The organism is Actinomadura madurae, from assembly GCF_900115095.1.
GTDB lineage: Bacteria > Actinomycetota > Actinomycetes > Streptosporangiales > Streptosporangiaceae > Spirillospora > Spirillospora madurae.
This window is the reverse complement of sequence record NZ_FOVH01000002.1, coordinates 338,274-395,084: the sequence shown is the minus strand read 5'-3', so window position 1 is coordinate 395,084 and position 56,811 is coordinate 338,274. Positions and strand designations below refer to the sequence as shown.

General features: G+C 71.9%; 52 protein-coding genes and 1 pseudogene (2 of these 53 running past the window's edge). 28 read left to right on the top strand and 25 right to left on the bottom strand.

Annotated features, from left to right (window positions below):
• Window positions 1-902, top strand: partial view of a sucrase ferredoxin gene (locus BM339_RS07640; protein ID WP_021600083.1) — the 3' portion only. 4 nt of this gene lie to the left of the window's left edge; 902 of the gene's 906 nt are visible here — the last part of the coding sequence; its start codon lies off the left edge, out of view; the stop codon is at window positions 900-902.
• 184 nt (window positions 903-1,086) lie between these two features.
• Window positions 1,087-1,383, top strand: a complete 297-nt coding sequence (locus BM339_RS07635) for a WhiB family transcriptional regulator (RefSeq protein ID WP_021600082.1) — start codon at window positions 1,087-1,089, stop codon at window positions 1,381-1,383.
• A 341-nt stretch (window positions 1,384-1,724) separates the two neighbouring features.
• Here BM339_RS07635 and BM339_RS07630 read toward each other — a convergent pair whose 3' ends face one another.
• Genes BM339_RS07630 through BM339_RS07620 form a run of 3 tightly spaced genes read right to left on the bottom strand, consistent with a single transcriptional unit; the run spans window position 1,725 to window position 4,701 of the window.
• The gene (locus tag BM339_RS07630) at window positions 1,725-2,441 is read right to left on the bottom strand and encodes a phosphoribosyltransferase (RefSeq protein ID WP_075020348.1); all 717 of its coding nucleotides are present in this window, start codon (window positions 2,439-2,441) and stop codon (window positions 1,725-1,727) included.
• A gap of 34 nt (window positions 2,442-2,475) precedes the next feature.
• Entirely contained in the window at window positions 2,476-3,495 is a 1,020-nt protein-coding gene (locus tag BM339_RS07625) for a phosphotriesterase family protein (protein ID WP_075020347.1), read from the bottom strand.
• A 39-nt stretch (window positions 3,496-3,534) separates the two neighbouring features.
• Window positions 3,535-4,701, bottom strand: coding sequence for a YihY/virulence factor BrkB family protein (locus BM339_RS07620; RefSeq protein ID WP_021599339.1), 1,167 nt, complete (start codon window positions 4,699-4,701; stop codon window positions 3,535-3,537).
• Window positions 4,702-5,404: 703 nt separating this feature from the next.
• Here BM339_RS07620 and BM339_RS07610 point away from each other — a divergent pair.
• The 5 genes from BM339_RS07610 to BM339_RS07590 are packed head-to-tail and all read left to right on the top strand — an operon-like array spanning window position 5,405 to window position 9,011.
• The gene (locus BM339_RS07610; protein ID WP_075020345.1) at window positions 5,405-7,057 is read left to right on the top strand and encodes a nitrite/sulfite reductase; all 1,653 of its coding nucleotides are present in this window, start codon (window positions 5,405-5,407) and stop codon (window positions 7,055-7,057) included.
• 16 nt (window positions 7,058-7,073) lie between these two features.
• Window positions 7,074-7,241 carry a hypothetical protein gene (locus BM339_RS07605; protein ID WP_021599342.1) on the top strand — a complete coding sequence of 56 codons (168 nt, stop codon included), beginning with the start codon at window positions 7,074-7,076 and terminating at the stop codon, window positions 7,239-7,241.
• Window positions 7,238-7,948 (top strand): phosphoadenylyl-sulfate reductase, encoded by a 711-nt coding sequence (locus BM339_RS07600; RefSeq protein WP_021599343.1) that lies wholly within the window; start codon window positions 7,238-7,240, stop codon window positions 7,946-7,948. Before BM339_RS07605 ends, BM339_RS07600 begins: the two co-directional genes overlap by 4 nt.
• A gap of 8 nt (window positions 7,949-7,956) precedes the next feature.
• Window positions 7,957-8,745: a sirohydrochlorin chelatase gene (locus BM339_RS07595; RefSeq protein ID WP_075020344.1), complete on the top strand. Its 789-nt coding sequence runs from the start codon at window positions 7,957-7,959 to the stop codon at window positions 8,743-8,745.
• A gap of 38 nt (window positions 8,746-8,783) precedes the next feature.
• The gene (locus BM339_RS07590; protein WP_021595442.1) at window positions 8,784-9,011 is read left to right on the top strand and encodes a hypothetical protein; all 228 of its coding nucleotides are present in this window, start codon (window positions 8,784-8,786) and stop codon (window positions 9,009-9,011) included.
• Here the strand turns inward: BM339_RS07590 and BM339_RS07585 are convergent.
• Window positions 9,008-9,721 carry a DUF1707 SHOCT-like domain-containing protein gene (locus BM339_RS07585; RefSeq protein WP_021595441.1) on the bottom strand — a complete coding sequence of 238 codons (714 nt, stop codon included), beginning with the start codon at window positions 9,719-9,721 and terminating at the stop codon, window positions 9,008-9,010. The two genes, BM339_RS07590 and BM339_RS07585, sit on opposite strands and share 4 nt — an antisense overlap.
• 169 nt (window positions 9,722-9,890) lie before the next feature.
• Here BM339_RS07585 and BM339_RS07580 point away from each other — a divergent pair, with 169 nt between their 5' ends.
• From BM339_RS07580 to BM339_RS07555, 6 genes are all read left to right on the top strand, one after another.
• On the top strand, window positions 9,891-11,516 hold the full coding sequence (locus BM339_RS07580) for an acyl-CoA dehydrogenase family protein (RefSeq protein WP_256255254.1): 1,626 nt from the start codon (window positions 9,891-9,893) through the stop codon (window positions 11,514-11,516).
• A 626-nt stretch (window positions 11,517-12,142) separates the two neighbouring features.
• A complete protein-coding gene (locus BM339_RS49670; protein WP_177287642.1) occupies window positions 12,143-12,436 on the top strand; it encodes a hypothetical protein in 294 nt (97 codons plus the stop codon).
• A complete protein-coding gene (locus tag BM339_RS07570; RefSeq protein WP_021593129.1) occupies window positions 12,433-13,920 on the top strand; it encodes a sugar ABC transporter ATP-binding protein in 1,488 nt (495 codons plus the stop codon). The genes BM339_RS49670 and BM339_RS07570 overlap by 4 nt, the downstream gene beginning before the upstream one ends.
• Window positions 13,917-14,993, top strand: a complete 1,077-nt coding sequence (locus BM339_RS07565; protein WP_081842846.1) for an ABC transporter permease — start codon at window positions 13,917-13,919, stop codon at window positions 14,991-14,993. Before BM339_RS07570 ends, BM339_RS07565 begins: the two co-directional genes overlap by 4 nt.
• Window positions 14,994-15,033: 40 nt before the next feature.
• Complete coding sequence (locus BM339_RS07560; RefSeq protein WP_081842847.1) at window positions 15,034-16,152, top strand: sugar ABC transporter substrate-binding protein; 1,119 nt, start codon at window positions 15,034-15,036, stop codon at window positions 16,150-16,152.
• A gap of 159 nt (window positions 16,153-16,311) precedes the next feature.
• The gene (locus tag BM339_RS07555) at window positions 16,312-16,959 is read left to right on the top strand and encodes a TetR/AcrR family transcriptional regulator (RefSeq protein WP_021593126.1); all 648 of its coding nucleotides are present in this window, start codon (window positions 16,312-16,314) and stop codon (window positions 16,957-16,959) included.
• Here BM339_RS07555 and BM339_RS07550 read toward each other — a convergent pair.
• The 10 genes from BM339_RS07550 to BM339_RS07500 form a co-directional block, all read right to left on the bottom strand.
• Window positions 16,947-17,111 (bottom strand): hypothetical protein, encoded by a 165-nt coding sequence (locus tag BM339_RS07550; RefSeq protein WP_256255280.1) that lies wholly within the window; start codon window positions 17,109-17,111, stop codon window positions 16,947-16,949. The two genes, BM339_RS07555 and BM339_RS07550, sit on opposite strands and share 13 nt — an antisense overlap.
• 201 nt (window positions 17,112-17,312) lie before the next feature.
• Window positions 17,313-17,888, bottom strand: a complete 576-nt coding sequence (locus tag BM339_RS07545) for a hypothetical protein (protein WP_075020341.1) — start codon at window positions 17,886-17,888, stop codon at window positions 17,313-17,315.
• A gap of 446 nt (window positions 17,889-18,334) precedes the next feature.
• A complete protein-coding gene (locus tag BM339_RS07535; protein WP_075020339.1) occupies window positions 18,335-20,659 on the bottom strand; it encodes a hydantoinase B/oxoprolinase family protein in 2,325 nt (774 codons plus the stop codon).
• Between the two features lie 11 nt (window positions 20,660-20,670).
• Window positions 20,671-22,773, bottom strand: a complete 2,103-nt coding sequence (locus BM339_RS07530) for a hydantoinase/oxoprolinase family protein (protein WP_075020338.1) — start codon at window positions 22,771-22,773, stop codon at window positions 20,671-20,673.
• 21 nt (window positions 22,774-22,794) lie between these two features.
• Entirely contained in the window at window positions 22,795-24,426 is a 1,632-nt protein-coding gene (locus BM339_RS07525; RefSeq protein ID WP_075020337.1) for an FAD-dependent monooxygenase, read from the bottom strand.
• Entirely contained in the window at window positions 24,423-25,205 is a 783-nt protein-coding gene (locus BM339_RS07520; protein ID WP_075020336.1) for an alpha/beta fold hydrolase, read from the bottom strand. Before BM339_RS07520 ends, BM339_RS07525 begins: the two co-directional genes overlap by 4 nt.
• Window positions 25,206-25,460 carry a cysteine hydrolase family protein gene (locus BM339_RS52585; protein WP_081842848.1) on the bottom strand — a complete coding sequence of 85 codons (255 nt, stop codon included), beginning with the start codon at window positions 25,458-25,460 and terminating at the stop codon, window positions 25,206-25,208.
• Window positions 25,450-26,211, bottom strand: coding sequence for a 3-hydroxybutyrate dehydrogenase (locus BM339_RS07510; RefSeq protein ID WP_075020335.1), 762 nt, complete (start codon window positions 26,209-26,211; stop codon window positions 25,450-25,452). Before BM339_RS07510 ends, BM339_RS52585 begins: the two co-directional genes overlap by 11 nt.
• Window positions 26,211-27,080 carry a VOC family protein gene (locus BM339_RS07505; RefSeq protein WP_075020603.1) on the bottom strand — a complete coding sequence of 290 codons (870 nt, stop codon included), beginning with the start codon at window positions 27,078-27,080 and terminating at the stop codon, window positions 26,211-26,213. Before BM339_RS07505 ends, BM339_RS07510 begins: the two co-directional genes overlap by 1 nt.
• A 5-nt stretch (window positions 27,081-27,085) precedes the next feature.
• Window positions 27,086-27,898: an alpha/beta fold hydrolase gene (locus tag BM339_RS07500; RefSeq protein WP_075020334.1), complete on the bottom strand. Its 813-nt coding sequence runs from the start codon at window positions 27,896-27,898 to the stop codon at window positions 27,086-27,088.
• 393 nt (window positions 27,899-28,291) lie between these two features.
• Between BM339_RS07500 and BM339_RS52580 the strand changes: the two genes are divergently transcribed.
• The 3 genes and pseudogenes from BM339_RS52580 to BM339_RS49665 all read left to right on the top strand — a co-directional run bounded on the left by BM339_RS52580 (window position 28,292) and on the right by BM339_RS49665 (window position 29,242).
• Entirely contained in the window at window positions 28,292-28,600 is a 309-nt protein-coding gene (locus BM339_RS52580; protein ID WP_083597395.1) for a twin-arginine translocation signal domain-containing protein, read from the top strand.
• Window positions 28,546-28,677: pseudogene (locus BM339_RS52825) on the top strand (tetratricopeptide repeat protein); the annotation flags it as partial. The gene BM339_RS52580 and the pseudogene BM339_RS52825, both read left to right, overlap by 55 nt.
• A gap of 22 nt (window positions 28,678-28,699) precedes the next feature.
• Complete coding sequence (locus tag BM339_RS49665) at window positions 28,700-29,242, top strand: hypothetical protein (protein WP_075020333.1); 543 nt, start codon at window positions 28,700-28,702, stop codon at window positions 29,240-29,242.
• Between the two features lie 67 nt (window positions 29,243-29,309).
• Here BM339_RS49665 and BM339_RS07490 read toward each other — a convergent pair whose 3' ends face one another.
• Window positions 29,310-30,068: a FadR/GntR family transcriptional regulator gene (locus tag BM339_RS07490; protein WP_075020332.1), complete on the bottom strand. Its 759-nt coding sequence runs from the start codon at window positions 30,066-30,068 to the stop codon at window positions 29,310-29,312.
• Between the two features lie 103 nt (window positions 30,069-30,171).
• Between BM339_RS07490 and BM339_RS07485 the strand changes: the two genes are divergently transcribed.
• The 5 genes from BM339_RS07485 to BM339_RS07465 all read left to right on the top strand — a co-directional run bounded on the left by BM339_RS07485 (window position 30,172) and on the right by BM339_RS07465 (window position 37,449).
• Window positions 30,172-31,062 (top strand): carbon-nitrogen hydrolase family protein, encoded by an 891-nt coding sequence (locus tag BM339_RS07485; RefSeq protein WP_083597393.1) that lies wholly within the window; start codon window positions 30,172-30,174, stop codon window positions 31,060-31,062.
• A gap of 33 nt (window positions 31,063-31,095) precedes the next feature.
• The gene (locus tag BM339_RS07480) at window positions 31,096-32,463 is read left to right on the top strand and encodes an APC family permease (RefSeq protein ID WP_075020331.1); all 1,368 of its coding nucleotides are present in this window, start codon (window positions 31,096-31,098) and stop codon (window positions 32,461-32,463) included.
• 194 nt (window positions 32,464-32,657) lie between these two features.
• Entirely contained in the window at window positions 32,658-33,869 is a 1,212-nt protein-coding gene (locus BM339_RS07475) for an NAD(P)/FAD-dependent oxidoreductase (protein WP_075020330.1), read from the top strand.
• Between the two features lie 18 nt (window positions 33,870-33,887).
• Complete coding sequence (locus BM339_RS07470; protein WP_024936194.1) at window positions 33,888-34,838, top strand: sigma-70 family RNA polymerase sigma factor; 951 nt, start codon at window positions 33,888-33,890, stop codon at window positions 34,836-34,838.
• A gap of 142 nt (window positions 34,839-34,980) precedes the next feature.
• On the top strand, window positions 34,981-37,449 hold the full coding sequence (locus BM339_RS07465) for a LamG-like jellyroll fold domain-containing protein (protein ID WP_256255279.1): 2,469 nt from the start codon (window positions 34,981-34,983) through the stop codon (window positions 37,447-37,449).
• An 82-nt stretch (window positions 37,450-37,531) separates the two neighbouring features.
• Here the strand turns inward: BM339_RS07465 and galT are convergent, their stop codons facing one another.
• From galT to BM339_RS07435, 6 genes are all read right to left on the bottom strand, one after another.
• Entirely contained in the window at window positions 37,532-38,605 is a 1,074-nt protein-coding gene (galT, locus tag BM339_RS07460) for a galactose-1-phosphate uridylyltransferase (RefSeq protein ID WP_075020329.1), read from the bottom strand.
• The gene (locus BM339_RS07455) at window positions 38,602-39,615 is read right to left on the bottom strand and encodes an ABC transporter permease (RefSeq protein ID WP_083597391.1); all 1,014 of its coding nucleotides are present in this window, start codon (window positions 39,613-39,615) and stop codon (window positions 38,602-38,604) included. The genes galT and BM339_RS07455 overlap by 4 nt, the downstream gene beginning before the upstream one ends.
• Entirely contained in the window at window positions 39,612-40,577 is a 966-nt protein-coding gene (locus tag BM339_RS07450) for an ABC transporter permease (protein WP_021593107.1), read from the bottom strand. The genes BM339_RS07455 and BM339_RS07450 overlap by 4 nt, the downstream gene beginning before the upstream one ends.
• Window position 40,578: 1 nt before the next feature.
• A complete protein-coding gene (locus BM339_RS07445; protein WP_021593106.1) occupies window positions 40,579-42,186 on the bottom strand; it encodes a sugar ABC transporter ATP-binding protein in 1,608 nt (535 codons plus the stop codon).
• A 122-nt stretch (window positions 42,187-42,308) separates the two neighbouring features.
• Window positions 42,309-43,397: an ABC transporter substrate-binding protein gene (locus tag BM339_RS07440; RefSeq protein WP_021593105.1), complete on the bottom strand. Its 1,089-nt coding sequence runs from the start codon at window positions 43,395-43,397 to the stop codon at window positions 42,309-42,311.
• A gap of 104 nt (window positions 43,398-43,501) precedes the next feature.
• Window positions 43,502-44,281, bottom strand: a complete 780-nt coding sequence (locus tag BM339_RS07435; protein ID WP_075020328.1) for a DeoR/GlpR family DNA-binding transcription regulator — start codon at window positions 44,279-44,281, stop codon at window positions 43,502-43,504.
• 81 nt (window positions 44,282-44,362) lie between these two features.
• On the opposite strand from BM339_RS07435, the gene galK reads away from it, so the two are divergent.
• Window positions 44,363-45,508, top strand: coding sequence for a galactokinase (gene galK, locus BM339_RS07430; protein WP_075020327.1), 1,146 nt, complete (start codon window positions 44,363-44,365; stop codon window positions 45,506-45,508).
• Window positions 45,509-45,523: 15 nt separating this feature from the next.
• On the opposite strand, the gene BM339_RS07425 is transcribed toward galK, so the two are convergent.
• Entirely contained in the window at window positions 45,524-46,327 is an 804-nt protein-coding gene (locus tag BM339_RS07425; RefSeq protein WP_021593102.1) for a DeoR/GlpR family DNA-binding transcription regulator, read from the bottom strand.
• 171 nt (window positions 46,328-46,498) lie between these two features.
• Here BM339_RS07425 and BM339_RS07420 point away from each other — a divergent pair, with 171 nt between their 5' ends.
• From BM339_RS07420 to glgX, 3 genes are all read left to right on the top strand, one after another.
• Window positions 46,499-47,074 (top strand): DUF4262 domain-containing protein, encoded by a 576-nt coding sequence (locus BM339_RS07420; RefSeq protein WP_075020326.1) that lies wholly within the window; start codon window positions 46,499-46,501, stop codon window positions 47,072-47,074.
• Window positions 47,075-47,123: 49 nt separating this feature from the next.
• Entirely contained in the window at window positions 47,124-47,705 is a 582-nt protein-coding gene (locus tag BM339_RS07415) for a GNAT family N-acetyltransferase (RefSeq protein WP_075020325.1), read from the top strand.
• Window positions 47,706-47,852: 147 nt separating this feature from the next.
• Entirely contained in the window at window positions 47,853-49,946 is a 2,094-nt protein-coding gene (gene glgX / locus BM339_RS07410; RefSeq protein WP_075020324.1) for a glycogen debranching protein GlgX, read from the top strand.
• A gap of 9 nt (window positions 49,947-49,955) precedes the next feature.
• Here the strand turns inward: glgX and BM339_RS07405 are convergent, their stop codons facing one another.
• Window positions 49,956-50,261 carry a hypothetical protein gene (locus BM339_RS07405; protein ID WP_256255248.1) on the bottom strand — a complete coding sequence of 102 codons (306 nt, stop codon included), beginning with the start codon at window positions 50,259-50,261 and terminating at the stop codon, window positions 49,956-49,958.
• A gap of 237 nt (window positions 50,262-50,498) precedes the next feature.
• On the opposite strand from BM339_RS07405, the gene BM339_RS07400 reads away from it, so the two are divergent.
• Window positions 50,499-51,221: a pyrimidine reductase family protein gene (locus tag BM339_RS07400; protein ID WP_021593097.1), complete on the top strand. Its 723-nt coding sequence runs from the start codon at window positions 50,499-50,501 to the stop codon at window positions 51,219-51,221.
• Here the strand turns inward: BM339_RS07400 and BM339_RS07395 are convergent.
• Complete coding sequence (locus BM339_RS07395; protein WP_075020599.1) at window positions 51,203-51,916, bottom strand: dihydrofolate reductase family protein; 714 nt, start codon at window positions 51,914-51,916, stop codon at window positions 51,203-51,205. The two genes, BM339_RS07400 and BM339_RS07395, sit on opposite strands and share 19 nt — an antisense overlap.
• Window positions 51,917-51,991: 75 nt before the next feature.
• Between BM339_RS07395 and BM339_RS07390 the strand changes: the two genes are divergently transcribed.
• Window positions 51,992-53,083, top strand: coding sequence for an ATP-dependent DNA ligase (locus tag BM339_RS07390; protein ID WP_024936199.1), 1,092 nt, complete (start codon window positions 51,992-51,994; stop codon window positions 53,081-53,083).
• 75 nt (window positions 53,084-53,158) lie between these two features.
• Here BM339_RS07390 and BM339_RS07385 read toward each other — a convergent pair whose 3' ends face one another.
• Window positions 53,159-54,835, bottom strand: coding sequence for an alkaline phosphatase D family protein (locus tag BM339_RS07385; protein WP_075020322.1), 1,677 nt, complete (start codon window positions 54,833-54,835; stop codon window positions 53,159-53,161).
• A gap of 220 nt (window positions 54,836-55,055) precedes the next feature.
• On the opposite strand from BM339_RS07385, the gene BM339_RS07380 reads away from it, so the two are divergent.
• A protein-coding gene (locus BM339_RS07380; RefSeq protein ID WP_075020321.1) for a HelD family protein crosses the window boundary here: on the top strand, window positions 55,056-56,811 show its 5' portion. Its footprint extends 653 nt past the window's final position; the window shows 1,756 of its 2,409 coding nt (coding positions 1-1,756); its start codon is at window positions 55,056-55,058; its stop codon lies beyond the right edge, outside the window.

Below are 56,811 nucleotides of genomic sequence, written 5' to 3'. Positions count from 1 at the left end.
CGGGCACCAAGGGCTGCGGGCACTGCCCGGGGAGCCACACGGGCGAGCGGCCGTGCCTGGCGACCGCCACCGTGAAGGCCGGCGCCTGGCTGCTCGTCGAGCACCCCGGCCCCTGGCCCGAGCACGTCGAGGACCTCTCCGGCCCGGCCCCGGTCGCCGAGGTCGTCCGGGCCGCGAAGAAGGCGGGCGTCCGGCCGCAGCTGATCCGCCGGCCCGGCCGCCGCCGCCCCACCCCGCCACTGCAGGTCTACGCGGGGAGCGCGCGCGGGGGCGAGGCCTGGATCGAGGGACGCGAGCTCGCCGACCCGGGCGAACTCGCGCTGCTCGACCTGCGCGCGCTCGCCGCGGGCCGGTCACCGGGCCTCGGCGACCGGGTGGCGGAGCCGGTCCTGCTGGTCTGCACGCACGGGCGCCACAACGCGTGCTGCGCCCGCACCGGGGCGCCGCTGGCCCGCGCGCTGGCCACACGTTTCGATCGCCTCATCTGGGAAACCACCCACGTCGGCGGTGACCGATTTGCGGCGAATTTGGTATGTCTTCCCCACGGACTCTCGTACGGCGACCTCGGCGAAGCGGAGGCGACCACGGCGGTGGACGCCTACCTGCGGGGCGAGGTGGTCCTCGACAGGCTGCGCGGACGGGCCGGGACGCCCGAGCCGGCGCAGGCGGCCGAGCACTTCGTCCGGGAGCACACCGGGTGCCTCGGCCTGGACGAGGTGGCGGTGGAATCCGTCATTGGGACATCTCCGTACGAAGCGGTCGTTGTCGCCCGGCAGAGCCGTTACCGGGTGATCATGGAGGCCGTCCAGCAGCCGGACCCGTGCGGCACGGGCTGCGGGGAGAACCAGAGAACCTACGTTGTTAGGGAACTCACCCTTCTCAACGAGGCCGCCCTCGTGTAATCTCCTGGAGGCCCCATTCGAGGGTCTCCCTGTCGCACGTCCCCACGTTTCCGGAGTAACCGGGCGGGGAACAGAGCGGCAACTCCAGACGTTGGAACTTTCGGCGCTTCTGACTCATGTCATCTGAAGTACGTCGAGCGTCCATGTCCCGAATTTGTTCGAAACCAATCAAGGTGGGTGTTCCATGGCTCAGGTACGTCGGCAGGCAAACCTCCCTCGTCCCAGCTGGGGCTGGCAGGACGCCGCGGCGTGCCGGGGGGAAGACCTCGTCCTCTTCTTCGGTCCCGACGGCGAACGCCAGCCCGAGCGCGAGATCCGCGAGCGCAAGGCCAAGCAGATCTGCATGGGCTGCCCCGTTCGCACGGAGTGCCTGGACTACGCGGTGTCCAGGCCCGAGAAGTACGGCACCTGGGGCGGCCTGAACGAGGACGAGCGCGCGTCCGAGCGCCGTCGCCGGATGCGCCGCGCCAACGCCGCCTAACCGAGAACGCAGGCCGCCAGAACGCTCCCATCGCGATCCCCGGCACGCCACCTGAAACGTCACGGCCCCGCCCCGCGGGGCCGTTTGCGTTGCCCGGGCCCGGTCCCTCCCGGCCGGGCCCGGCCCGTTCGTCACATGTGCGTTACGGCTTGACACATCGTGCCACGACATACCGCGCGGCCGCCTTTTACCGCATCGGGCATCGCGCCGTGGCCAATTTTCGGGAATTCGCGCGGACGCCATTCGGCCCGGACCCGGCGTCCGCCGCCGGGACGGCCCGCCCTCGGGACCCCCCGGCAGGCCCTCGGGACGGCCTCGGGACGCCCTCTCGCGCCCGCGGTTCAGGCCGTCCCCGGCGCCCCTCCGGCCGGCCGCCGGCCGCGGTCCAGCCACGCGATCACGTCGTCGTCGGTGAGCTGGTCGAAGTCGCGGTACCACTGACCCACCGCCCGGAACTCCCACGGCGCCGCGGGCACCACCAGGTCGTCCACCTCCGGCTGCAGGCTCCGGACCGTCTCGGCGGCCCCCACCGGCACCGCGAGGACCAGCCGCGACGGGCCGCGCTCGCGCATCGCCCGCACGGCAGCGCGGGCGGTGCCGCCGGTGGCCAGCCCGTCGTCCACGACGACCACCGGGCGTCCGGCGGTCTCCGGCAGCGGGCGGCCGTGCCGGTAGGCGGCCACGCGGCGCGCCAGCTCGGCGCGCTCGGCCTCCACCGTGCGGGCCAGGTCCTCCTCGCGGAGCCCGAGCCGGGCCAGCAGCTCGGCGTCGAACACCGGGGCGCCGCCCTCGGCGATCGCGCCGACCCCGAGCTCCGGCTGCGGCGGATACCCGATCTTGCGGGTCACCAGCACCTCCAGCGGGGACCCGAGGCGCCGGGCGATCTCGTAACCGACGGGCACGCCCCCGCGCGGCAGCGCGAGGACCGCGGCGCCGTCCAGCCCCATCGGGGCGAGGCGCTCGGCGAGCACGCGGCCCGCCTCGGCGCGGTCGGCGTAGGGGAGCCGGACGGTCTGCGCCTGCTGGAAGTCTCCGGGTGCTGTCTTGTCCCAGGACATCGGCTCACCCCCTTCCGGGGTGATCCCTACCCACTCAGGAACCGGTGAGCCACCGCAGCGGGTTGTCTCGCAGGATCGTGCGAAGCGTGGCGTCGTCGGCGCCGGCCGCCCGCAGGGCGGGCAGGAACGTGTCGAAGAGGTACCCGTACCCGGAGCCGCCGTAGCGGGTGACCTGCGCCATGCGCGAGACGCCGGTACTGAGCAGCACCCGGTCGGCGTGCCCCGCCTCCAGCAGGTCCAGCACGCAGCGGACGCGGGCGCCTACGGAGGCGCTGCCGTCGCCGGCGAGGCCGAGCGTCCCGAACGAGACGTAGCCGCCCGTCTCGGCGATCTTGCGGTGCTGGCCGGGGTCGTCCACCCGGTCCTGCTGGCCGACCGCGACGCGCTCCGGGGCGAGCCCGGCGCCGGTGAGGATCTCCAGCTGGGCGAGGCCCGCCCGCCCGTACGTCGCGACGGACAGGCCCGAGTAGCGGGCGGCCTGCGCGGCGGCGCGCAGGCACAGCTCCTCGGTCTCGGTGGGCGCCTCGCCCCAGGTGCCGATCTCGCCGATGACGCCCGGCAGCGAGTTGGTGCCGTCCATGCCGAAGCCGACCTCGGCGAGCAGCCGCTCGGCGAGGCGGTCGACGGCGGAAGGGCCCCAATGCTCATTCTGGGGGGTCGTCCCCCCAGAATGAACCGCCGTGGCGGCGGCGAGGGTCTCGCGGACGAACGCGGGGTGGAACGGCTCGGTGAACACGCCCGTCCCGGCGACCACGGCGACCCTGGCGCCCGCGCTGATCCGGGCGAGCGCGGCGGCGTTGCGTCCCATGCCCGAGCACGTCAGGTCGACGACGAGGCCGAGGCCGTGCTCCTTGCGCAGCCCGGACAGCTCCCGCTGGACGGCCTTCTCCTCGTCCAGCCACCGGCCCGGGTCGGACGCCGCGAGTTGCGGGCGCGCCGGCCAGCGCAGGTCCATCTGCAGGTGCTCGTGCGAGAGCACCGGCCCGGTGATGTCGGACGTCGCGATCGTGCCGGTCACGGTCCGGAGCCGGCCGGTGTCCTCACGGGGGGTCATGCCACGCGAGGGTACGACATGTTTGCCCTTTTCAGGACCTCAATCGAGGCTGTTTTTACCCGCGGGCCCCTGGTCAGGGGATTCCGGCGCGTCCTCCGCGTCACGGAGGGCGCGCACCCGGGCGGTGTCGCCGCTCGGCCACAGCCGGTCGATCTCGGCGTTCAGCGCGGCCCCGATCAGCACCGCGAGCGCGGCGACGTACAGCCAGGCGAGGACCGCGATCGAGGCGGCCAGCGGGCCGTACACCGACACCCCGCTCAGCGACCCGGCCAGGTAGAGCCGCAGGCTGAAGCTGCCGACGATCCAGATCAGCAGCGCCAGCACGCCGCCGGGCACCTGGCGCCACCAGGACGTCCGCACCGGGATGCTCACGTGGTACAGCAGCGAGAGGAAGATGATCGACAGGCTCACCACCACCGGCCAGTACAGCAACTGGACCGCGGCGGCGCTCTCCGGGAGCACCTGCCGCACCAGCGTGGGGCCGGCCACCAGCAGCGGGATGACGATCAGCATAACGAGCAGGCCGACCAGGTAGAGGAAGAACGCGCGCAGCCGGGTGCGGATCACCCCGCGCACGCCGGACAGCCCGTAGGCGATCGTGATCGTGTCGACGTAGACGTTCGTCGCCCGCGACCCCGCCCACAGCGAGATCAGGAAGCTGACCGACACGATGTCGGGACTCCCGCCCTTGATCACGTCGTCGATCAGCGGTTCGACGACCGAGTCGACGGCCGGCCCGGTCAGTACGGTCTGCGCCTGCTCGATCACCCAGTTGCGGATGTCCGCCACGGTCTCCCTGTCGAACAGGCCGCGCAGGTGGCCCATCGTGCCGATAAGCCCGATGACGAGGGGCGGCAGGGACAGCAGCGCGAAGAACGCCGCCTCGGCGGCCAGGCCGGTCACCCGGTAGCGGAACGCGCCGACGGCGGTGCCCTTGGTCAGGGTCCACGCGACCCCGGGTGCCGCCCGCGCGGCCGCGCGGGAACGCGCGAGCGCCCGTTCGCCCAGGCTCGGCTCTTCGGGTGCGTCCGGCTCTTCCCGCGTGTCCGGCTTTTCACGTGCGTCCACGTCCGGCTCTTCGCGCACGTCCGGCTCTTCGCGCACGCCGGGCTCCGCGCGCACGCCCGGATCGGGGCCGTCGCGGCCCTCCTCGGCGCCCGAGTCCCCGGCGGGTGGGACGCCGGCGGCGTCGGAGACGGTGGTCACACCACCCCACCGTAGAGCGTTACGCGCCCGGAACATGCCGCCTCGCCCATTTCACTGGTCCGCTTCGCGCGTGGCGCGCCGATCGCCTCCCCCGTCCCGCCGATCCGCAGTCCCGCCGCCCGGCCTCCGCACGTCTCCCTGCCCATACCCGCTTTGACGCCGCGGAACGTCATCCGGATCATGATCGTCCTCGTCCGGCCACCGGATGATCCGGGCATTTGCCTCTATGGGTGACAATGGGAGACATGATCTGCCCGTCGTGCCGAGAGCACCGCCACGAGGAGTGCCGTGGCGGGTCCTGGTGCGACTGCCAGCATCGCCCGGAGCCCGCGACGCCCGGCGACGAGCGCCGCGACGACGGGCCCGCGACCGGCCGGGACGGCGAGCCTCCGGTGAACTGGAGGCGGCAGGGATGACGAATCTCACCCGTCCGCATGCCGGACGCGGCTGGACAGCCCGCGAGACGTCATGTCAGAGTTCGAGTATGACTGCCGCGGACCCGCTGCTGGCCAAGCGCCGGCACGTCGACTTCCTCCGCGTCCGCAGCGCGATCTGTCGCTGACGCCCCGACCACGCCCCAGCTCAGCCGGGCGCGTGGCGCATCGGCGTCACCTTTGACTTCATCCTGCTCAGCGTCGAGCCGGCTGCCTCAGAGCGCCGGTGCGCTACGCGTCCCTCACGATCACAGACGAGGACGCGCGCCGTGCCACCCGCGATCAAGCGCAAGAAGGCCGAGGGCCAGTGGGCCCTCGGTTACCGGGAACCGCTCAACAAGAACGAAGAGAACAAGAAGAACGACGACGGCCTGAACGTCCGCCGCCGCATCATCGACATCTACTCCAAGACCGGCTTCGACTCGATCGACCCGGCCGACCTGCGCGGCCGTTTCCGCTGGATGGGCCTGTACACCCAGCGCAAGCCCGGCATCGACGGCGGCAAGACCGGCGCGCTGGAGGACGAGGACCTCGAGGACCGCTACTTCATGATGCGGGTGCGGATCGACGGCGGCCAGCTGAGCGGCCCGCAGCTTCGCACGATCGCCGACATCTCCACGCGGTACGCCCGCGGCAGCGCCGACATCACCGACCGGCAGAACGTCCAGCTGCACTGGGTGCGGATCGAGGACGTCCCGGCGATCTGGGAGGCCCTGGAGACGGTCGGGCTGCACACGATGGAGGCGTGCGGCGACGTCCCGCGCACCATCATCGGCTGCCCGCTCGCGGGGATCGCCGCCGACGAGGTGATCGACGCGACCACCGACCTGCGCGAGATCCACGACAAGTACATCGGCTCGCCCGAGTTCTCCAACCTGCCGCGCAAGTACAAGACGGCGCTGTCGGGATGCACCGCGCACTGCACCGTCCACGAGATCAACGACATCGCGTTCGTGGGCGTGGTGAACGAGGCGGGCGAGACCGGCTACGCGCTGTACGTCGGCGGGGGGCTGTCGACCAACCCGATGTTCGCGCAGAGCCTCGGCGTGTTCGTGAAGCCGGAGCAGACCAGCGTGGTGTGGCACGGCGTCACGTCGATCTTCCGCGACTACGGCTACCGGCGGCTGCGCAGTCGCGCGCGGCTGAAGTTCCTGATGAAGGACTGGGGCGCGGAGAAGTTCCGCGAGGTGCTGGAGAAGGAGTACCTCGGGTTCGCGCTGCCGGACGGCCCCGAGCCGGCCGCGCCGCTCGCCCGCCGCGACCACGTCGGCATCCGCCCGCAGAAGGACGGGAACTTCTACGTCGGGTTCGCCCCGCGCGTGGGCCGGGTGAACGGCGAGCTGCTCGGCGTCATCGGCGACCTCGCCGAGCGCTACGGCTCGGGCCGGGTCCGGACGACCATCGAGCAGAAGATGGTCATCCTGGACGTCCCGGAGGAGAACACCGAGGCGCTCGCCGACGAGCTGGCGAAGCACGACCTGCAGGTGCGGCCGTCCACGTTCCGCCGCCAGACGATGGCGTGCACGGGCATCGAGTACTGCAAGCTCGCGATCGTCGACACCAAGCAGCGCGCGATGGACCTGATCGACGAGCTGGAGAAGCGGCTCCCCGACTTCGACCAGCCGCTGACGATCAACGTCAACGGCTGCCCGAACGCCTGCGCCCGCATCCAGGTCGCCGACATCGGGCTGAAGGGCCAGCTGGTCGTGGACGAGAACGGCGACCAGGTCGAGGGCTTCCAGATCCATCTCGGCGGGCAGCTCGGCGCGTCGTTCGGCAAGAAGGTCCGCGGGCTGAAGACCACCTCGGCCGGGCTCACCGACTACGTCGAACGGGTCGTCCGCAAGTTCGACGCGCAGCGCACCGACGGCGAGACGTTCGCCGAATGGGTGCACCGCGCCGACGACGCCGACCTCAAGTAAGGGCGGGCGGAGACCGATGAGCGAGCGCATGGCGCCGTTCTACTGCCCTTACTGCGGCGAGGAGAACCTGGAGCCCCGCGAGGAGCACGGCTCCTGGTTCTGCCCCGACTGCCTCCGCTCTTTCACGCTGAAATTCCTCGGTGTCGGGGCTCCCCGCACCGCGAGCAAGGAGATCCCTCGGTGACCCTGCTGGAGACCGACAGACCTACCCTTGACCTCGAAGACATCGTCGAGTCGGCCGCCGCCGCGCTGGAGGGCGCGCCCACGCTGGAGGTCATCCGCTGGGCCGCCGCCACGTTCGGCGACCGTATCTGCCTCACCTCGTCCATGTCGGACGCGGCGCTGATCCACCTGGTGTCGAAGGTCAAGCCCGGCATCGACGTGCTGTTCGTCGACACCGGCTACCACTTCGCCGAGACGATCGGGACCCGGGACGCGGTCGAGGCCGTGTACCCGGTGAACGTCATCAACGTCGCCCCGTCCCGCACGGTCGAGGAGCAGGAGGCCGCGCTCGGCCCCCGGCTGTTCGGCCGCAACCCGGACCTGTGCTGCCACCTGCGGAAGGTGGAGCCGCTCGGCCGCGCGCTGGAGGGCTACATGGCCTGGTTCAGCGGCATCCGCCGGGACGAGACCGCGAGCCGCCGCGACCGCAGGGTGGTCGAGTGGGACCGCAAGCGCGGCATGGTGAAGGTGAACCCGATCCTGGACTGGTCCCAGGAGGACATGGACAACTACATCGAGGACAACGGGGTCATCATCAACCCGCTGCACTACGACGGGTACCCCTCGATCGGCTGCGAGCCGTGCACCCTGCCGGTGGCGCCCGGCGAGGACCCGCGCAGCGGCCGCTGGGCCGGGCTGGGCAAGACCGAGTGCGGCATCCACCTGTGAGCGTCCCCATGGTCGCGGTGGCGCACGGGAGCAGGGATCCCCGCGCCGCCGCCACCGTCACCGAGCTGCTCGGCGCCGTCCGGGCCCGCCGCCCGGACGTGCCCGTGCACGCCTCGTTCCTGGACCACGCGCCGCCCGCGCCCGACCGGGTGCTGGACGGCCTGGCCCGGCAGAGTCGGCCGAGCGGAGCTCGTCCATTGAATGGTGGCGGGCGGGGGCTGGAGGACGGTGCGCCCGGCGCGGTCGTGCTGCCGCTGCTCCTCACCGCCGCCTACCACAGCAAGACCGACATCCCGGGCGTGCTGAACCGGGTGCGCGGCCTGCATCCGAGGCTGCGCCTGCGGACGGCCGGCACCCTCGGCCCCCACCCGCTGCTGATGGACGCCCTGGAGCGCCGCCTGCGCGACGCCGGCGTCGAGCCCGGCGATCCGGACACGGCCGTCGTGCTCGTCTCGGCGGGCTCCAGCGACGCGTCCGCCAACGCCACGATCGCGGGCCTGGCCCGCGGCTGGCGGGCGCGCGGGTGGCGCGACGTGGTGCCCGCGTACGCGTCGGCGGCCGGCCCGAAGCCGGGCGAGGCGGTCGCGGCGCTGCGCGACGCGGGCGCGCCGCGGGTGGCCGTGGCGTCCTACTTCCTGGCGCCGGGCTTCTTCGCCGACAAGGTCCGCGAGGAGACCCTGACCGCCGGCGCGGACGTGGTCTCCCCCGTGCTCGGCGCGGCCCCCGAGGTCGCCGATCTCGTCGTGCACCGCTACGCCGAGGCATTGCGGGCCGTCCGCGCCGCCACGGCCGTCTGAGACGTTCGGGCCCCGCATGCCCGGGTATGCGGGGTGCCATGGAACGCGATGATCCCGGCCACGAGCCCGGCGAGACGCACGACCGCGAGTTCGCCCCCGTGAACCGGCGCTCCGACGCCCGCGGCCGCACCGTCCCGGACGGGGAGGAGACCAGCGGCACCGGTACGCCGGGCGTGGAGACCGAGCACCCCGACACCCTCCCGCCGGACGAGGAGGGCGTGCGCAAGGCCGAGCGACACGACGACTCCCGCCGATCGCCGGGCTAGTGGCGGTCCTTCCACCAGGTGGTGATGGCGCGCCGCAGCGGGGCGTGGTGCTCGTCGTCGACGATCTTGACATCGCCCATCACGGCGTGCGCGGTGACCTTGACGACCGGGACGCGGGCGCCGGGGTGCGGCTCCCGGACGGCCACCTTGCGGTCGCCCAGGAAGTTGTGGCCGCTGAGCTCGACGCTGACGCCGTCCGGGACGATGATCTTCACGTCGCCCATCACGGCGGTCGCGGAGATGTGCACCTCGCCGCTCGGGACCTGGGCGCCGCGCAGGTCGAGCTCGACGTCGCCCATCACCGACACCGCCTCCAGCGGGCCGTCGATGCGGCCGACGATGCGCTCCTTGCAGTCGCCCATGACGGCGCTGAAGCGGCGCTTGACCTGGACGGGCGCGGGGCAGGCACCGGGCGCCCCCAGGCCGGGCAGGTCGGCGGTGATGTGCTCCAGCTCGCCGCGGGTGACGGCCGCGTAGGCGGCCTCGCTGCGCTCGGTCAGTTCCTCGAAGGTGAGCCGTCCCTCGACGGAGGCGATCCGCAGCCGCTCCACGACGGCCTCCCGCTCGGCGTCGGACGCGCGGATCGCGTCGGGCGCGGCACCGGGCGCGCCGGTGGCGTCCAGGTGCTCGGAGGGCTCGGGAGCGTCCTGCCGCCGGTCCAGCGGGCGGCTCGGGCAGGGCCGCTCGGGGTGCGGACTGGACTGACTCATGGTTCCGAAGGTATGCCCCTGGCGCCGCCGGACAATCCGCCGCGGGAACGAGATCGCCCCACCCCTTGAGGAGGATGGACCTCCCGACCTCCCCGGAGGCATGATCGTTTCTTGCCCGAACACGGTTCTGTATCCTGCGGTTGAACGTCGGGTGACAGGGAGCGGCAGGGTGACGCACGAGGTCTTCAACCAGGTTCCGCCGCTCGCCGGGCACGACGTGGCCGACGACGCGGTCCTGCTGGACGGCCTGGCGCGCGAGGGCGGCGGCTGGGCCGAGGCCGAGGTGCGGGCGCTCGGCCGGCTGGCGGGCACCGAGCGGGCGCAGGAACGGGGGCGGCTCGCGAACGAGCACCCGCCCGTCCTGCGCACCCATGACCGCTACGGGCACCGGATCGACGAGGTCGAGTTCCACCCGGCGTGGCACGAGCTGATGACCGTGGCGGTGACGCACGGCCTGCACGGCTCCGCCTGGTCCGACTCACGCGAGGGCGCGCACGTCGCCCGCGCCGCGAAGTTCTACACCTGGCGGGTGGACGCGGGGCACGGCTGCCCCATCTCGATGACGTACGCGGCCGTCCCCGCCCTGCGGCAGTCCCCCGAGCTCGCCGCGCAGTACGAACCGCTCCTGGTCAAGCCGGAGTACGACTTCGGGCTCCGCGCCCCGCTCACCAAGAACGCGCTGCTGGCCGGCATGTCCATGACCGAGAAGCAGGGCGGCTCCGACGTCCGCGCCAACACCACGCATGCCGCCCCGCAGCCGGACGGAACCTATCGGCTCGTCGGCCACAAATGGTTCACCAGCGCCCCGATGTGCGACGTGTTCCTCACGCTCGCGCAGGCGCCCGGCGGCCTGACGTGCTTCCTCGTCCCCCGCGTCCTGCCGGACGGCACGCTGAACCCCCTCCGGCTGATGCGCCTGAAGGACAAGCTCGGCAACAGGTCGAACGCGTCCTCGGAGGTGGAGTACGAGAACGCGGTCGCCTGGCGGGTCGGCGACGAGGGCCGCGGGGTCCGCACCATCATCGAGATGGTCAACATGACCCGGCTCGACTGCGTGATCGGCGCGGCGTCCGGAATGCGGCACGGCGTCACGTCCGCGGCGCACCACGCCGCGCACCGCAAGGCGTTCGGCGGCTACCTGATCGACCAGCCGCTGATGCGCAACGTCCTCGCCGACCTCGCGATCGAGTCCGAGGCCGCCACCATCACGATGCTGCGCCTCGCGGGCGCCACTGACCGCTCGGTGCGCGGGGACGCGGCCGAGACCGCCCTCAAGCGCCTCGGCCTGGCCATCAGCAAGTACTGGATCACCAAGCGCTGGCCCGCCCACGCCGCGGAGGCCCTGGAGTGTCTGGGCGGCAACGGCTATGTCGAGGAGTCCGGCATGCCGCGCCTGTTCCGCGAGAGCCCTCTCAACTCTATCTGGGAGGGCTCCGGCAACGTCGCGGCGCTGGACATGTTGCGGGCGATGGCCAAGGAGCCGCAGACCGTTGAGGCGCTCTTCGACGAGATCGAGCGCGCCGCAGGCGCCGACCGACGGCTGGACGCCGCCGTCCGCGAGGTCAAGACCTCCCTCGGCGACCTGGCGACCATCGAACTCCGCGCCCGCCGCGTCGTCGAACGCCTGGCACTGACACTGCAGGGGTCCCTGCTGGTGCGACACGGCCACCCGGCCGTCGCGGACGCCTTCTGCGCCACCCGCCTCGCAGGCGACTGGGGCACCGCCTTCGGCACCCTCCCCCCAGGCCTGGACCTCGCCCCGATCATCGCCCGCACCACCCCAAAACTCGGCTGAAGCGACTCCACGATCATGCGGGCCCCACCAGCACGCCGCTGGAGCACGCAAGCATGGCGGCCAGCGGCGCGAACCGCCCGGCGGGACGCTCCCGCGCCGGCAGGCTCCCGCGGCGGGTTGTCGGCCAAGGTCCATCCGGCCTGCGAGCGGGGGCGGATGCCGTTGTCATGGTGGTGACGGCAGGGCAAGCGCGGCGGCGCTCCGCAGCGTTCCGCAGGTGCCGGGACCCGGCCTCAAGCGGCGGTCCGCTCATCTTCCCCGGCTGAGCCCAAAGCCGACGGTCAGGCCTGTGAGCTTCATCGTGGCCAAATCTGCGACGGATCCACTAGTGACAGCGGTCACTCCGCCGGGTAATGTAGCGAACGCTACATACAGAAGAACCCATGGCGGGCCGTGACCGGGCTCGGCGCACCCCTCGCCGTGCTCGACCTGCCGTGACAGTGGCCGGAACGCTTCCGGCCGACCTCACTCTCGTCCGTCTCGACCAGCACATCGCCTGGCCGGGAGCCGGCGGCACCCGCCCGGTGCCGTCCTCGGCCCCGCCCCCAGGCGCCCTGATCGGCCGGCGCCTCGCTTCCCGCCTCCCGAAAGCGAGCGGCGCTCTGAGGGCAACAGGAGAAGAACCAATGGCATATACACCAGTGACCGATGTAAGTGGCACAGCAACCGGCGCCTCGGTCGGCGGCGGTCACTGCGGCGCGATGGTCGGGCCGTTCGCGGACGGAACCTGGTCGCAGTCCCGCCGGGATGCGCCCGTCGAGAAGGCGGGCACTCCGGTATGGATAGATCCGCCGGCCGGCACCGACGCCGAGACCGTCTTCTTCCGCCTGTTCTGCCCGGCCTGCCTGACCGCCGCCCACTCCCGCGTCGCGCCGGTCGATCACCCGGTGGTCGCCCGAGTCGTCCGGTCGTTCGCATGACGGCCGGGCAGAGCCGGGTGCTCCTGCGAATCGAGGGGCTGACCAAGTCCTTCGGTGCCACCCGCGCGCTGGACGGCGTGGGCCTGACGATCCACGCCGGCGAGGTGCTGGCGGTGGTCGGGCACAACGGGTCCGGCAAGTCCACGCTGGTCAAGATCATGGCCGGCTTCCACACCGCGGACAGCGGCACGATCGACCCCCACGGCGAGCCGGGGCCGCCCACCGAGCTGCGGTTCATCCACCAGGACCTCGGCCTGGTCGAGACGATGTCGACCCTGGAGAACCTGGGGCTCGGCGGCGGACGCGACCGGGCACCGTGGCTGCCGTTGCGCAGGGCGGCCGAGCGACGGGTGGCCCGCGAACTCACCGCACGGTTCGGCATCGACATCGACGTCGACGCCGAAGTCCGGGAGCTTTCACCGGCGGAACGGACGATCGTCGCCATCGCCCGCGCCCTGCGCGGCTGGCACCAGGACCAGAACATGCTGCTGGTGCTCGACGAGCCCACGGCCGCCCTGCACGGCGCGGAGGTCGACCGGCTGATGGCGGTCGTCCGCCGGGTGGCCGAGCGCGGGGCCGGTGTGCTCTTCATCTCGCATCGGCTGGACGAGGTGCTGGGTGTCGCGGACACCGTCCTGGCACTGCGGAACGGGCGGATCGTCGGCAACCTGCCCCGCGCAGAGGTCGACTATGCGGGACTGGTGGAGCTGGTCGCGGGCGGATCCCTCGACGCCCTGGGGCGCCGGGACACCGGACACGGGAAGCCGGTGCTGCGTGTACGCGGCCTTGCGGGCCGATCGATCGTCGACCTCGACGTCACCGTGCACGCCGGCGAGATCGTCGGCGTGGCGGGCATCCTCGGGTCCGGGCGGGACGAGGTCTGCGCCACGATCTTCGGCGGCCGGCGGCGCAGCGCCGGCACGGTCGAGCTGGCCGATCACCCCCTGGACCCCGGCGACCTGCGGGAGGCCGTCCGCCGCGGCGCGGCCTTCGTGCCGGGAGATCGGCACCAGGACGGCGCCGTGATGACCATGACCGCCACGGAGAACCTGATGACCGTGCGGGTACCCGGGGCGGAGAGCCGGTGGAGTCGCCTGCGGAAGGGACACGAAGCCCGCGAGGCGGCGACGTGGTTCTCCACCTGTGGTGTGGTCCCGGCGGTGCCCACGATGGAGCTGTCCCGGTTCAGCGGCGGCAACCAGCAGAAGGTCGTCCTGGCCAAGTGGCTGCGGACGCGACCGCGGCTGCTGCTCCTGGAGGAGCCGACCCAGGGCGTGGACGTCGGCGCCAAATCGGTCATCCACCAGCTGATCGCCGAGACGGCCGCTGCGGGCACGGGCGTGCTCGTCGCCTCCTCAGAGGCCAAGGAGCTCGCGGAGTTGTGCGACCGCGTCCTGGTCCTGGACGACGGAGTGGTCGGCGAGGAGCTCGCCGGGGACGAGCTCACGGAGGCCCGGATCCTCACCGCGAGCGTGCGCGCATGAGCGGCGTACGCATCACCCCGGAACCGACCGGAACGAGCACAGGAGAGCGCGAGCGCATGTCCGTCACCAGTCCCCCGGCACCCCACCGCGTATGGCGTGATCTGCGGCGCACCCTCGCGTTCCGCAACATCAGCGCGATCTACATCTTCGCCGCGATGGTGGTGCTGTTCTCGATCCTGACGCCGGACACCTTCCCGACGCTGGAGACCGTCCGGGTCATCCTCACCGACCAGGCGCTGACCGCGATCCTGGCGATCGGGCTCGTCATCCCGCTCGCGGCGGGGGCCTTCGATCTCTCGATCGGGTCGCAGCTGGGCCTCGGCGCCATCATCGTCGCGTGGCTGCTGGCGTTCCAGGACCTCGGGCTCTGGGCGTCCGTCGGCGGCACCCTGCTGGTCGGCGCGGGCGTGGGCCTGATCAACGGCCTGCTCATCGTCAAGGCGAAGATCAGCTCGTTCATCACCACGCTCGGCATGAGCTCGGTCATCCTGGCGGCGATCTCCTGGATCTCGCACGACGCCCAGATCACCGACCTCGGCAGTGACTTCCAGAAGGTCGCCACTCATGAGGTCTTCGGGATCTCGACGGCGGTCTACCTGATGGTCGTGCTCGCCGTCGCCGTCTGGTACGTCCTCGACAACACACACCTCGGCCGCGCCGTCCACGCGACCGGGGGCAACGCCAACGCGGCGCGGCTGGCCGGCGTGCGCACCGACATGGTGGTCATCCTCAGCATGGTCGCCGGCTCGTTGCTCGCCGCCGTCGCCGGTGTCCTGCTCAGCTCGTCACTGGCGACCGGCGACCCCACGGTCGGCCCCGGCTACATGCTGCCGGCGTTCGCGGCCGCTTTCCTCGGTTCCACGCAGTTCCGCAACGGCCGCTTCAACGTGCTCGGCACAGTGGTCGCGGTGTACGTCCTCGCGACCGGCGTCAAAGGGCTCCAGCTGGCCGGCGCGCCGGTCTGGATCCCCGAACTCTTCAACGGCGTCGCGCTGCTTCTCGCGGTCGCGGTCACCAGGCTGCGGAAATCCGCCGACCGTACGCGGAAATCCCGCACGCCCGCAGCCGGCTGACATCCCTCTTCCACCCCTCCTCCGAAACGAAGGAACAACCATGAGACCACGTATGCTCGCATTCGGCGGCAGCACGGCCATGCTGGCGGCTTTCACATTCCTGACCGGCTGCGGCGGCAGCGGCACCAACGCGTCCGCCGCCATTCCAGACAGTGCGCGGCAGAAGGCACAGGCCATCGTCACGCCGCTCATCGGTAAGCCGAGCGAGTTCCCCATCACCGAAAAGCTCGCCGCGCCGGTCCCGGCCGGCACTCGCATCGCGTACGTCGACAACGGCAATGCCCTGGTGTCGCTGATGTACAAGTTGATGCAGCCCGCGGCCAAGGAACTCGGCGTCACGCTGTACGCCGTCCGTGCGGGCACGTCGGCCAGCGGTGTGCAGAGCGCCTTCAGCACGGTCGTCCAGCAACGTCCCGCCGCGGTCATCAACACCGCCATCGACCCGGCGCTCTGGGACAACCAGCGCAAGCAGCTCGTGGCCGCCGGTATCCCGGTGGTCTCCCTGGGCACGGTCGCCGGACCCGATTCCGGGCTGATCCAGCCGAACGGTGCAGCGGCGTTCGAAAAGCAGGGCCGGCTTCAGGCCGCCTATCTGGTCGCCAACAACGACAAGGCGGTCCACGCGGTGCTGTACGTGCACAACGAGCTCGCCTATGGAACCGCCGTCCGGCGCGGCTTCGAGACCGAGCTCAAAGAGCTGTGTCCAGCCTGCACCGCCCGGGTCGTGCAAATCCCGATCGCCGAGGTCGGCAACAAGGCCCCCGAACGCATCGTGAGTGACCTGCGGGCGAATCCGGACACCGACGCGATCGTCTTCCAGTCGTCGGCGGCCGCCACCGGCCTGCCCGCCCGCCTCAAGGTCGCGAATCTGCAGAACACTCAGATCGTCGGCGCCAACCCGCTGCCGACCAACCTGCAATATCTGAAGGACAAGCAGACGACCGTGGAGTTGGGAGCGGACCTCAACACCCTGGCCTGGACGGCCATCGACACCGCCGCCCGCCTCATCATCAAGCAGAAGCTCCAGCAGAACGTGCTCAATGGCGAGGCGCTGGGGCAGCAATTCCTCCGCCCGGAGGACGTCACCTTCGATCCTGCGCGCGGCTTCGCCGCGTATCCGGACACCGCACGTCGATTCACGGCACTGTGGGGCAAATAGGGTGACCCCGACCGGAGGACGGCCTTCCACGGTCGGCCCGGCCACCCGGCAAGGTCCCGCTGCGGAGGCCGCCCTTCCCGTGCCAGCGGCCTCTGGAGTGCGCGCACCACTCGATCAGCTCGGTAGGCAGTGGTGACGGGGCGGCCCTATCATGGCCGCATGGTGAGGGGATCCCGCTCTGCGACGGCCACCGTCGGTGAGAACAGCCGCGCGGCCGTCCTGAACGCGGCGCGGGCCCTCATCGCCGAAAAAGGGTACGACGGCATGGCCATTTCGGATCTGTGCGCGCAGACCGGGCTCCCGCCCAGCTCGATCTACTACCACTTCGGAAACAAGCTCGGCGTTCTGGCGTCTCTCCTCGAACGCACATTCGAGGAGTTGCACGCCCTGTTCCCCAGCCCGTCGTCGTTCGACCACCTCGCGCCGCTCGAACGGCTCGAAGCATGGTTCACGGCGGCGTGCAGGTCCCTCGACGAGAGGCCCGACTACCTTCGCCTCCTGCTTGTCATCAGCGTGGGCCCGCACAAGGACGCCGCGGCGGTGCAGGAGACCGTGCGCCGCATCCGCGACTACGCTCACCTTTCCTGGGTGGAAGCGCTCACGCCCATCTTCGCGCCGGATGGCGGCAAGGACGACGAGGCCCTCGTCGAACAACTGGCCGTGCTCGGTCGGGCCCTGACGGACGGCCTGTCTGCGACCAACAGCCTCGACGGTCTGACCTACAGTTCGCAGGTCGCACCGTTCATCGCCCTGGTCCGCGGTCTTGCGGAGCAGCGCGGCTCCGCCGGAGCCGGTCAGCGGCCGTAGGCCTCAAGCAGCCGGAGCCACACCTCGCTGACGGTGGGGTAGGCCGCAACAGCGCGCCACAGCCGGTCCAGCGGGATCCCGCCGACGACCGCGATCGTCGCCGCCTGTAGCAGTTCGGCGACCTCGGGACCGGCGAGCGTGAAACCGACGATGACCTTCCGGTCCTCACCGGCGGCGTACAGCCACCCGTCGCCGATCGGTGCCCGTCCTCCCCGACGACCCGCAGGGTGTCATCGACCGTGAGCCAGGCACCAGGCGTCCGTCACCGATCCCGCCGAGGACGGCCTGGACGGCCCGTTCACGTACGGGGTCATGGCCTGCCCGCCCGGCAGCGGTTCCGGATCCTCGGCCGTTCAGGGGTTGACGCTGTGCCGGCCCCCGTTCGCGGCCCGGCCGAGACGGATCGCCGAGATCAGGAAGAAGATGCCGCCGGGAATGGCGTAACCGGCCGCGTTGGTCAGCGTCGGGTCATCCGCGGAGGCACCGACGATGAACGAGCCGCCGGCGAGCACGGAGACGGCACCGCTGATGATCATCGGCCACTGGCCGCCCATCGTGCGGCGGGTGACGCCCACGATCAGCTGGACCAGCCCGGCCACGACCGCCCAGGCGCCCCACACGCGCAGGACCGCCGGGATGCCGGACGCGCAGGCGGCGGCCACGCCGACCGCGGTGAGCAGGCTGACCGCGATGTTCACGTACAGCAGCACGGGCGAGCCGGTGCGGCGCGACGCGCGGGCGTCGACGATTGCGGCGGCCGTGTCGAACAGCGGATACAGCACGAGCAGGGTGACCGCGAGCGGACCCAGATCCGAGGCGGTCGTGAACATCACGAGGGCCCAGACAACGGCGAATCCGAAGCGGGCGAAGTACAGCCGCCGCAGGCTGAAAGCAGTCCCGGCGATGCTGTTCGAAGCGATGGTGGTCACAGTGGTCCCTTTCGACCTAGGAGGTAAAACGAACGTTCTGTCTATTGCACGGCAGCGTCGGTACGGAGGGATCCACTCGGTCGGGATCGACCGGATCGTCGCCGAGGCGCAGGTGACGCGGGCCGCTACTTCCCGGCAAGGAGGACCTCGTCCTCGCCTATCTGAGCGAGGTCGACCGGGCCACGCGCGCTCAGGCGGACGACGCCGTCTCCCGCGGGCTGCCGGCGGCCGGCACCGTCCGGGCCCTCAGCGAGTCCATCGCGCAGGACATCCGGTCCCCCGGGTTCCGGGGATGCGCGTTCCTGAACGCCGCCTCCGAATACTCCGGCCCCGACCATCCGCATCCGGGCGCGCCGCCGAGCGGAGGCGGCGACATCGCCGGTCGATCAGCGAGAACCTCCGTTCTTGAAAGATCATTCGGCAGGGCGGCGCGCCGCGGTCCTGGGTCAGGCCCAGTTCCGGTACTCGTCTTGGGGGAGCGGATGGTCGGCGGGGACGACGCGGGAGTTGACCGCGGTCAGGCAGCCCGGGCAGAAGAGCTGCCGGAAGACCACCTCCGCGTCGACGTACTCCGACGGGTCGTGCCAGATGTGCGGACCCGCTTCGGTCGGGTGCGCGTCGCGGCGCGCCAGGGCCGCGACGAACGCGCCGCGGGCCAGCGGCCCGATGCGGGTGCCGCAGTGGACGCACACGACCACCCCGCCCTCCGCCGTCTCCAGGACGGCGAGGTTGTCGTCGAGCCGGCGCATCCCCGCCAGATCCAGGGTGCCGATCGGCTCGGGCTCCGCGCCCGGCAGTCCGGCACCGGACGCGCGCCGGTGCCGGATCTTCCGGCGCGCCTCGTCGGTCGCGGTCACGTCCACCTCACCGTCCTCCCTGAAGACGACGCCGTAGACGTCCCGCGCGGCCGCTGCCGAGACCCGGGCCTGCCGGACGTCGTCGCGCACGTTCCCGGCCGGGCGGAGCAGGGGGTCTCCGTACCCGCCGCCCGCCTGCCAGTGCAGGTAGAGCGCGTCGCCGGGGTCGAAGGCCGACTCCCCCTCGCAGGGGAGCACCTCGCTCTCGCCGCCGAGTTCGTCCAGATCGGCGGGGATGGCGGACGCACCGGCGAGCTGCGGCACGTCGATGCCGCGCACCACCAGGTCGAGCTGGGAGTTGCCCGGATAGCCGCCGGCCAGGCCGACGTTCTGGTTGGCGACCTTGCCGGTTCCGGAGACCACCAGGTGCATCGTCCCCTTCTGGTCCGGGTGCTGCACGTAGCAGACCGAGCCGCTCATCCCGCCCCGCTGCCGGCCCGGCCCGCCGGAGTCGGTCTGCTCGCGGCGCCACAGGGCCACGAGAGGGTAGAGGTACTCGGTCATCTCGACGTCAGGTGCCCGCGCCGAGGGGATGATGAGCCGGCCGCCGGTGTCGACACCGTCGTGGTACACCTGCGCACCGTATCCGCCGGCCATGACGTCGAAGACGGGCGACACGAAGCCCTTGCTCCCACCGCCTCGGACGTCCACCCCGGACACCACGCACAGGTCGGTGGTGCCGTTGCAGATCGACTGCACGTCACCGCGGTGGCCGGGTTCGGCGTCGAGCATCTTGGCGAGTACCTCGGCGACGAGGTTGCCCGATCCCCACGCGGGGCCGAAGGGCCCCTTCCCGACCGCGGCCGGGAAGGACGCGTTGGTGATGGTGTCCTCGTCGGTGACGATCTCGAAGCAGCGCATCAGCCCGCCGGCGGCCCACGGGATGTCCCCGGCCAGCAGGGGCAGCATCGTGAAGACGATCCCGGCGCGCAGTCCCGGGTAGGGGCAGTTGATGACGCCGGTCTGCCCGGCGGTTCCGCGGAAGTCGAAGACGAGCCGGTCGTCCTCCTTGGTCATCGCGACCTTGATCGGGTGCAGGTCGCGGTCGCCGGTCCGCGACTGCTCCTGGTAGCCGACCGCGGTCCAGGTCCCGTCCGGCAGGGTGGCGAGCTTGGCCCGCAGCCGGCGCTCGGCGTCGTCCATCATCCGGCGCATCACGATCTTGACGGTGTCCGCGCCGTACTTGGCGATGAGCCGGAGGATCTGCTCGGCCGCGTTCTTGTTCGCTGCGATCTTGGCCCGCAGGTCGAGCCCCACCAGGTGCGGGAGCCGCGAGCGCCGGACCCAGGCGTCGGCGACGTCCCGCTGCAGCACCCCGTCCCGGACGACCTTCATCGGCGGCGTCGGGAGCGCCTCGCCGAACACGTCCCGAGCCGACGGGCTGAAGGAGCCCGGGCGCGGTCCGCCCAGGTCGACCTGGTGCGCGATGGCCGTCGTCCAGCCGAACAGCCTGCCGTCATGGAAGATCGGCGCCAGGATCGCGGCGTCGTTCTGGTGCAGTCCGCCGCCGATCCACGGGTCGTTGCACAGGAACATGTCGCCCTCGCCGATCCCGGGGTTGTCGCCGCGGTTGCGCAACGTCCACGTGATGGCCAGGTCCATGGAGCCGATCAGGCCGATGTTGTAGGTGCCGACCTGGACCTGCTCGCCGAGCTCGTCGCAGATGGAGAAGTTGAAGTCGTTGGACTCGGTGACGACGTGCGAGCCCGACATCCGCCGCAGCGTCTCCCCCATCTCCTGGGTGATCGCCCAGAGCCGGTGCCGGACGACCTCGTAGGTCAGGGCGTCGACCCGGTCCGCCCGGTCGTCGTCGACGTCGTGCAGCGGCAGCGCGGGGGAGATCTGGCGCAGCAGTTCCGCACGGGGAAGGGGCCTGCTGGTGAACTCGTCCGCCCCGGGGATCGTGGATGTCATGGAAGCCGTCCTCACTGGTAGCTCAGCACGAGGTTGCCGAGGCGGTCGACGCGGCCGGTGACCCCGGCGGGGACCACGACCACCGTGGTCGGCACCTCGACGATCGCCGGTCCGACGAGCTCATGGCCCGCGCGCAGCCGGGCGTAGTCGTAGACGGGGGTCGTCTCGAAGCCGATCTGCGAGTCGAGGCAGACGGAGCGCTCCCCGAGCAGGGCCGCCGCGGGGTCCGGTCCGTCGGACTCCGGAACCTCGGGCAGCACGACCGGGAAGCCGAGGCCCGCCTTGGCCCGCACGCGGTAGGTGATCGCTTGCACGCCCGCCTCGCGGTAGCCGGCACCGCTGCCGTTGATGCGCTCGTACTGCTCCTCGAAGCGCTGGAGGATCTCCTCGCCGGTGCGCTCGGAGAACTCCGCGTCCGGGACGGGCGTCGCGAGCTCGGTGACCTGCATCGAGTAGCGCAGGTCGACCTCGCGCTGCAGCGTCACGTCGTGGAACTTCACCTCCTGCCGGTCGAGCGCGCCCCGCAGTTCGGCCTCCAGCCGGGAGTAGTGCGCCCCGAGCACCGTCCGGTCGACGGGGAAGGGGGAGGGATCGGAGAGCTCCGCGCTCAGCGCGACGTCCGACGCCGCGAGCCCGAACGCCGAGAAGGCGGACGCGACGGGACCGAGCGGCACGACGACCTCGCTCACCCCGAGGTCCCGGCAGTAGCCGGCGCAGTGGGCGGGTCCGGCGCCGCCGAAGGCGTAGGCGACGAAGTCCCGGGGGTCGTGGCCGGCCTGCACGACGGCCCGGCGCAGGAGGTCCCCCGCCTGCGCGTTCTGGACCTCGTGGATGGCGATGGCCGCCTCTTCGACCGTCAGGCCGAGCGGCTCGGCCACATGCTCGCGGATGGCCTCCCGCGCCAGGTCGGACCGGAGCGGTTGGCGTCCGCCGAGCAGGCCGCGCTCGCTCAGGATGCCGAGGACCAGGTTGGCGTCGGTGTTCGTGGGCCGCGTGCCGCCGTTGCCGTAGCAGGCGGGGCCGGGGACGGCCTCGGCGCTCTGCGGGCCGAGGCGCAGGTTACCGCCGGCGTCCACGGAGGCGAGTGCCCCGCCGCCCGATCCGATGGTGTGCACGCGGATGGTCGCCGCGTTGATCGGGAACTGGTTCACGATGGACCCCGGCGCCATCACCGGCTCCCCGTCGACGATCAGTCCCGCGAGGAAGGTCGTGCCGCCGACGTCGGTGGTGATGATGTTGCGGTGCCCGAGCTGCCCGGCCAGGCGCATCCCGCCGATCACCCCGCCGGACAGCACGGAACCGACCGTGGTGATGGCGTGCTCCGGAGCCCGGTCGGCGGTGATGGTGCCGCCCTCGCTCTGCATGACCAGCAGTGGCCCCTTGAGCCCGCCCTCCTCCAAATGCCTCTGCAGCGGGGTCAGGTAGGTGCGGAGCCGCGGCCCCACCTGTGCGTTCATGACCGTCGTCGAGGTCCGCGCGAACTCGCGGATGCGCGGGCTGACCTCCGAGGAGAGCGTGACGTACAGGTCCGGCGCGATCTCGTGGATCAGCTCGCGGACGCGCTGCTCGTGGGCTCCGTTCTTGAACGACCACAGCAGGCAGACGGCGATCGCCTCGACCCCCTGCTCCACGAGGGACCGCGCGACCCGGCGGACCTCGTCCTCGTCGAGCGGGACCAGCACCTTGCCGGCGTGGTCGATCCGCTCGGTGACCTCCAGGGCCCGGTACTTCGGGATCAGCGGCGCGGGCTTGCGCTGCCGGAGCGTGTCCTGGATCTCGTGGGCCGACCGGCCGAGCGTGCGGCCCTCGGCGTTCATGATGTAGATCGCGTCCCGATGGCCCTTCGTGGCGATGAGCCCGACGTCTGCCACCGTCCCCTGGACGAGGGCGTTGATCGACGCCGTCGTGCCGTGGGCGATGTAGTCCGTCTGCGAGAGCAGTTCGGCGACGGTGATGCCGAGCTCGCCGGCGAGGCCCTCGATCGCGTTCATGACACCGGCCTCGCGGTTCGGCGGGGTCGTCGGAGTCTTGGCCGACACGATCCGGCCGGCCCCGTCCGAGGCGACGGCGTCGGTGAAGGTGCCCCCGACGTCGACGCCCAGTGCGTATGCCATGTGCTTCTCCTGGTGATCGTTCTACCCTTGGCGGGCGGCGACCCGCCCGGTGACTGTCCGCAAGAGCTCTTCAGGACGGGCGTCCGCCCCGCCCATCCAGGCGACGTGCTGGTCCGGGCGCACGAGCAGGAGCGGGGTGGGATAGCGCCCGGCGCAGTCCCCCGGGAGGTCGACCGTGGTGAGGGGGATCCCCAGCTCGCCTGCCGCGTCGGCCCACTGCCGCACGCCGGCGGTGCGGTCGGTCCGCAGCAGGGTGAAGTCGGGCCCGAGGACGTCGAGCACCGGCCTGCCGTCGTCGAGCCAGACGTGCGGCAGCCGGAAACCCGCCTGCGCCCGGTCCCGGTACCCGCCCATGCTGACGGCCGCCTGGTCCGCGCCCCCGACGACCAGCGGCGAGTTCGCGTAGTGGTAGCCGAAGCTGAACCCGTCCGGCGAGTACCGGTGCGGCTCCGTCACCGCCAGCCGGCCGGCGAGCGCGGCGCGGGCCCGCGCACCGTCCGGGCCCGGCAGGTGGACGTCCGGAGAGACGTCCGCCAGGGACGCCTGCGCGGCCGAGCCCACCGCGGCGGCGAACTGCTCCCCCACCGGCTTGCGCTCCTTCTCGTACGCGGCCAGCAGGTCCGGCGGGGCCCACCCGTGGCGGACCGCCGCGAGCATCCAGCTCAGCGTCGCCGCGTCCTGGATCCCGGCGTTCATGCCGAACCCGCCGACCGGGATCCAGAGGTGGGCGGCGTCCCCGGCCAGGAACACCCTTCCCTCGTTGTACCGCTCGGCGACGAGCCGGCGTCCGGTCCAGCGCACCACACCGAGGACCTCGTGCTCGACCTCCCCGCCCACGGCCTCCCGCAGGAGCCGTTCGGGGTCCTCGCCCTCGGTGTCGTGGTCGGGCGCGAAGGCGACGTGGTTGAGCCACAGCTCGTCCCCGTCGATGGCGATCAGGGAGGACTGCCCGCGTCCGTAGGTCCAGTACGTCCAGGCCCGGTCCCGCGCGGCGAGCCGGCCCAGTTCGGGCGACCGGACGAAGGTCGAGACGAACTTCCGTATCGCGTCGACGCCCTGGTAGCGGAACCCCAACCCGCGGCGGACCATGCTGTGCGAGCCGTCGCAGCCGACCAGGTAGGAGCAGCGCAGGACCCGGGTGGTGCCGCCGGTCTCCACGACCGCCTCGACGTGGTCCTCCCGCTGCCGCAGGCCGACCAGCCGGGTGCCGCGTTCGAGCGTCAGCCCGGGGAGGCTCCGCGCGTGCCTCTCCAGGATGGGCTCCAGGAACAGTTGCGAGATCCGGTGCTGCGGCTCCGGCGTCGGCCAGCCCTCCTTGCCGGCCCCGGCCAGCACGTCGCGGGCCGAGGGCAGGTCGATGCGGAAGATCTCCTCGCCGCGCAGGGCCGTCCGGTACTGGATCGTCGTGGGATAGTCCGCGGGGAGCCCGGCCCGCCGGATGTCGTCGGCGAGCCCGAGCCGCCGGAAGATCTCCATCGACCGGGCGGAGGTGGTGTTGCACCGGGGGTTGACGCCCCGCTCTTCGGCCGCCTCCACGACGTGGCACGCGACGCCGCGCCGTGCGAGGTCGATGGCAAGGGTGAGGCCGGTGGGACCCGCCCCGACCACCAGGACGTCGATCCGGTCCGCTCGGCCGTTCGTCTCCTGTGTCATGGGTCGAGGAACTCCCCTACCAGGCCGCAGAACTCGTCCGGCCGGTCGACGTGGATCCAGTGCCCGGCCCCGGCCACCACCTTCAGGCGGCCGTTGGGCAGAGCGCCGGCGAGCCGCTCGGAAACCTCGACCGCTGAGACCCGGTCGCGTTCTCCGTGCAGGACGAGGACCGGGTTGACGATGCCGGCCGGATCGACGGGGGGCGGGCCTCCGGCGGCGAACATCGACCGGAACGCCGCCTCGGAGCCGGGGCGCAGGGCCTGCTCCAGCCGGAGGTCGGTGAGCTCGTCGAGCAGCGCGCGGTGGGGACCCTCATCGGCGACCAGACGGCCCAAGGTGGCGCGCATGGACTCCCTTGTCGGCTCGTCGTAGAAGGGAACGGCGCGAGGCGGCGGCCCGGTACCCGCGCCTCCCATCACGACCGCGCGCCCGATCCGGCCGGGCGCCGCGGTCATGAGGGCCAGCGCCGCGGCACCGCCCGCGGCCGAGTTGCCCACGAGGTGCACGCGTTCCAGGCCGTGGCGATCGAGCAGATCCAGGATCTGCCGCGAGCGAGCCCGCGCCCAGGCCCCCGGCCCACGCAGCCCGCGGGCTGCGGCGCCGGTGATCTGCGTGCCGAATCCGAGGAGGTCGGGGACGAGACAGCGGAACTCGGACGAGATCCGGGAGCGCACGGACGCCCAGTTGCTCGCGGCATCGACCCCCGGCCCGCCTCCGTGCAGCAGCACGAGAACGGGTCCGGCGCCGGCCCGGACGGCATCCTGCGATGTGGCCGTCACCTACAGCCTCCTCAATGAACAGGGCGCATTGCGGTCGCGGTTCACGGCGTCCGCGACGACCGGGGAACGGGATCCGCGTTCCAAGGAACCGCAGGCTGTACCGAGAACACAGCATTCGGTCGTCAACCCGGTGAGGAACACCGTCCCCACGCCAAGTCCCTGCAAAATGACTTCCAAGTCCGTGTGACGCCGCCGTGTCCTCTGGCCTTGCCGGGCCGAGCCGCAAGAACGCCGTTGCGAGATGTCAGGAAGCACTCCAGCCTCCGTCGAGCGTCAACTGGGTGCCGCTGACGGACGCCGCCTCCGGCGAGCACAGGTACCCCACCGCGGCCGCGACCTCGTCGGGCTCGATCAGGCGTTTCACCGCCGATCGCGCCAGCAGCACCTCCGAGACGACCCGGTCGGTGCTCATGCCGTGCACTGCGGCCTGGTCCGCCAGCTGGTTCTCGACCAGTGGGGTGCGTACGTACCCGGGGCACACACAGTTGCTCGTGACCCCGCTGGCCGCCCCCTCCAATGCGATCACCTTCGAAAGCCCAAGGAGACCGTGCTTGGCACTCACGTAGGCGGACTTGTACGCGCTGGCCCGGAGGCCGTGGATGCTGGAGATGTGGACGATCCGTCCCCAGCCGCGCTCGTACATGTGCGGAATGACGGCGCGACTCAGCAGGAACGGCGCCTCCAGCATCAGCCGCAGCATGAAGGCGAAGCGCTCAGGGGCGAACTGCTCGACCGGCGCGACGTGCTGGACACCGGCGTTGTTCACCAGGATGTCCGCCTCGAATCCCCGCTCGGCCAGGTCGGCGGTCCGGCTCAAGTCGATGGCCAGGAACTCACCGCCGATCCGCCCGGCCGTCCGTGCCGCGCCGTCCTCGTCGATGTCGCACACCACGACATGGGCGCCGAGGCCCGCCAGCCGGGTCGCGACGGCCGCGCCGATGCCGCTCGCCGCTCCCGTGACCAGAGCACGCCGACCGGAAAGATCCGGCCCCGGAGGGGTACCCATCACGACCTCGGAGACGCGAAGGGATTGGCGTCGGCGTGGTGGTGCCCCCACACGTCCGGGACCCCGAAATCATGCGGGAGCCAGTCCTCTCCCACCTGGATCCCGCCCCATCCGATTTCGAGGTGGAACCCGCTGGGATTTCGCACGTAGAACGAGATGGTCTTGTCGTTGTTGTGCCGTCCGAGGCTGATCGAGATCGGGACGCCGTTGGCCTTGGCCCGGTCGTAGGCCCGGCCGACGTCGTCGATCGAGCCGTGCTCGAGTTCGAGGTGGTGAATGGACGGCGTTTCCGCGGCCGCGAGCGCGATGTTGTGGTGGGTCGAGTTGCAGCGGTAGAAGAACAGGCCGGGGGCGCGGTAGTCGGTCAGCCTGAACTCGAGCACCGATGCGTAGAGCTCGCGGAGTTCGGTGAGCTTGGGGCTGGCCAGGACGAAGTGGCCCAGGCCCGTGGCGCCGGACCACCCACCGGCCGGTTTGGAGGCAGCGGTGCGGGCCTTGGTTTCGCCGATCGCCAGTTCCACGCGGTAGCCGACGGGGTCGGTGAACCAGCGAAGATGCGTGGCTCCGCGCAGCTCCTTTTCGTCCGCGGTCCCCTCTTCGACGGGGAAGCCGGCGTCCGTCAGCCGTTCGGTGAGCCGGTCGAGCTCGCGCGGCGAATCGACGATCCAGCCCAGCTCTCGTGGCGAGTCCACCGTGGAGGGGTAGAGCGCCATGCGGTACTTGTACTCGTCGAGTTCGGCCAGGACGACTTCGTCCCCGCCGAACTCGGCGTGGGCGACGCCGATTCCCAGTGTGCGGCCGAGCAGGTCGGTCCACGCGTCGACGTCGGTGACGTTCAGCCCGACGTATCCCAGCTTCCTGATGCCCACGCCGGTCACCTTTCCGATGCCGCGGATGCGCCACCGCGCAGAAACTCACGGACGATGTGGTTGAACTCGGGCGCACGCTCGTACTGGACCCAGTGCCGGCAGTGCGGCAACACGCGCAGTTCCGCGTCGGGAATGCCGACGAGGATCCTGGACGCCCAGGCAAGCGGAACGGTCTGGTCCTCCCGTCCCCATATGAGCAGCGTGGGGGCGCTGATGAGGGCCAGGTCCGGAGTCAGGTCGCCGTAGTTCGGGGGGGTCGGCAATTCCGGATGGCGCTTACGGCTGGCTTCGTACCGCTCGTCGATCAGGGCCTCCGTCGCCAGGGTCTCGTCGAACACCATGAGGCGGGTGAACTCGGCCATTGCCTCGCGTGAGGGCTTCTCCGCGGCCATATAGGCGAAGAGGCGTTCGAGGCCGACCGGCCAGGGCGGCGCGTCCGCCGGCAGGACCCCGCCCGGCGCCATGAGAACGAGGCGGTCGACGCGCTCCGGGTACCGCATCGCGATCCGCATCGCCACGCTGCCGCCGTAGGAGTTGCCGACCATGTGGGCCCGTTCGATCCCTAGAGCGGTCATCGCACGGCACACCGTCTCAGCGGCTTGAAAGATCAACGGCTCGTCCGTGGCGGGACGGGGCGAGCCGCCCCAACCCGGCAGGTCGACCACGATGTTCCGGTAGTCCTGGAAGGCCGCCAGGTTTCCGCCGAAGTTGCTCATCCCCGTCGCACCCGGTCCCGAGCCGTGCAGCCACACGACCGGGCTGCCTGCACCGACATCGGTGTAGGCCAACTGCGCGTCCCCGACATCCAACGTGCTCATCGTCCACGACCTTCCTCTGTATGTAGCGTTCACTATACAGCCGAGTTCGAGGCCATCAAGAGCGGCCGAGGAATCCGTGAGGACGGTGTCCGCTGCCCCGGACAGCACTGCCTGGGCGGCGCTCCGCGCGGGCCACCGCAGCACTCGCCCCGCTCATGCGCGGGGCGACACCGGCCGCGTGGTCTACAGGCGGCCTGCTACGCGGCGGATCTGGATCTCTTCGGGCGTGCCGAACCGGTGCAGTTCGAACGCCTCGCGCTGGTGCAGGCCGCTATCAGCGGGGATTGCAGGCACTGCCGAACGGTAGCGGGAAACACAGGGGAAACTTGCGTCCCTATTGGGCGGCATCACGCCGGCTTACCCACCTTGATCTTGTGACTTTCCGAGTACGGCATGAGGAGCCTGGAGATGCCCACTGCAGCCGATTCCCGACGCGCGTTTCTGAGGCGCGCGGGGCTGGCCGTTGCCGCGGGTGCGAGCTTCCCCTGCTGGAGTCCGCCCCGAGATCGGTGTTCGCCTCCGCGGACGACCCTGACCAGTTGTTCAGGGAGGGCAGGTTCGCCGCGGCCGAGCGCGGCTATCGACGTCTTCTGCGCGAGGATCCGGAGGACGCGCACGCCTACGCCCAGATCGGATACACCGCCCTGTTGTCCAACCGCTTCGGCGACGCGGAGAAGCACCTGTCCAAGGCTGTCGCCCTAGAGCCCGGCGGCACCTCGGCACAGCGACTGGCCGAGTGCTACGTCCGGCAAGATCGGTTCGCCCGGGCGATACCGCTCCTCCAAAGCACGGGCAGTTCGCGTGACAAGGCGTACGGCGGGCGCGTTCGGAACGACGGTCTTCTACCACTTCCTGACCACGATGAACTACGCCGGCCGCACCCTGGTTCTGCGGCGCAAGACCGGGGCCGCCCCGCGCATGCGGCCGGCCGACCGGCTGCCGCTGTGGCTGGCCGGGGACCATTACCCTTGCACGCTGGGCAGTCTGGGCGACTATGGGCCCCGGATGGTCACCGTCGACACCGGCGGCATCGGCATCGGCCTCGACACCACGGTGGAGATCGCCGAACGGGCGGGTATCGAGGTGGACTACGACCATCCGATCCAACAGCCAGGGGGCAGGCTCTTTCCGATCAGGCCCGAGCGGATCAGCCTGGGCACCCGGGTCAGGCGCGATATGCCCGGCCACGCGGCCGAGAACGTCTTTCCCGGATTCCCCGGCCCGGGCCAGTCGGCACAGTTCGGCTTCGATCTGATCGCCAACTTCACACACGAATTCTTCAAGCCCTACGCCATCACCTTCGACTACACCGACATGTGCCTTTTCATCACGGCAGGTGAATGACCTCCCCGGCTCGACGTGAAGGCATCGCCCGACGGGGCAGGCGGCGCGAGATCGGGGACCCGGTCGTTCAAGCATCGCGCGTCAGGCCGACGAACATCGTCCGGTGGAGTTGGACGACGTGATCGTGGGCTATGCCGGCCGCCGCCGGGTCGTGCCGGCGGATCGCCTCGACCAGGGCCCGGTGCTCGTCGTTGGACCGTCGCAGCGTCTCGAGCGGGTACGGCAGGTAGTAGTGGTACAGCTCGCGCAGCACCGCGCCGTACGGCTCGACGGCCGCCGGGGCGCCGGTCGCGGCGGCGACGGCGAGGTGGAACCGCTCGTCGCAGCCGTGGAACTCCGCCCAGTTCGCCGCCCGGTCCATCTCCGCGACGAGGTCGTCGAGGGCCGCGACGGCCGCATCGCCGGCGTCGCGGGAGGCGAGGTAGGCGATGCCGCATTCTAGGGCCAGGCGGTGGTCGATCAGCCGGTGCACGTCGGCGGCGGCGGACCGGTAGGCGTTCATGGCCTTGACGGCCTGCCGCCTGGGGTGCGCGGCGACGAGTGTCCCGCCGTTCCGGCCGCGCCGCCGTTCGAGTAGCCCGTCCTCGCAGAGCGAGACGAGCGCCCGCCGCACGGTGATCTCCGCGACGTCGAGGGCCCGGGCGATCTGGTCATTGCCGGGAAGGCGCTCCCCCGGCGCCAGCAGCCCGAGGTCGACCGCGAGGGCGATCCGGGCCCGCACCGTCTCCAGCGCCGAGAGCCGCCGGATGCCGCTGAGCGCCGGCGCGCGAAGCCTTTCGGTGGTCGCGCGGTCGCCCGGCTCGGGTGCGTCGGGAGGGACGGGCATGCGCCCACTCTAGCCATGCCGGGGGAGGTCCCGGCTCCGGCCTCTTGGATAACTGCTCATTTTGCTCTATTTTCCTTCCAGGCCCAGAGAGAGGCGGACGACCGTGGCCCGACCACTGCCCATCACGCTCGCGCAGGTGCCGCCGCGCCTGCTCACGGCGCCTTTCGCCGATTTCGCCGCCGAGGCCCGGGACCTGCTCGGCCGGTTCCGGCGAACGCGCGTCCTGGTGTACCCGGAGCTGCACCTGTGCGGCGTGGACACCACGCGCGGGCACGTGCGGCAGCAGGTGCGGGACGCCGCCGAGCCGCTGGACGGGCCGCGAAGGGCGGAGCTCGCCGAGTTGGCGCGCGAGCTCGGGATCTGGCTGCTGCCGGGCAGCGTCGTCGAACGCGGCACGAACGGCGAGCTGTTCAACACCGCGCTCGCCTTCTCTCCCGAGGGCCGCCTCGCCGCGTCGTACCGGAAGATCTTCCCCTGGCGGCCGTACGAGCCGTACGACCCCGGTGACCGGTTCGTCGTCTTCGACCTCGACGGCGGCGGCCGGGTCGGCTTCGCGATCTGCTACGACATCTGGTTCCCCGAGGTCGCCCGCCACCTGGCCTGGATGGGCGCCGAGCTGATCGTCAACCCGGTGATGACCACGACCGAGGACCGGGCGCAGGAACTGGTGCTCGTACGTGCCGCCGCCATCGCCAACCAGGTCTTCGTCGCGAGCGTGAACACCGCCGGACCGGCCGGCACCGGGCACTCGCTGGTGGTCGACCCGGAGGGCGCCGTACGCGCCGAGGCCCCCGGCGACGCCCCCGCCGTCCTCACCGACGTGCTGGACCTGGACGAGGTCACCCGCGTCCGCACGCACGGCACGGCCGGAGTGAACCGCATGTGGGACCAGTTCACCGACGCGGACTCCCCCATCGAACTGCCGCTGTACGAAGGCCGCATCGACCCTCGGCGGTGGCACCCGGCGGGCCATCACCCGCCCGCGACCAACTGAGCCCGTCCCTCGCATCACCCCACGGAGCCGTCCATGGACACCCACCCCCGTCCGCTCAAGCGCAGCCTGACCCTGAGATCGGTCGTCCTGTTCGGCCTGGCGTACATGACGCCGCTGATCGTCCTCGGCACGTTCGGGGTCGTGGCGACCACGACGAACGGCGTCGTGCCGACGGCCTACCTGCTCGCGCTCGTCGCGATGCTCTTCACCGCCTACAGCTACGGACGCATGGCGGCGGCGTACCCGGTGGCCGGCTCGGCGTACACGTACGTACGGCGCGCGATCGAGCCTCGCCTCGGCTTCCTCGTGGGCTGGGCCACGCTACTGGACTACTTCTTCCTGCCGATGGTCATCTGGCTGATCGGCGGGGCGTACCTGCAGGCCAAGTTCCCCGGCGTGCCGGGCTGGACGTGGATCCTCGCCTACATCGCCGTGACCACGGTGCTGAACCTGCTGGGGATCAAGACCGCGGAGCGCACCAACAACCTGCTCATGGTCTTCCAGATCCTGGTCATCGCGATCTTCGTGCTGCTGTCACTGCGGCACGCCGTCGATGTGGACGGCGCCTCGGCGCTCGCCTCGGGGACACCGTTCTTCCACGACGGGGCGACCTTCTCCGGCATCTCGGGCGGGGCGGCCGTCGCGGCGTACTCCTTCCTCGGCTTCGACGCGGTCACCACCCTCACCGAGGAGACCGTCGATCCCAAACGCACGATGCCGCGCGCGATCCTTCTGATCGCGCTGATAGGCGGGGCCATCTTCGTCACGGTCGCGTACACCACGCAGCTGGCCCATCCGGGCAGCGCGTTCGAGGACTCCAGTTCGGCGGCGTTCGAGATCGCCATGACGATCGGCGGTGACCTGTTCTCCTCGATCTTCCTCGCGGGTCTGGTCGTGGCGCAGTGCGCCTCCGGGATCGCGGCGCAGGCCAGCGGGTCACGCCTGCTGTTCGCGATGGGCCGGGACTCGGTCCTGCCGCGCCGGCTGTTCGGCTATATCCACCCGCGTTTCCGAACCCCGGCCTTCAACATCCTGCTCACCGGCGCGGTCGGCCTCATCGCGCTCCGGCTGAGCGTCGCCACCTCGACGTCGTTCATCAACTTCGGTGCCTTCGTGGCATTCACGTGCGTGAACCTGAGCGTCATCGCGATGTTCGTCCGCAACCGCCGCTCCGGCGCGGGCGGCCGCGTCCTGACCGGCGTCCTGGTCCCCACGGTCGGCGCGCTGGTGGACCTGTGGCTGCTGTTCCACCTCGATGGACGAGCCCAGATCCTCGGCATGGTCTGGCTCGCGCTCGGCGTCGCCTACCTGGCGTACCTGACGAGATTCTTCCGGCTCCCACCCCCGGAGCTGGAGTTCACCGAGGACAAGCGCCCTGCCGAGCCGCTACCCGCCGAGTAGGCCAGAACGGCGACAAGTGCTGACCGTCTCAGGCGGGCGCGCGGGGGACTGGCCGCGGGTAATGACCGCCTCGCGGGCGACTGGGGCCGCCCTCGGTGCCGTGTGTGACTCATGCCACATGCGGTGCCTGTCAGGTATCGGGGTGCTGTCTCGCTCAAGTCAGCGAGAGCAGAACGAACCGACAGGAGCAGCGCATGAAGCACCGCATCGTCGTCCTCGGCGCCGGCTATGCCGGGGCCTACGTGGCCGGGAACCTGGCCCGCCGGCTCTCCCCGGCGGACATCGAGATCACCGTGATCAACGCCGTGGAGGACTTCGTCCAGCGGCAGCGGCTGAACCAGCTGGCGGCCGGCCGGGAGATCGAGGCTCCGAAGCTCACCGACGTCTTCGCGGGCACGGATATTCGGCTGCGCGTGGCCCGTGTCACGGCCATCGACCCTGAACGCAAGGTCGTCGCCGTGGCCGACGCCGACGGAGGCGGCGAGGTCGGCTACGACACGCTGCTATACGCGCTCGGCAGCCACGTCGCCGACCAACGCGTCCCCGGCGTGGCAGAGCACGCCTTCGACGTCGCCGGACGGCCCTCGGCGCTGCGCCTGCGCGAGCGCCTGGATCACCTGGAAAGGCGGGGCGGAGGCGGGCGGGTGCTGGTCGTCGGCGACGGGTTGACGGGCATCGAGACCGCCACCGAGATCGCCGAGTCCCGGCACGGCCTGTCGGTGGCGCTTGTCGCCCGCGGCGAGCTGGGGGCCCGGCTCTCCCCCGGGGCCCGCGGCCACCTGCGCCGGGCCTGCGACCGGCTGGGAGTCGCCGTTGTCGAGCACGCCGGCGTCGAGGCCGTCGAGGCCACGCGGGTGCGGTGCGCCGACGGCACCGTCCTGGCGTCCGACGCGACCGTGTGGACGGCCGGGTTCGCGGTCAGTCCCGTCGCGGCCGCGGGCGGTCTTGAGGTCACCGAGGACGGTCAGGTCGTCGTCGATCGCACCATGCGGTCGGTCTCGCACCCGGACGTCTACGCCGTCGGCGACAGCGTCTACACCCTCGGTGACAACGGCCTTCAACTGCCGATGAACTGCGGTTCGGTCGGCTACACCGCCCGGCAGGCCATCGAGGCGATCGTGGGAAGGCTGACCGGCCGCGATATCGCGAACACCAAGCTGGTCTACCGGTACAACGCCATAAGCCTCGGACGGAGGGACGGGATACTTCAGCTGATCGACGGTGCCGGGCAGGCGAGGACGAAGTACATGGGCGGCCGCATGGCCGTGGGGATCAAGGAGAGCCTTCAAAGGGGCGCGCTGTGGGGCACCTCGCATCCGACGTTCGGCATGCCCCTGCGCAGGCGCCGCCTGACCGCCGCGCCCGCCGAGCAGGCGATGGTGTCCGCCGCGAAGTCGGCCACGTAGCCGCCTAGGTTGGTCCCCGTGGACGAGACCGCCGCCGATCGCTTCGACGCCGGCCGGTTCGAGGCCAGCCGGAACCGGCTGGCCTCGCTGGCCTACCGGCTGCTGGGCTCGGCCGCCGACGCCGAGGACGCCGTGCAGGACGCGTTCCTGCACTGGCAGGCGGCCGACCGGCGGCGGATCGAGGTGCCGGAGGCATGGCTGACCAAGGTCGTCACCAACCTGTGCCTCGACCGGCTCCGCTCGGCACGGGCCCGCCGCGAACGCACCGTCGGCGCCTGGCTGCCCGAACCTCTTCTGGAGGGCGACCCGATGCTCGGCCCGGCCGACACCGCCGAGCAGCGCGAAGCGGTCTCTTTGGCCGTGCTGACCCTCATGGAGCGACTGTCACCGCCCGAGCGGGCCGTCTACCTCCTGCGCGAAGCGTTCTCCTACAGCCATGCCGAGATCGCCGAGATCCTCGACATCACCGAATCCACGAGCCAGCAGCACCTGCACCGGGCCCGGCGCCGCATCACCACCGCGCGCCGCCGCGGCGGCGAAGCCGATGCCGCGTCCGCCCGCAGGATCGTCGAGGAGTTCCTCGCCGCCGCCTCCTCGGGCCGCACCGAACGGCTGATGGCGCTGCTCACCGACGACGCGACCGCGGTCTCCGACGGCGCCGGCCTGACCAGGACGCTGCTGCGCTACGACACCCCGCAGGGCATCGCCGCCATCGCACGGGCCGGCTTCCAGCCCGCATCCGCGCAACGGCGGCTCGGCGGCGCGCCCGCCATCCACTACGCGCTTGTCAACCGCACGCCCGCTCTCCTCGTCGTGTTCGGCGACCGGGTCAGCGGCATGGTGGCGTTCGACCTCGCCAACGGCAAGATCGCAACCGTGCTCGGCATCGCCGCCCCCACCCGCCTGGCCCGGCTCACCGAAGCCTGGCGGCGGCACGAAGCGGACACGCCGCTCATCGCCCGGTGGTGACCCCGCGCGCGGGCTGGTGAGCGACGTCTCCGCAGGTTCGAAAAGATTCGATCATATTATTGCAACTTCGCTCTAAACCGCTCATGCTTGGTCGGCGAAGACCCCCCGACGGCTTCGAACGGATTGGAGTTGTCCGTTGCATGTGCGTCGCCATCCCACCCTGCTGATCGCGCTTCTCACGGCCATCGTGAGCGCGGTCGCGCTGCCACCGGCATCCGCCGACGGCTGGCAGCCGAAGACGCCACCGCTCACCACCCCCTGGACCCACGAGGTCGGTCCCCGCAACGCCCTGCCCGACTACCCGCGTCCCCAGCTCACCCGGACGCGGTGGCAGAACCTCAACGGCGTCTGGCAGTTCGCCGGCGCCACCGCGGGTGAGCAGCCCCCCGTGGGCAAGACCCTCGACGAGCGGATCCTCGTCCCCTACCCGGTGGAGTCCGCGCTCTCCGGCATCGCCCGCGACGTCCACAACATGTGGTACCGGCGCACGTTCACCGTCCCCCGCGACTGGCGGACGCGCGGCCAGCGGCTGGTCCTGCGGTTCGGCGCCGTGGACTACAAGGCCACGGTGTACGTGAACGGCCGCCAGGTGGCCGCGCACACCGGCGGCTTCACCGCGTTCTCCGCGGACGTCACCGACGCCCTCAAGCCCGGCGGCGCGCAGGAGCTGATCGTCGGCGTGGAGGACCCCACCGACATCGGCCGCCAGGCCGTCGGCAAGCAGCGCAAGCCCGGCGACGGGATCTTCTACACCCCGGCGTCCGGCATCTGGCAGACCGTGTGGATGGAGCCGGTCTCCGCGGGCCACGTCGAGGACCTCACGATGACCCCGGACCTGGCCGGCAAGAGGCTCCGCCTCACCGCGCACGCGCCCGGAGCGTCCGGCGCGACGGTGGAGGCGGTCGCGTACGCGGGGCGCAAGCCGGTGGGCAAGGTGACGGGCAAGGCCGGGGACGAGCTCTCACTCCGGATCCCCCGCCCGCACCTGTGGACGCCCGACGACCCGTACCTCTACACGCTGAAGATCCGGCTCCGGGACGGCCGCCGGGTCGTGGACGAGGTCGGCTCCTACTTCGGCATGCGCTCGATCAGCCTCGGCAAGGGCGACGACGGCAAGACCCGCATGCTGCTCAACGGCAAGTTCGTCCCGCAGGTCGGCACCCTCGACCAGGGCTACTGGCCGGACGGCGTCTACACGGCCCCGACCGACGAGGCGCTCAAGTTCGACCTGGTCGAGCACAAGAAGCTCGGCTTCAACATGGTCCGCAAGCACATGAAGGTCGAGCCGGACCGCTGGTTCTACTGGGCCGACCGGCTCGGGCTGCTCGTCTGGCAGGACATGCCCGCCATGTTCGGCGGCCACAACCCGCCCGCGGCGGACAAGCAGCAGTTCGAGACCGAGATGCAGGACATGGTGCGGCAGCACGACGCCCACCCGTCGGTGGTCATGTGGGTGCCGTTCAACGAGGGCTGGGGCGAGTACGAGCCCAAGCGGGTCGCCGACACGGTCAAGGGCTGGGACCCGAGCCGGCTCGTCAACGCCGACAGCGGCGTCAACTGCTGCGACTCGCTGCCGGACAACGGCGAGGGCGACATCTATGACGACCACACCTACGTGGGGCCCGGCTCTCCGCCGATCCCGCGCGGCCACCGGGCCACCGTCGCCGGCGAGTACGGCGGCCTCGGCCTCAAGGTCGACGGCCACGAGTTCGACCCCGCGGGCAGCTTCGCCTACGAGATGGCGCCCGACTCGGCGACGCTGACCCGCCGCTACACCGAGGTGCAGGACGGGGTGCGCAAGCTCGTCGTCAAGTGCGGCCTGTCCGGGTCGGTCTACACGCAGATCACCGACGTGGAGAAGGAGGTCAACGGCCTCTTCACCTACGACCGGCAGGTGCCGAAGATGGACGCCGCCAAGGTCCGCGCGGCCAACCGGGCGGTCATCGCGGCGAAGCCGTCGTCCGGCGGCGGCGACGAGCCGCCGGGCACTCCCGGGCTCGCCGGCGTGAGCTTCTACCCGTTCAGCGAGGGCTCCGGCACCACGACCGCCGACGAGGTCGGGGACCACGACGCCACGCTGGTCGGCGGGCCGCAGTGGACGACCGGCCACGACGGTCCCGGCCTGCAGTTCAACGGCTCGGACCAGTTCGCCGACACCGGTGCCGCGATCCTCGACACCGCGGGCGGCTACAGCGTCTCCGCCTGGGTGAAGCTGGACCGCCTCGGCTCGTTCGCGACCGCGGTCAGCCAGGACGGCCCGAGCAACAGCGCCTTCTTCCTGCAGTACTCGGGAGCCGACAACCGGTTCGCGTTCAGCTTCGCCGGCGTCCGGGCGCTGGCTCCCGCGGCACCGCAGACCGGGCAGTGGTACCACCTGACGGGCGTCCGCGACGCGGCGTCCGGGGCGCTGACGCTGTACGTCAACGGCCAGAAGGCCGGCGCCGCCGAGGCGTGCCTCGGGACCGCCTCCACCGGCCACACAGTGATCGGACGGGCCAAGTTCGGCGGCAACCCCGTCGACTTCTGGCCCGGCGCGGTCGACTCGGTGCGCCTGTTCGACCGGGCGCTGTCGGCCGAGGAGGTGGCGAAGCTCGCCGGGGCCGGCGAGTAGCACCCCCGGCGAGTAGCACGAACGCCTGAACGAAGGAGGCGAGGAGTCCGCTCCTCGCCTCCTTCTCGTTGTGCGCGGTGTCTCAGCCGGCCGCGCGCAGGCGGCGGGCGGCCTCCTCCGGGAGGACGTCGTTGATGAACGCGCCCGCGCCCGACTCGCTCGCCGCGAGGTACTTGAGCTTGCCCTCGGCGCGGCGGGGCGTGAAGACGCGGACCGACAGGTGCGCCAGTCCGGCGTCCACGCGGGCCGGGGCCTGCTGCAGGTGCGCGATGTACGGCGCGGGCGCGTCGAAGAGCCGGTCGAAGCGGCGCAGGACGTCCCGGTAGAGCACCATCAGCTCGGACCGCTCGCCGGGGTCGAGGTCGGGGAGCCCGCCGACGTGCCCGTACGGGTAGATGTGGACCTCGTAGGGCCAGCGGGCCGCCTCGGGGACGAACGCGACGAAGCGGTCCGACCTGGCGACGACCCGCTCCCCGGCCCGTTCCGCGGCCACGATGGAGCAGAAGAGGCAGGAGCCCTGTTCCGCCCGGTACCGGCGCGCCATCTCCAGAGCGCGCGCCGGCGCCGCCGGGACGAAGGGGTAGGCGTAGATCTGCCCGTGCGGATGGTGCAGGGTCGTCCCGATCTCCACGCCGCGGTTCTCGAAGACGAAGACGTACTCGGTGCCGGGGAGCCGGTTCAGCTCGGCCGTCCGGTCCGTCCAGGCGCGCGCCACGGTGTCCAGGCGGCGGTCCGGCAGCAGGGCGAACGAGGAGTCGTGGTCGCCGGTGAAGCAGACGACCTCGCACCGGCCGCCGGCGGGCGGGCCGCCGAGGGAGGGGAAGCGGTTCTCGAAGGTGACCACGTGGTAGTCGGCGGCCGGTATCTCGCTCCGCCGGCCGCCGGTGGACGGGCAGAGCGGGCATTCGCTCTGCGCGGGCAGGTGCGTGCGGTCCTGCCGGTGCGCCGCCATGACCACCCACTCGCCCATCACGGGGTCGAGCCGCAGCTCGGAGCGGGGCCGCAGCGGGGGCAGCGAGCGCAGGTCGGGCGCCGTGCGGTCGTGGCCGGGTTCGTCGTCGAAGTAGATGAGCTCCCGGTCGTCGGCCAGCCGGACCGACGTGCGGAGCGAGTTCCGGTGGTCCAGGGTGCCGCCCCCGGTCTCGGAGACCGTCATGTGAGCCTTTGCACGCGGCTCAGGTAGCGCTGCACGACCACGACCACGGCGAGGAACGTGCCGCTGACCACCTGCTGGTAAGCCGAGGTGAGGCTTCCGATCTGGTTGATGATGTTCTGGATGACGCCGAGCAGGAGCACCCCGGCCAGGGTTCCGGACAGCGCTCCCGCGCCGCCGGTGAGCAGGGTGCCGCCGATGACCACGCCGGCGATCACGTCCAGCTCCATGCCGGCGCCGAGGATCGTGACGCCGGAGGACAGCCGGGCGGCGTTCAGCGCGCCCGCCAGCCCGGCGAGCAGGCCGGTCAGGAGATAGACCTGGATCTTGGTGCGGGCGACGGGCACGCCCATGAGCCGGGCCGCGTCCTCGCTGCCGCCGACGGCGTACACGCGCTGCCCGAAGCGCCCGCGCTGGAGCGCGAGGCCGCCGAGGACGAACAGCCCCAGCGTGATGTAGACCGGGTAGGACAGCCCGAGGAACGTGCCCTGCCCGAGCCGCGCGAAGGCATCGCTCTTCACCAGGTAGGTCTCGGCGCCCTCGTTCGAGATGGCGAGCATCAGGCCCCGCGCGCCGAGCAGGCCCGCGAGCGTGACGATGAACGGCGCCATCCCGGTGCGCGCGATGATCACGCCCTGCGCGAGGCCGATGGCGCCGCACACCGCGAGCGGGACCGCGAGGGCCGCGGCCCATCCGTACTGGGACGCCCACGCGGCGAGCACCCCGCCCAGCGCGAACTGCGAGCCGACGGACAGGTCGATGCCGCCGCTGATGATGACGAACGTCATGCCGACGGCGATGATCGCCAGGAAGGACGAGCCGGCGGCGAGGTTGGCGAGGTTCGCCCCCGACGCGAAGCCGTCGAAGACGACGGCGCCCACGGCCGCGACGAGGAGCAGCACGATCGGCGCGCCGTACTGCTGCAGCAGGCGCCCGGCCTGCTCGCCGCGTGCCGCGGCGGCGCCCGGCTCCGGCTCGGCGGCGGGCCGGCCGACGGTGGTGAGCGGTGTCATCGGGTCATCCGTTCCCTGGCCGCGTAGACGGCGACGAGGATGATGGCGGCCTGCACCATCTGCGTCCCGGACGAGGGCAGGTCGTGCTTGGTCAGCGTCGAGGTGAGCAGCTGCATGAGCAGCGCGCCCATCACGGTGCCCGCCACGCGCACCCGCCCGCCGGTGAGCGGGGTGCCGCCGACGACGACCGCGGTGATCGCCGACAGCTCCATCAGCAGCCCGAGCGAGGTCGGGTCGGCCGCCTGGATCCGCGCGGTGGACAGCACCCCCGCGATCGCGGCGAGGACGCCCGACAGCATGTAGACGAGCAGCAGGACCCGCTTGACGGGCAGCCCGGACAGCTCGCTGGCCCGCCGGTTCCCGCCGATCGCCACCAGCCGCCGCCCGAACGTGGTGCGGCCGACGAGGAACGCGACCAGCGCGACGACGGCCGCCGCGACCAGCACGACGTAGGGGACGCCGAGCACGGCGTCGCCGCCGAGCGACAGCAGTGCGGGGTCGCGGAAGTCCTCCAACTGCGGGACGAAGACGTTGGCGAGCCCGCGCAGCCCGACCAGCAGCGCCAGCGTCGCCACGATCGGCTGCACCCCGACGAACGCGACCAGGGAGCCGCCCGCCAGCCCGCTGAGCGCGCCGGCCAGCAGCGCCATCAGCACCGCGGGGACCAGGCCGTACCCGAGGTACAGCGCGATCATGGCCGCGGCCAGCGACATCACCGAGCCCACCGACAGGTCGATGCCCTCGGTGCCGATCACCAGCGCCATCCCGAGCGATACGATCAGGACCGGCGTCACCTGGACGAGCTGGTTCCGGAAGTTGTCCACCTCCAGGAAGTGCGGGGTGAAGAACGCGTTGAACAGCAGCAGCACCGCGACGGCGAGGTAGACGCCGTAGTTCTGCAGCCACGTCAGCGCGCGGGCGCGGTCGAGCCCCTGGAAGGGGGAGGCCGTCACCTGGGCCATGTCAGTCCTTGTCCTTTCCGGTCGCCGCCGGCCCGTCCTCCTCCGGCGCCGCGTCCGCGGGGGTCCGGGGGTCCGGCTCGGCGGCGATGGCCGCCATGACGCCCTGCTCGCTCACCTGGTCGCCGGTGAGCTCCCCGGCGACCGCGCCGTCGCGCAGGACGACCACCCGGTCGGCTCCCTCGACGAGCTCCTCCAGGTCGGAGGAGATCAGCAGGACGCCGAGGCCCTCGCGGGCCAGCTCGTCGATCAGGGTCTGCACCTCCGCCTTGGCGCCGACGTCGATGCCGCGCGTCGGCTCGTCCAGCAGGAGGACCTTCGGCTCGGTGGCGAGCCACCGGGCCAGCAGCACCTTCTGCTGGTTGCCGCCGGACAGCTCGCCGACCCGCTGGTGCACCGAGGACGCCTTGATGCGCAGCCGCTTCATGAACGTGTCGACGACGCGGTCGATGCGGGCGTCGGAGACGATGCCCGCCCGCGACAGGCCGGGCAGCGCGGCCAGCGCGATGTTCTCGCGGATGGACAGGCCCGGCACGACCCCCTCGGCCTTGCGGTCCTCGGGCAGCATCGCGATGCCCGCCTTGTTCGCGCTCGCCGTGGTGGGCCGCCGCAGGGACCGTCCCGCGACGACGACCGTCCCCTCGTCCAGGGGCAGCGCTCCGGCGATCGCCTTGGCCGTCTCGCTGCGTCCCGACCCGAGCAGGCCGCCGAGACCGACGACCTCGCCGGGACGGACGGTCACCGACACGTCGTGCAGCTGATGGCGGCGCGTCAGCCCGCGCGCCTCCAGGACCGGGACGTCGCCGGTCCGCTCGTGGTCTCCGGAGAACTTCGTGAGGCCCTCGGCGCGCACCTCGGCCATGTCCCGGCCGAGCATCAGCGAGACCAGCCGGAGCCGGTCCAGGTCGGCGAGCACGCCGGTGTGCACCATCCGGCCGTCGCGCAGGACGGTGACGCGGTCGCACACGCGGAACAGCTCGTCCAGCCTGTGGCTGACGTAGACGACCGCGATGCCCCGGTCCTGCAGGCCCCGGATGACGCCGAAGAGCGTCTCCACCTCGCGGGGTTCGAGGGAGCTGGTCGGCTCGTCCATGACCACGACGCGGGCGTCCACCGACACCGCCCTGGCGAGCGCGACCATCTGCTGCGTCCCGACGCCGTAGGACCGCAGCGGGCGGCGGACGTCGATCCGGACGCCGTAGGGGGCGAGGATCTCCTCGGCGCGCTCGTGCAGCGCGCGGGTGTCGATGAGGCGGAGGCGGTTGCGGGGCTCGCGGCCGAGCAGCAGGTTGCGCGCCACGCTCATCAGCGGGACGAGGCCTATCTCCTGGTGGATGGCCTGGATGCCGGCGCGCTGGGCGTCGAGGGGCCCCGCGAAGGAGACCGGCTCGCCGTTGATGCGGAGCCCGCCGGCGTCGGGGCGGTGCACGCCGGTCAGCACCTTCAGCAGCGTGGACTTGCCGGCGCCGTTCTCCCCGACCAGCGCGTGCGCCTCCCCGGGGCGCAGGCCGAAGGAGACGTCGTCGAGCGCGAGCACTCCGGGAAAGCGCTTGACGATCCCGGCCGCCTCGATGAGCGGCACGTCGTGGGGGGCGGACTTGGATGGGGGCACGGGCCACTCCCGGCGGAGATCTCCGGAGGGCGGCGGGCGGCCACGGGGTAGTCAGGCGCGCCCGCCGCCCGGTCAGAGGCGGGGAAACAGGGTCATGCGGCGTCCGGAACGCCGGGTCCGGATCAGTAGGCGTACGACAGGGCCTCCTTGGCGTTGGAGGAGTCGTACTCGCGGTCCTCGATCACGACCTTCTGCGGGATCTCGCCGCCGTCGAGGAACTTCTGGAGCGTCTGGAAGGCCAGCGGGCCGAACCTCGGGTTGGACTCGACGACCGCGTGGATCCAGCCGTCCACGATGCCCTGCACCGCGGCGCGCGTGCCGTCCACCGAGACAATCTTGACGTCGCCGGGCTTCTTGCCGGCGCCCTTCAGCGCGGTGACGGCGCCGAGCGCCATCTCGTCGTTCTCGGCGTAGATGGCGTCGATGTCGGGGTGGCTCTGCACGAGCTGCTCGGTGACCTGCTGGCCCTTCTCCCGGGCGAACTCGCCGGTCTGCTCGAAGGTGACCTGGATCCCGGGCGCCTTGGCCTTGATCTGGTCCTTGAACCCCTTGGTGCGCTCGGTGGTGACGTTGTTGCCGGCCGCGCCGAGCAGGATCGCCACCTTGCCCTTGCCGTCCAGCGCCTTGATCATCTGGTCGGCGGCCCGCTTGCCCTGCTCGACGAAGTCCGAGCCGATGAAGGTCACGTAGTCCTTGCAGGCGGTCGCGTTGATCTGCCGGTCGACGGTGATGATGGGGATCTTCTTGGCCGTGGCCTGCTGCAGCACCGGCTCCCAGCCGTCGGAGTTGAGCGGGGCGATGACCAGCGCCTTGGCGCCCTGGGCGATGAGCTGCTGGACGTCGCTGATCTGCTTGCCGAACTGCGACTGGGCGTTGGTGCTGCGCAGCTTGGACACGCCGATCTTCTTGGCCTCGGCCTTGATCGAGCCGGTCTCGGCGATGCGGAAGGGGTTGGCCTCCTTCTCCGACTGGGAGAAGCCGATCACCGCGCTCTTGGGGTCGAACTTCTCGCCCCCGAACTTGCCGAGCGTGCAGGTCGGCCCGGCGGCCGCGGAGGACTGGACGACCTGCTGCTGGCCCTCGGCGTCCTGGCCGCCGGCGGACCCCGCGTCGTCCTCGGACTTGGCGCAGCCCGACACGGCGAGTGTCACGGCGGCACAGATCGCGATGGCGGACCTCAGCGAGGCGCCGGGCCTGGGGGGCTTGACCATGATCGTGGTCCTTTCGCGAACCGGGGTGGTGCCGTCATTCAGCCACTGCCGATCAGATTCTGTCAATATCGCTCAGGTAACGACATCCGGGCAACCGAGAACGGTCACCCGCAGACGGCGGTCACCCGGACCCCGCCCGTGGCGAGGGCCGCCAGCTCGGCACCGGCCACGGGGGCGTCGCTGACGAGGGCGCTCATCAGGCCCGGCGGCACGGTCTGGTACACCGCCTCGACCCCGACCTTCGTCGCGTCCGCGAGCACCACCACCTCCGTGGCGGCGCGGGCGAGCGCGCGGTCCACCATCGCGACCTCCATGTTCGGCGTGGACAGCCCGCGCTCGGCCGTCAGCCCGTTCCCCGACAGGAACGCGACCCGCGCCCGCAGGCCCGCCAGCGACTGCTCGGCCGCCCCGCCCACCAGCGCGCGGATGGACCCGCGCAGCACTCCCCCGGTCAGCAGGACCTCCACGTCGGGCGCCCTGGCCAGCGTGTGCGCGACCGCCAGGGAGTTGGTCACCACGGTCAGCCCGCGCCGGGCCACCAGGTGGGCGGCGAGCCGCTCCGTGGTGGTGCCGGCGCCGAGCACCACCGTGTCACCGTCCTCGACCATGCCCGCCGCGGCCACGGCGATGGCTTCCTTCTCGGCCCCCGCCACCCGCGCCTTCTCGCCGTAGGAGGGCTCGTACGCCAGCGTCCCGGGCGGGAACGCGCCGCCGCGGGCCCGGACGAGCAGCCCCTGCTCGGCCAGCACGCGCAGATCCCGGCGCACGGTCACGTCCGAGCCGCCGACCGCGGTGGCGAGGTCGCGCAGCGCCATCCAGCCGTTGCGCTGGACGAGCTCAAGGATGTGCCGCCTGCGCGCCGCGGCGAAGCCCGGTCCGCTCACCCGATCCTCGATGTTCGTAAGTGACAGTTCTTGATTGATTCTGCCAGGATTGCGCCAGCAGCCTGTCAGCGAGGAGCCGCCGTGTCGATCGAGGACGAGTTCGCCGCCGCCTACGGCCGGACGCCCACCGCGACCTGGCGCGCGCCCGGCCGGGTGAACCTGATCGGCGAGCACACCGACTACAACGACGGCCTGGTGCTCCCCTTCGCCATCGGGCTCGGGGTCACGGTCGCGGGCGCCCGCCGGGACGACGGCATGCTCGAACTCCGGTCGCGCCAGGCGCCCGGCGGCGAGGTGACCGTGCCGGTGAAGGACCTGGCGCCGCGCGGCGTCCCCGGGTGGGCCGCCTACCCCGCCGGCGTCGCGTGGGCGCTCCGCGAGCACGGCGTGGGCGGCGCGTCCCTGCTGGTGGACGCCGACCTGCCGCGCGGTGCGGGGCTCTCCTCGTCGGCCGCGCTCGAATGCGCGACCGCGCTGACCCTGTGCGACCTCTACGGGGTCGCCGTCTCGCGGACGGAACTCGCGCGGCTCGCCCAGCGGGCCGAGAACCTCTTCGCCGGGGTCCCCTGCGGGCTCATGGACCAGTCGGCGTCGCTGCTGGCCGTCGCGGGGCACGCCCTGCTGCTGGACTGCCGCAGCGGCGAGACCGAGCAGGTGCCGCTCGCATTCGAGGGCCTTGCCGCGCTGGTCGTGGACACCCGCGCCGAACACGCCCTCGCCGGCGGCGAGTACGCCGCCAGGCGCGGGCAGTGCGAGCGGGCCGCCGAACTCCTCGGCGTCGCCGCGCTCCGGGACGTCGCGGACCTGGATCCGGCCCTCCGGACGCTGCGCGACCCGGTCCTCCGCCGGCGGGTCCGCCACATCGTGACGGAGAACGCGCGGGTGGCGTCGGCCGCCCGGCTGCTGGGGGCCGCCGCCCGGACGCCGGGACGCGAGCCCGGCGCGGGACTCGGGGCCCTGCTCACCGCGTCCCACGCGTCCCTGCGGGACGACTACGAGGTCTCCTGGCCGGAGGCCGATCTCACCGTGTCCGCGGGCGTGCACGCCGGTGCGCACGGCGGGCGAATGATCGGCGGCGGCTTCGGCGGCTCCGTGCTGCTGCTCTGCCCCGCCGGGAAGGTCGCCGGCGTGAGCGCCGGGATCGAGGCCGCCTACGCCGCGCAGGAGCGGCCGTCACCCCGGATCCACCGGGTGACCCCGTCCGCCGGCGCCGCACGGGCCGCCTGAGCGGGCCGGCCCGTCCTACGCCTCGGCGGCGTCGGAGCGGACCGGGGCGACCCAGACGTCGACCCCCGCGTTCTCGAACTCGCTCAGCTCCGACTGGGGCGCCCTGCCGTCGGTCACCAGGAACGCGATCTCGTCGGTGGGCACCGTCTGGAACATCGTGTCGACGCCCACCTTCGTGTGGTCGACCAGGGCGACCACCTCCTGGGCGGCGTGCGCCAGCGCGCGGTCGACGCCCGCGACCAGCATGTTCGGCGTGGACAGGCCCCGCTCGGTGGTCAGCCCGTTCCCCGAGATGAACGCCCGGCGGACCCGCAGGCTGGCCAGCGTCTGCTCGGCCGCCCCGCCCACGAGCGCGTGGATGGCGCCCCGCAGGGACCCGCCCGTCATCACCACCTCGACGCCGCGCGCCTCGGCGAGCACCTGGGCCACGAGCAGCGAGTTGGTGACGACCGTCAGCGAGTCGAAGCCGACCAGCTCGCGGGCCAGCTCCCGAGTGGTCGTCCCCGCGCCGATCACCACCGCGTCGCCCTCCTCGATGAGGTCGGACGCGAGCCGCGCGATCGCCGCCTTCTCCTCGGCCGCCACCTTGGCCTTCTGCTGGTAGGTCGGCTCGCGGGACAGCCCGCCCGGCGCCATCGCCCCGCCGTGCCGGCGGTCGAGCAGCCCCTCGGCCTCCAGGGCGCGGATGTCGCGGCGCACGGTCGCCTCGGACGCCTCCAGCGACGCCGCCAGGTCGCGCATGGAGACCGCGCCGTTCGCGCGGACGATCTCCAGCAGCCGCTGGCGGCGCTCGGCGGCGAACCCCGGACGACGTGGCATGCGTGCCCTTCCCGGAACGGTTCCGTGATGACAGGTCGGTGGTCCCGATGATGCCAGATCCGCGCCCCCACCGAACGATCCGCGCCCGCCGGGCGCCCGGATCCGCCGGACGGTCCCATGGAAGAGGACACGCGCGCTCGCCCAGGGTCGATTGATCGTAAACTGAGGGTCATGTCCGGCGAGGGTCCCACGTGCACGTGCGTCATCTGCCGTGACTACGGTGACCGCGACCGCTTGGACAACTTCCAGCTCCGCACGATCGTGCACATCACGCAGTACGGGTGGAGCGTCGTCCTCGTCCACGCCGACGACGACGGCCCCGGATGGGCGTACACGGTGGGGCTGTGGCACAGCCACCGGGCGCCGGAGCTGGCGATGTTCGGCGGCGACGTGTACGAGACCGAGGAGATCCTCAACGCCCTCGGCCGGCAGGCCGCCGAGGGCCGGGTCCCGGCGGACGGCGAGCGCCGCGACGGCGTCGTGCGGGGGCAGCAGGCCGCCTTCCGGGACGCCGACCCGCACTGGTACGGCGGGCTGTTCTCCGGCGCCGTGACGTTCTACCGGCGCCCCCCGCTGCCGATCCTGCAGGTCGTGTGGCCCAACCGGGAGGGCCTGTTCCCGTGGCAGCCCGGCACCGACCTGCCCTTCCGGCACGCGCAGCCCTGGCTGTGGCTCGACCCGAAGCAGCATCCGGCCGGCGCCTGGACGCGGCGGCTCGCCGGGCGGCGCGCCGACGGGTGGCTCTGACCGGCGGCGCCACCGGGCCGGCGCCCCGCGGCGGGCATACGATCGGCGGGTGTACGGGCCGATCGCCGCGACCATCCGGACCCAGCGCCTCGTCCTGGAGCCGCTGGCGGTCCACCACGCGGACGAGCTGGCCCCGGTCCTGGACGACCGGCGGCTGCACGCCTACATCGGCGGCGAGCCGCTCACGCGGGACGAGCTGCGCGCCCGCTACGCGCACCTGGTCGCGGGCCCGGCGCCGTTCCACCAGGAGTACTGGCTGAACTGGATCGTGCGGCGCGTCCGGGACGGGCAGGCCGTCGGCTACGTCCAGGCGACGGTCGCCCCCGCGCCGCCGGGGTTCACGGTGACGCCCGCGGACGCCGGCTCGACGGTCACGCCCGGTCCGCCGCGGCACCGCGCCTCGGTCGCCTGGGTGATCGGCATGCCCTACCAGGGGTTCGGCTTCGCGACCGAGGCCGCCCGCGCGCTGCTGGACTGGCTGGCGGCGCACGGGATCCGGGACGTCGTCGCCACCATCCACCCCGAGAACCGGGCGTCGGAGGCCGTCGCGTCCAAGATCGGCATGCGCGCCACCGGCGAGACCAGCGAGGAGGAGAGCGTCTGGCGCCTCCGCCGCCGGGCCGTCCCGTGATAGGTGGGTTGGCGGGTTGGTGGGGGGTGGAGGACGGTGGGCGGACGGAGTCCGTCGGTTGAATGGTGGTGGGTGGGGGCTGGAGGACGGTGGGTACGCAACAATCGACGGGCCAGGACCAACCGGCCCCGAGGGGGAGAGCACGCTATGCGGGAGGTGTGGCCCGGGGACCCCTATCCGCTGGGCGCCACCTGGGACGGCACGGGGACGAACTTCGCGCTGTTCTCGGAGGTGGCCCGGCGGGTCGAGCTGTGCCTGTTCGACGACGCCGGACGGGAGACGCGGCGCGACCTGCCCGAGGTGGACGGGTTCGTCTGGCACGCCTACCTGCCCGGCGTCGGCCCCGGGCAGCGGTACGGGTACCGGGTGCACGGGCCGTTCGCCCCGCGCGAAGGGCACCGCTGCAACCCGTCCAAGCTGCTGCTCGACCCGTACGGCAAGGCGGTCGAGGGCGACGTCCGCTGGCACGAGTCGCTGTTCTCCTACCGGTTCGCCGACCCCGACGCGCTGAACGAGGACGACAGCGCCCCCTACATGCCGAAGAACGTGGTGGTGAACCCGTTCTTCGACTGGGCGGACGACCGCGCGCCCCGCGTCCCCTACCACGAGAGCGTCATCTACGAGGCGCACGTCAAGGGGCTGACGAAGCTGCATCCCGGGATCCCGGAGGAGCAGCGCGGGACGTACGCGGGCCTCGCCCACCCGGTGATGGTCGACCACCTGCTCGACCTCGGCGTGACGGCGGTCGAGCTGATGCCGGTGCACCAGTCGGTCCCCGAGCACGCGCTGGTGGCGCGCGGGCTCGACAACTACTGGGGCTACAACACGATCGGGTTCTTCGCGCCGCACAACTCCTACAGCTCGTCCGGGCAGTACGGGGAGCAGGTGCTGGAGTTCAAGGCGATGGTCCGCGCCCTGCACGAGGCGGGCATCGAGGTCATCCTGGACGTCGTCTACAACCACACCGCCGAAGGCGACCACCTCGGGCCGACGCTGTCGTTCCGCGGCATCGACAACGCCTCGTACTACCGGCTGCGGGACGACGACAAGCGCTACCACCTCGACTACACCGGCTGCGGCAACTCGCTGAACGTCCGCAACCCGCACGCGCTGCAGCTCATCATGGACTCGCTGCGCTACTGGATCCTGGACATGCACGTCGACGGGTTCCGCTTCGACCTCGCCTCCGCGCTCGCCCGCGAGCTGCACGACGTCGACCGGCTCGCCGCGTTCTTCGACCTCGTCCAGCAGGACCCGGTCGTGTCCCAGGTGAAGCTGATCGCCGAGCCGTGGGACGTCGGGGAGGGCGGCTACCAGGTCGGCAACTTCCCGCCGCTGTGGACGGAGTGGAACGGCAAGTACCGCGACACCGTCCGCGACTTCTGGCGCGGCTCGTACGCGACCATGCCGGAGTTCGCGTCCCGCCTCACCGGCTCCTCCGACCTGTACGAGCACAGCGCGCGGCGCCCGTTCGCGTCCATCAACTTCGTCACGTGCCACGACGGGTTCACGCTGACCGACCTGGTCTCCTACAACGACAAGCACAACGAGGCCAACGGCGAGCACAACCGGGACGGCACCGACGACAACCGCTCCTGGAACTGCGGGGTCGAGGGCCCCGCCCGCGACCCCGCCGTCCTCGACCTGCGCGCCCGGCAGCGCCGCAACTTCCTCGCCACGCTGTTCCTCTCGCAGGGCGTGCCGATGCTCTCGCACGGGGACGAGCTGGGCCGCACGCAGAAGGGCAACAACAACGCCTACTGCCAGGACAACGAGATCGCGTGGGTGCGCTGGGAGGACTCCGACGACATGGAGTTCGTCCGGATCCTGTCGCGGCTGCGGCACGACCACCCGGTGTTCCGGCGCCGCCGCTTCTTCACCGGCAGGGGCACCGGCGCCGCGGCCGACATCGCCTGGCTCACCCCCGCCGGCGAGAGCATGACCGACCAGGACTGGAACGTCGGGTTCGCCAAGTCGCTCGGCGTGTTCCTCAACGGCGACGCCATCACCGAGCCCGACCCGCGGGGCCGGCGCGTCCGCGACGACTCGTTCCTCCTGCTGGTCAACGCCGGGTCGGAGCCGGTCGAGTTCACCCTCCCCGGTGCCGAGTACGGCGAGCGCTGGGAGTTCGTCCTCGACACCGCCGAGCCCGGCACCGTCGGCGAGCGCCCCCGGCTGAAGGCCCGCGACGCCGTTCCGGTCGGGGACCGGGCGCTGCTCGTCCTGAAGCGGGGGGCGTGAGCCCGCCGCTCACGCGCGGGTCGCCTCCAGCGCGGTCAGGAACACCAGCACGAACGTGGCGGCCGCTACCGCGCCGTGCGTGATCACCGCCGTCGCGGGGAACGCCTGCTCCGTGCCGCGGGCGTGCCGGCCGCCGCGCCCGACGAGCCAGCGGGTGAACATCAGGAACCCCTGGAAGATGACGACGAGCAGCGTCCCGAAGGCCACCCAGGCGCAGGCCGCGCTCTCGGTGGCCAGGTAGGCGATCCAGACGGCCAGTCCGGCGACGGCCGCGAGCGGATGCCCCGCCACGACCAGCACCGGAAACCGTGTCACCTTCGTCGACGGACCCCCGTGAGCCATCCAGATGACCAATAATCGGCCGCCGCCGACGGCGGCGAGGATCCACGCGCCGAGTGCCGCGTAACCCAACCCCCCGCTCCCTTCGTGAGATTCTCATCTCCGACCCCGCGGCCAGTGTCGCGGCCGGAGGCCCCGCGTATGACGGATTCGCGAAACTTGGTGTACGGCCGGTCACTCCGCGCGTCCGGCGTCGAGTAGCTTGAGACCTCTATGCGGACGCTTTCTCCGGAGCCCGGCGAGGTCGACCTCGCCGAGCGCTACGCCTATCCGGCGGACACCACCTGGATGCGTGCCAACATGGTGGCCAGCCTGGACGGGGCCGCGCAGCGCGACGCGCGCAGCGGGGGCCTCGGCAACGCCTCCGACCGGCACCTGTTCCTGCTGCTGCGCGGGCTCGCCGACGTCGTGATCGTCGGCGCCGGCACCGTGCGCGCCGAGGGCTACGGGCCGGTCCGGCCGAGCGCGGGCTGGGACGGCCTGCGCGACGGCAGGCCGGCCGTCCCGCCGCTGGCGATCGTGTCCCGGACGCTCGACCTCGACTTCGACGCGCCGGTCTTCACCGAGGCGGAGAGCCGCACGATCGTGCTGGCGGCCGCGTCCGCCGGCCCGGACCGGCTGGCGGCCGCCCGGGAACGCGCCGACGTCATCGTCGCCGGGAAGAACACGCTCGACTTCCCCGCCGCGGTCCGGGAGCTCGCCGCCCGCGGCCACAGGCGCCTCCTGTGCGAGGGCGGTCCGGGGGTCCTCGCACAGGTGGTGGCGCACGGGCTGCTGGACGAGCTGTGCCTCACGCTGAGCCCCCTGCTGCTCGCCGGGCACCCGACACGGATCCTGGACGGGCCGCCCATGTCCGTCCCGTCCGAGCTGAAGCTCGCCCACGCCCTCCAGGACGACGACGGCTTCCTCTTCCTGCGTTACACCCGCAGCCGGTAGCGGGCGAACAGCACGCCCTCGTCCAGGTGGAGGGCCGTGGGGGTGAGCGGTATTTCGGCGTCCAGCCCGTCCAGGAGGCGGGTGTGGCGCCGGGCTCCGAGCAGGGTCGGGGCGATGTTGAGGCACAGCTCGTCGACGAGGAACGCGCGGATGAGCGCGGTGGCCAGGGAAGGACCGCCCTCGCAGAGCAGATGCTCGTATCCGAGCTCCTCGCGGAGGATCGTGACGGCCGCGGGCAGGTCGACGTCGTCCTCCCCGGCGGCGACCACCTGGACGTGGTCCGGAACCCTGTGCCGGACGCCGCGTGGCGTCACGACGAGCGTGGCCGTCTCGGCCTCGGTGAACAGCGGGAGCGTCCAGTCGAGATCGACGGAGCGGCTCACGACGATGATCGGCGCGGGCGGCCGACCGCGGCGCGCGCGCAGATCGGAGCGGAGGCGGGCCGGGCCGAGGCGTCCCGTGCGGGCCGTTCCGGCCCCGACGAGGATCGCGTCGGCCAGCGCCCGCAGAGTCCGGAACACACGGAAGTCGGCGGCGCCGCCGAGACCGTCCGTCCACCCCTCGGCGTCGGTGACGGAGCCGTCCACGCTCATGACCATGCCCAGCCGGAGGCCCGGCAGGTCGGCGTAGGCCTCGTACGGGTCGACGTGCGGGGCGGCGGCGCCGGCGGGAGGCTCGGGCAGCAGACGGCGCATGACCTGCACGTTATCGAACGCCGTATCGCGCCCCCGGCGTGTCCTTTTGTCGGTCCGGGGGCGCAAGATGGGGGGATGGACCTGCCGATCAGCCCGCCGCTGCCGCCGATGCTGGCCAAGGCGGTCAAGACCATGCCCAAGGGCGACCTGCTGTACGAGCCCAAATGGGACGGATTCCGCTGCATCGTCTTCCGGGACGGCGACGAGGTGGAGCTGTCCAGCCGGGGCGAGAAGCCGCTCACCCGCTACTTCCCCGAGCTGGTCGAGGCGGCGAGGCGCGAGCTGCCGCCGCGGTGCGTGGTGGACGGCGAGATCGTGCTGCCGATGGGGACGCGCCTCGACTTCGACGCCCTCCAGCAGCGCATCCATCCCGCCGCGTCGCGGATCAAGCTCCTGTCGGAGAACGCCCCGGCGTCGTTCGTCGCGTTCGACCTGCTCGCGCTCGGGGACGAGTCGCTGATGGAGGTGCCGCTCGGCGAGCGCCGGCGGCGGCTGACCGAGGCGCTGACCGCGGCGAAGGCGCCGATCCATGTCACGCCCGCCTCCGACTCCTACGACCTGGCGCTGCGCTGGTTCGAGGAGTTCGAGGGCGCGGGGCTGGACGGCGTCATCGCCAAGCCGCGGGACATCCCGTACCAGCCCGACAAGCGCGTGCTGTTCAAGGTCAAGCACGAGCGGACCGCCGACTGCGTCGTGGCCGGCTTCCGCTGGCACAAGTCCGGGCCCATCGTCGGGTCGCTGCTGCTCGGCCTCTACAACGCCGAGGGGAACCTCCAGCACGTCGGGGTGGCCGCGTCGTTCTCGATGAAGCGCCGGGCGGAGCTGGTCGAGGAGCTGAAGCCCTACCGGCTGGAGGATCTCTCACAGCATCCCTGGTCGGAGTGGGCGAACCAGACCGAGGCCACCGTCGACCGCATGCCGGGCGCCATCTCCCGCTGGACGGGCAAGAAGGACCTCAGCTGGGTGCCGCTGCGTCCCGACCTGGTGGTCGAGGTGGCCTACGAGGCGATGGAGGGCAACCGGTTCCGGCACACCGCCCGCTTCCGCAACTGGCGGCCCGACCGGACCCCGGAGTCCTGCACCTACGAGCAGCTGGAGATCCCCGTGGCCTACGACCTCGCCGACATCTTCGGCGGCCAGGCGACGAGCCCGCGCGTCGACCGCTGAACAGGGTCCGGCGCCGCGCCGCGTCCGGCGCCGGACCCGCGCGGCCGGGGCGCGCCGCGCCCCGGCCGCCGGCCGTCAGGGCTGGGTCTCGTTCTCGATGGTCTGCCTAATCAGCTCCTCGTCCGGCGGCGCGGACCTCTTCGCCGAGGTGAACGGGCGCAGGTAGGTCTGCTCGACGCCGGGGACGCGGTCCTCGATGACGAACGTCGCCTTGGTGGAGATCTCGGCGCCCGGCGTCCGGACGGTCGGGAGCGTCTTGAAGTCGGCCTTCATCTCCTCCCTGCTCATCCTCGTGATCACGTAGCCGCGCTGGTTGTTGTAGAAGCGCAGGTGCGGGTTGATCTTGAGGAAGGGGTGGGCGGCGGGGTCGGAGTCCGCGCCGTCGCCGGTGCTGGTGATGGACGTGCAGACCAGCTCGGCGCCGACCGTCCGGGAGCCGGGGTCGTCGTAGTCGGCCTTCAGGTCGCTCGCCCAGTGGGCGTGGACGTCGCCGGTGAGCACGACCGGGTTGCGGACCCCCGCGTCCAGCCAGCCCCTGGTGATCCGGTCGCGGGAGGCGACGTAGCCGTCCCAGGCGTCCATCGAGGTCTTCTTGACGGGGCCGTCGGTGTTGTCGCGCTGGGCGAAGAACACCTGCTGGCCGAGGACGTCCCAGTGGGCGGTGGAGCGGCGGAAGCCGTCCAGCAGCCACCTCTCCTGCGCGCCGCCGGTGATGGAGCGCTTCGGGTCGGCCGCCTCGGGGCAGTCCCGGTAGCCGTCGCCGCAGCTCTGGTCGTCCCGGAACTGGCGCGTGTCGAGCATGTGGAAGGTGGCCAGCCGCCCCCACCGGACCCGCCGGTAGAGCTGCATGTCCGGGCCCCTCGGCACGGAGCGGCGGCGCAGCGGCATGTTCTCGTAGTAGGCCTGGAACGCGGCGGCCCGGCGTGCGCGGAACGCCTCGGGGGACGGGGTGTCGGAGCCGGCCTCGGGGACGTCGTCGGCCCAGTTGTTCTCGATCTCGTGGTCGTCGAACACGACGAGCCAGGGTGCGGCCTGGTGCGCGGCCTGCAGGTCGTGGTCGGACTTGTACTGGGCGTGCCGCAGCCGGTAGTCCGCCAGCGTGACGGTCTCGGGTCCCTCGTGGTCACGGACGTTGCCGCCCGGGATGGTGTAGACGCCCTTCTTGTACTCGTACTGGTAGTCGCCCAGGTGCAGGACCAGGTCGGGGTGTTCCTCGGCGAGCCGCCGGTACGCGGTGAAGTAGCCGTGCTCGAACTGGGAGCAGGACGCGAACGCCATGGCGAGGGCGGGACCGTAGGTGGCGGGGTGGGGGGCGGTGCGCGTCCGCCCGACCGGCGAGACGTGGTCGCCGGCGCGGAAGCGGTACCAGTAGTCGCGGCCGGGGCGCAGGCCGTTCAGCTCGATGTGGACGGAATGGGCGGATTGCGGCCGGGCGGCGGCGACGCCGCGCCGCTCGACGCGGCGGAACCGCTCGTCGGACGAGACCTCCCAGCGGACGGGGACCGTGCGGGGCGGCATGCCGCCGAGGCCGTCCTCGGCGTGCGGGTTCACCGCCAGCCGGGTCCAGAGGACGAACCCGTCCGGTTCGGGATCGCCGGAGGCGACGCCGAGCGTGAACGGGTCGCCGGGCAGGGTGCGGGAACGGCGGGCGGCCTGGGCGGTTCCGGGGGCGCCGGTCACGGCGACGGCGGTGGCGAGCCCGCTGGTGACCAGGAAGGTGCGCCGGTTCAGGGGGTGTGCGGAGGCTGCCATGGAGGAGCGACCTTTCGGAGGAATCCGGCAGTGATCGCCGGACAGCCTCACGAAGGCCGGTGACCTCGGGGCACCGCGCGGATGACGTCCGCCACAACAGAAACGATCTTTTGGGCGGCGCCGGGAAGATCACGCAGCGCGAGGAAAAGGATGCTAGGCTAGCGCGCTACAAGTTACGCACACAGATAGCCAATCCTATGAATAGGAGTGTACCCAAGGCATGGGACTCCGTCAAGCCGACGCTGTCAACCCCGAGCGCGAAGAAAAGGCACGGCAGGCCGCCCTGCGGGCCGAGCAGGAGTACGTGTCCCGCGTGTACGCGCGGCTCGACGTCGAGCGGGCGAGCGCCGAGGCCGCGCTGCGGCAGGGGCCGGCCGGAGGCGGCGGCGTGTTCCAGGCGCGCCTGGAGAGCGCCGTCGCCTCCGAGGAGGCCGCCCGCCGCCTCGCCCGGCTCGGCGGGGTGGAGCACGGCCTGTGCTTCGGCCGCATCGACCACCGCGCCGGCGCCGGCGGCCCCGGCGACACGTTCTACATCGGCCGCGTCGGGCTCCGCGACGAGGACCGCGAGCCCATCCTGATCGACTGGCGCGCCGAGGCGGCCCGCCCGTTCTACACCGCGACCCCGGGCGCGCCCGGCACGCTCGCGCGCCGCCGTCACCTGCACCTGCGGCACCGCGAGGTCGTCCGGCTGGACGACGAGGTGTTCGACCTGGAGGGCCTGGAGGAGTCCGAACGCGGCGGCATCGTGGGCGAGGCCGCCCTCCTCGCCACGCTCCGCCGCCGCCGGACCGGCCGGATGAGCGACGTCGTCGCGACCATCCAGGAGGAGCAGGACCAGGTCATCCGGTCCGGCCTGCAGGGCGTGCTGGTCGTCCAGGGCGGCCCCGGCACCGGCAAGACGGTCGCCGCCCTGCACCGGGCCGCGTACCTCCTCTACACGCACCGCGACGTCCTCGAACGCCGCGGAGTGCTCGTCGTCGGCCCCAACGCCACGTTCCTCCGCTACATCGAGCAGGTGCTGCCGGGCCTGGGTGAGACCGACGTCGCGCTGGCCACGGTCGGCGAGCTGTATCCGGGCCTCAAGGCGGCGGCCGCCGACACCCCGGCGGCCGCCGTCGTCAAGGGCGGCCTGCGCATGGCCGACCTCGTCGAGGCCGCCGTCCACGACCGGCAGATCGCGCCCGCCGGCGGCCTGCGCATCGAGACCGACGGCCTCACCCTGGTCGTGGACGCCGAAAGGTGCGAGCAGATCCGCGACCGCGCCCGCGCCCTGCGCCTCCCGCACAACATGCAGCGGCGCCGCTTCGTCCACGACATGCTGGAGGCGCTCGCCTTCAACCGGGCGGAGCAGTACGACCGCATCATGGACGAGCCGCTGGAGGAGATCGCGAAGTCCGGCGGGCTCCCCGACTGGCTCCAGGAGCTCATCGACGAGGCCGAGGACGAACCCCTCCTCGACGAGACGGACCTCCGCCTGGCCAAGGAGGCCCTGTGGCAGGACCCGGCCGTCCGGTCCGCACTGGACGGGCTGTGGCCCGAGCTGACGCCCCAGCGACTCCTCGACGACCTCTTCGCCGATCCCGAGGCGCTCACCCGCGTCGGGGCGCAGGCCGGCCTCTCCCCCACCGAATGTGCGCTCCTGCACCGCCCGTCGGGCTCACCGTGGACGGTCTCGGACGTCCCCCTCCTGGACGAGGCCGCCGAGCATCTCGGCAAGGACGACTCCGCCGACCGGGCCCGGGAGCGGGCCGCGCGGGCCGCCCAGGCCGAGGAGGAGCGCTACGCCCGGGAGGTCATCGAGACCGCCGGGACGACGAACCTCCTGTCCGCACGCGACGTGATCTCCGCGGGCGAGCTCGCCGAGCGCCACCACGACGGCGGCCCCTTCCTCACCACCGCCCAGCGCGCCATGGCCGACCGCGAGTGGGCCTACGGCCACGTCATCGTCGACGAGGCCCAGGAACTCTCCGAGATGG

What these genes read in the sequence shown, in the direction of transcription:
- BM339_RS07635 (WP_021600082.1), top strand. Translation starts at nt 1,087, where the DNA reads ATGGCTCAGGTACGTCGGCAGGCAAACCTCCCTCGTCCCAGCTGGGGC.
- BM339_RS07630 (WP_075020348.1), bottom strand. Translation starts at nt 2,441, where the DNA reads ATGTCCTGGGACAAGACAGCACCCGGAGACTTCCAGCAGGCGCAGACC.
- BM339_RS07625 (WP_075020347.1), bottom strand. Translation starts at nt 3,495, where the DNA reads ATGACCCCCCGTGAGGACACCGGCCGGCTCCGGACCGTGACCGGCACG.
- BM339_RS07605 (WP_021599342.1), top strand. Translation starts at nt 7,074, where the DNA reads ATGAGCGAGCGCATGGCGCCGTTCTACTGCCCTTACTGCGGCGAGGAG.
- BM339_RS07595 (WP_075020344.1), top strand. Translation starts at nt 7,957, where the DNA reads ATGGTCGCGGTGGCGCACGGGAGCAGGGATCCCCGCGCCGCCGCCACC.
- BM339_RS07590 (WP_021595442.1), top strand. Translation starts at nt 8,784, where the DNA reads ATGGAACGCGATGATCCCGGCCACGAGCCCGGCGAGACGCACGACCGC.
- BM339_RS07585 (WP_021595441.1), bottom strand. Translation starts at nt 9,721, where the DNA reads ATGAGTCAGTCCAGTCCGCACCCCGAGCGGCCCTGCCCGAGCCGCCCG.
- BM339_RS49670 (WP_177287642.1), top strand. Translation starts at nt 12,143, where the DNA reads ATGGCATATACACCAGTGACCGATGTAAGTGGCACAGCAACCGGCGCC.
- BM339_RS07570 (WP_021593129.1), top strand. Translation starts at nt 12,433, where the DNA reads ATGACGGCCGGGCAGAGCCGGGTGCTCCTGCGAATCGAGGGGCTGACC.
- BM339_RS07565 (WP_081842846.1), top strand. Translation starts at nt 13,917, where the DNA reads ATGAGCGGCGTACGCATCACCCCGGAACCGACCGGAACGAGCACAGGA.
- BM339_RS07560 (WP_081842847.1), top strand. Translation starts at nt 15,034, where the DNA reads ATGAGACCACGTATGCTCGCATTCGGCGGCAGCACGGCCATGCTGGCG.
- BM339_RS07555 (WP_021593126.1), top strand. Translation starts at nt 16,312, where the DNA reads ATGGTGAGGGGATCCCGCTCTGCGACGGCCACCGTCGGTGAGAACAGC.
- BM339_RS07535 (WP_075020339.1), bottom strand. Translation starts at nt 20,659, where the DNA reads ATGACATCCACGATCCCCGGGGCGGACGAGTTCACCAGCAGGCCCCTT.
- BM339_RS07530 (WP_075020338.1), bottom strand. Translation starts at nt 22,773, where the DNA reads ATGGCATACGCACTGGGCGTCGACGTCGGGGGCACCTTCACCGACGCC.
- BM339_RS07525 (WP_075020337.1), bottom strand. Translation starts at nt 24,426, where the DNA reads ATGACACAGGAGACGAACGGCCGAGCGGACCGGATCGACGTCCTGGTG.
- BM339_RS07510 (WP_075020335.1), bottom strand. Translation starts at nt 26,211, where the DNA reads ATGGGTACCCCTCCGGGGCCGGATCTTTCCGGTCGGCGTGCTCTGGTC.
- BM339_RS07500 (WP_075020334.1), bottom strand. Translation starts at nt 27,898, where the DNA reads ATGAGCACGTTGGATGTCGGGGACGCGCAGTTGGCCTACACCGATGTC.
- BM339_RS52580 (WP_083597395.1), top strand. Translation starts at nt 28,292, where the DNA reads ATGAGGAGCCTGGAGATGCCCACTGCAGCCGATTCCCGACGCGCGTTT.
- BM339_RS07490 (WP_075020332.1), bottom strand. Translation starts at nt 30,068, where the DNA reads ATGCCCGTCCCTCCCGACGCACCCGAGCCGGGCGACCGCGCGACCACC.
- BM339_RS07480 (WP_075020331.1), top strand. Translation starts at nt 31,096, where the DNA reads ATGGACACCCACCCCCGTCCGCTCAAGCGCAGCCTGACCCTGAGATCG.
- BM339_RS07475 (WP_075020330.1), top strand. Translation starts at nt 32,658, where the DNA reads ATGAAGCACCGCATCGTCGTCCTCGGCGCCGGCTATGCCGGGGCCTAC.
- galT (WP_075020329.1), bottom strand. Translation starts at nt 38,605, where the DNA reads ATGACGGTCTCCGAGACCGGGGGCGGCACCCTGGACCACCGGAACTCG.
- BM339_RS07455 (WP_083597391.1), bottom strand. Translation starts at nt 39,615, where the DNA reads ATGACACCGCTCACCACCGTCGGCCGGCCCGCCGCCGAGCCGGAGCCG.
- BM339_RS07450 (WP_021593107.1), bottom strand. Translation starts at nt 40,577, where the DNA reads ATGGCCCAGGTGACGGCCTCCCCCTTCCAGGGGCTCGACCGCGCCCGC.
- BM339_RS07440 (WP_021593105.1), bottom strand. Translation starts at nt 43,397, where the DNA reads ATGGTCAAGCCCCCCAGGCCCGGCGCCTCGCTGAGGTCCGCCATCGCG.
- BM339_RS07425 (WP_021593102.1), bottom strand. Translation starts at nt 46,327, where the DNA reads ATGCCACGTCGTCCGGGGTTCGCCGCCGAGCGCCGCCAGCGGCTGCTG.
- BM339_RS07420 (WP_075020326.1), top strand. Translation starts at nt 46,499, where the DNA reads ATGTCCGGCGAGGGTCCCACGTGCACGTGCGTCATCTGCCGTGACTAC.
- glgX (WP_075020324.1), top strand. Translation starts at nt 47,853, where the DNA reads ATGCGGGAGGTGTGGCCCGGGGACCCCTATCCGCTGGGCGCCACCTGG.
- BM339_RS07400 (WP_021593097.1), top strand. Translation starts at nt 50,499, where the DNA reads ATGCGGACGCTTTCTCCGGAGCCCGGCGAGGTCGACCTCGCCGAGCGC.
- BM339_RS07395 (WP_075020599.1), bottom strand. Translation starts at nt 51,916, where the DNA reads ATGCGCCGTCTGCTGCCCGAGCCTCCCGCCGGCGCCGCCGCCCCGCAC.
- BM339_RS07390 (WP_024936199.1), top strand. Translation starts at nt 51,992, where the DNA reads ATGGACCTGCCGATCAGCCCGCCGCTGCCGCCGATGCTGGCCAAGGCG.
- BM339_RS07385 (WP_075020322.1), bottom strand. Translation starts at nt 54,835, where the DNA reads ATGGCAGCCTCCGCACACCCCCTGAACCGGCGCACCTTCCTGGTCACC.